The following is a 50,288-nucleotide window of genomic DNA, read 5'->3' as shown; positions in this document are numbered from 1 at the left end:
CCTAAACGGGAAAAAGAATGCAACCAAAAACAACAAACAAAAACCACCAAACACACTATTGAGTTCTCAAACAACACACCCACCACACCACAAACCCACGGCCAAAGCCGAGGTTCAAGATGCAGGCAGTGAGAAGATCCACCGCAATCGGTGTCTCTCTCGGATTCCGTCTTCGCTCCCCGGCTCAAGACCGCGTCGCTCTGACCTGGAATAAGTTACGTCAGGGCCAACAGGGAGTCAAATTCGCAGGTCGCCGAAGCATCTGCGCAGGTCAGAGGCTCGGCAACCAGCAGACTACGCCCCAACCCGCTCGACGCCGGCGATGTTGCGCTTGCCACGTCGCAACACCAGCCAACGGTCATGCAAAAAGTCGGCCGCCTGTGGTATCCACTCGTCACTTTCAATACGGGTGTTGTTGACGTACACGCCACCTTCGGCGACGTTGCGTCGTGCTGCTCCCTTGCTGGCGGCCAACCCACTTGCCACCAACAAATCGGTGATCGTGTCCGCACCACCCGGCTTCAATTCGGCAACCTGTCCGCTACTCGCCTCCCGCAGGGCCGCGGCCAGCGTGGATTCATCGAGATCCGTCAGCTCGCCACGGCCGAACAGCGCCTGGCTGGCGAGTTCGACGGCTCGGGTTGCCCCTTCCCCGTGTACGAGCGTGGTCAACTCACGCGCCAACCGCTTCTGAGCGGCTCGCTCGTGCGCACGGGTTCGCGTGGCCTCGTCGAGTTCGGCAAGTTCCTCGGCCGACAGGAACGTGAACCACCGCAGGTAGCGCACCACATCGGCATCGGCAGCATTGACGAAGTACTGGTACCAGGCGTACGGGCTGGTCAGCTCGGGATCGAGCCACAGATTGCCGCCACCGGTGGACTTGCCGAATTTCTTGCCTTCGGAGTCGGTGACCAGCGGCGTCGTCATGGCGTGCACCGTGGCCCCGAGCTTCTGGCGCACGAGCCGTGCCCCCGCGACGATGTTTCCCCACTGGTCGGAGCCACCGATCTGCAATGCGCAACCGTGCCGCTGGTGAAGCTCCACGTAGTCGTTGGCCTGCAACAGCATGTAGCTGAACTCGGTGTAGGAGATGCCGTCGCCTTCGAGACGGCGTCGGACGGTGTCCCGGTCGAGCATCACGTTGACCGAGAAGTACTTGCCGATATCCCGCAGGAACTCGATCACCGACAATTCGCCGGTCCAGTTCAGGTTGTTTTCGACGATCGCACCGGTCGGCGAGTTGTTGAACTCGACAAACCGTTCCAGCTGTCCACGGATCCTGCCGGCCCAGTCGGCCACCGTATCGGCAGTGTTGAGGATTCGTTCCCCGGTCTCGCGGGGGTCGCCGATCATCCCCGTCGCGCCGCCGGCCAGGACGATGGGCCGGTGGCCGGCCTGCTGGAACCGGCGCAATGTCAGCAACGGCACCAAGTGACCGGCATGCAAGCTCGGCGCGGTCGGATCGAAGCCGGAGTACACGGTCACCGGCCCGTTGGCCAGGTCCCCGGCCAACGCGTCACGGTCGGTCGATTGCGCGATCAGTCCGCGCCAGTCCAGCTCCTCCAGGATGTCCGTTGACATAGGGAGATCATGCCGCATCGCGGCATCGCCCAACCGTCCGGCGATCAGTCGCTGGCGCCGGGCGCAGGTGCCCGCGGGCTTCTCCGGTACGCCGACACCTCACGGTGTCCCTCGAGCCAGAATCGCCAGGGCCGGTCTGCCGCCACGCTGACACCGACCCGCGGCCCATCGACCGCCGCATGCTGCGCACCCAGCCGCAGTCGGACCGGACTGCTCTCGTCGAACAGATCGATTCCGTTGTCCTCCATGATGATTCCGAGTGCCGAACACAAATTGCCGGGGCCTCGGGCCAACGCCGACGGTGTCACCGCGGCGCCCCGGCGGTCTCGGGCCTGCGCCAGTCCGCCGGTGACGGCTGCCGCCCGTAGGAGGACCGCACCTGCGACCCCGTCGTAGCCGCACACCACGTTGGCGCAGACGTGGATGCCGTGGCTGCGGTAGGTGTAGAGCCGCCCGGGCGGGCCGTACATCACCAGGTTGCGGCCCCGCGGGCCGCGAAAGGAGTGCGACGCGGCGTCGGGCCAGGGCCCGTCGAGCGGGCCGCCGTAGGCCTCGACCTCGACGATCGTCGCCTCGACGCCACGCCCGCTGAGCTGGGCACCAAGCAGCCGACGGGCTGCCGCGACGGGGTCCCCTACCAGTAGTTCGGCGCCCATCCGAGCGATTCTGCACTGCCGCGCCGGACACCGTTGACACCGGTCCGCACGCGGGAGGATATTCATTACATGATGACTTCATCGGCTGATGAATTCCGATCCTCGCCGGCTGTCGACATCGACGGACTGAATGTGGTTCGTGGCAAGCGGCCGGCGCTGCGCGACGTCACGGTGCAGATCGCGCGCGGCACGATCACAGGCCTGCTCGGGCCCTCGGGCTGCGGAAAGACCACGTTGATGCGGTGCGTCGTCGGCACCCAGATCATCGCCTCCGGGTCGGTGACCGTGCTGGGTCACCCCGCCGGCAGTGCTCCGCTGCGGCACCGGGTCGGTTACGTCACGCAGGATCCGACCATCTACGACGACCTTCGCGTCATCGACAACGTCCGCTACTTCGCCGCGCTGTACGGCACGACCGCCAAAGCTGCCGATGAGGCCGTTCAGGCGGTCGGCCTGCACGACCACCGAAGTGCGTACTGCGGCAACTTGTCAGGTGGTCAACGCACCCGCGCGTCGCTGGCCTGCGCGCTGGTCGCAGACCCCGAACTGCTCGTCCTGGACGAACCCACCGTCGGCCTTGACCCCGTGCTGCGCGTCGAACTCTGGGAGCAGTTCCGCGAGCTGTCCCGACGCGGTGCCACCCTGCTGGTGTCCAGTCACGTCATGGATGAGGCCGACCATTGCGGCGACCTGCTCCTCATGCGCGAAGGGCGCCTGCTCGCCCACACCACCCCGGCCCAACTCCGGAAGGACACGTCATGCACATCTCTGGAGGAAGCGTTTCTCACCGTCATCCGGCAGCGCACCGCGGCCTGACCCAGCGCAGCCGGTTCAGCCCGCAGGCCTACCTGGCGACGACCGGTCGGATTCTGCGTCAGCTCGCCGCCGATCACCGCAGCGTGGCGATGATCCTGGTGGTACCGAGCCTGGTCATCACCCTGATGTACTTCATGTTCCACGACGCGCCGCACCGACCGGGCGCGCCGAGTCCGTTCAACAACGCCTGCCTGATCATGCTCGGGGTGTTCCCCCTGGTGGTGATGTTCCTGATCACCTCGATCACCATGCAGCGCGAACGGGTTTCGGGAACCCTCGAGCGGATCCTGACCACCCCGTTGCGCCGGTTCGACCTGCTGGCCGCATACGGCACCGCGTTCTCGATCGCGGCAGCGGCGCAAGCGAGCCTGGCGTGCGTCGTCGCGTTCTGGTTCCTCGGGTTCAGTACCGCGGGCAGCCCGCTGCTGGTGTTCCTCATCGCCATCATCAACGCCGTGCTCGGCGTCGGCCTGGGCCTGCTGTGCAGCGCATTCGCCCGCACAGAGTTCCAGGCCGTGCAGTTCATGCCGGTGGTGATCGTGCCGCAGTTGCTGTTGTGCGGCATCATCGTGCCTCGCGAGGCGCTGCCCGAATGGCTGCAGTGGATCAGCAACGTGCTGCCGGCCAGCTATGCGCTCGAGGCGCTGCAGCAAGTCGGCTCCCATCCGGACCTGACGGCCGTCGCCGCCCGTGACATCGCCGTCGTGGTGGGGTTTGCCGCCCTCGCGCTGGGTCTGGCCGCGGCGACACTGCGACGACGGACCCCATGAGCGAACGCAAACGGCCGGGGCGGCCACCAGGACCGTCCGACACCCGGGAACGCATACTCGCCAGTGCACGGGAGTTGTTCGCGCGCAACGGGATCGACAAGACATCGATACGCGCGATCGCCACCGACGCCGGGGTGGACCCGGCATTGGTGCATCACTATTACGGCACCAAGACGCAACTGTTCGCCGCCGCGATCCACATTCCGATCGATCCGATGACCGTGATCGGGCCGCTGCGCGAGGTTCCCGTCGAGCAGCTCGGCCACACGCTGCCCTCAATTCTGTTGCCGCTGTGGGATTCCGAGATGGGCAAAGGGTTGATCGCCACATTGCGCTCGATCCTGGCGGGTGGCGAGGTCTCGCTGCTGCGGACCTTCCTGCAGGACATCATCGTCGGTGAGGTCGGCCCCCGCGTCGACAATCCACCGGGCAGCGGCCGGACCCGGGTGCAGTTCGTGGCATCCCAGCTCGTCGGTGTGGTGATGGCGCGCTACATCCTGGAGTTGGAGCCGTTCAAATCGCTGTCGGTCGAGCAAGTCGCCGAGGCCATCGGACCCAACCTGCAGCGGTACCTGACCGGGGAGCTACCTGGCCTCGGGTGAACCGGCCAGCGCCAACAACCGCTCGTGTTCGGCGTCGTCGACCTCGACGGCCTCATCGACGAGCAGTACCGGAATCCCGTCGGCGATCCGGTAGGCCCGACGCAGCCGCGCGTTGTACAGCCAGTCATCGCCGGCCAGCAGCAGTGGTCCGCGATCCTGCGGGCACACCAGAATCTTGAGGAGTTTTTCGTCGATCACCGATCAGCCGATCGGGACGTTGATGCCGGAGTTGTCGGGGCCGAGCGAGATGCCCGGGGTACCCGGTGCGCCGGGAATCGGCACCTGGCCGGGGCCGGTCTGGTTGATGCCCGCGGAGATGCCGCCCGAGGACGTCGCCCCGTTTTGCCTGGCCTGCATCTTGCGCTGATAGGACAGCGTGTTCTTGAGCGCATCGATCAGCGGTGTCTGGTTGGGCCGCTTGTCCAGCGCTGCGACGATGGCATCGCGGTTGGCGTTCGACGGTTTGAAGCCCTGCGCCCGCAACTGCAGGATCGAGTGGATCAGCTGGGAGATCTGGCCGCCACCGGCGCCGGTGTCGTACTCCTTGTCGATCATGGCGAGCGCCTCGTCGGCCGTCATCTCCGGGGCCGCCGGCGTGTCGGCCGTCGCTGCCGCATTCGCGTTGGCGTCGGCCGTGGGATCGGCGAGGGCGACCGGCGCCGCGACGCCTGCCAGCAAGCCTGCGGCGAGTGCGCTACCGGCCACCGCGCCGGTGAGGGTCCGACGCCAACGGTTTCCGCTCGTCTGCGATGTCATCAATCCTCCAGTCGGTGCGCCGCATGGCGGAGCCTAACAGGGCTCCGACGATACGGCTGCTAGGACGGATCGGCAGCCGTATCGGGCTCGCCCTGTCCTGCGGTCAGTTCGGTCCATACGGCCACGGTCAGCGTCTTGTACGTCTGGGTATCGGGATCGAGGTACCAGGAGTTACGGCGGGCCGGTTTTGGAACCCCCGCAGCCTGCAGCGGGGTCGCCATCGGCCGGTACGACGCGCCGAGCTCCATGTCGGCGACCACGTGAACGAAGTCGGGCGGGTTGCCCACGGGCAGGTCAGCGAGCGCATGCGTGAGATCGGCGGTGGGGATGCTGCCGCCCGGGCGGAGGGCCAGCGCGGTGACGGCCACCTGCTGACCGTCCAGGTCGACGCCGTAGGTCACGGCGAGGTCGACGGCGTCGAGGCGTCCCACGGCATCGCTGATCGGATTGCCGTAGACCGGTCCGCGCTCCGTGTGGATCACGGCGCTGCGGTTGTCCACCTGCCAGTAGTCGCCGTCCTCGTCGCGGCGGAACAGGAATTCGGTGGACACCCAGGTGTCGGCCGGTGCGAAGACGCCGCGTTTGACGGCGGCGGTCGGGTCGACCGGCCCACGCGGGTGCGCCAGCAGCACGCCGACCTCGTTGGGTTCGGCCTTGCGGACGAAGCCCTGCTCGTCCTCGAGGATGAGATCGTCGTCGGCGTCGTAGGCGGCGAGCTCGACGTGCCCGGCACCGGGCAACGGCCGCCCCTTGCTACCGATCTTGGCGCCCGACACGTTGGCCAGCACCGCCTGCCCGTCGGTGGTCGCGAAGAACTCCACCACTTGAGCGGGCTCGAAGACCTCGACCACCCGCTTCCACAGCCCGGCGGGCATGCCGGAGCCGATGAACAGCCGCACCGGATGGGAGCCGACGAGCGCGAAAGACGGGTCATCGATGACCTCGCGCAGCATCGCCCAGGTGTAAGACACCACGGTGACGCCGTACTGGCGGATCTCCTGGAGGAACCGGTTGGGCTGCAGGCCGCGCGACAGCGCGATGCGCGAGCCACCTACCACGGCCCCGCCGAGCGCGACCAGCAGCCCGGACTGATGATGCAGCGGCGTCAGGCAGTACACCGTGTCCCCGCGGCCGAGGTTCGCCGCCGACGCGGTGCCGAACGCCGACAGCGCCCACCGGAAGTTGGTGATCTGGCGGGCGACGAGCTCGCCCCCGACCGTGGTGAACGCGACGAATGCCAGATCGCGCGCCAGGCCGGGGTTGGACCGGTACCAGCCGGGCAGCTCGACCACATCGGGGTCGATCTGCTCCATGTCGATGACGTCGGAGTCCTCGGGCAGGTGCAGGTCGCGGTTCTCGCCGCCACCCAGCACGAGGACCCGAGTTTCCAGCTGCCGGGCCGCATCTAGATGACTCGGGTCCGCGATGATCTCCGACACCCCGCCCAGCCGCGCAGCTTCCGCCAGATCGACGTCGGGCGGCATCAGCACGGCCACGGCACCCAGGCGCGACAGCGCGGCGATGGCCACCAACGCGCTGGGTCGCGTCTCCATCAGCACACCGACGTGCGCACCCTGCCGCACCCCGACGTCGATCAGGCCGCGGACCACGTTGTTGATCCGGCGATCGACCGCCTCATAGGTGTGCACCCGGCCGTCGAACAGCAGCGCCTCCCCGTTGGGAAGGTTGCGCGCCTGCTCACTCATGATGCGGCCCAACGAGATCCGCGTGTGGTCGTTGACCTGGCCGAGGCGGGCCAGCCTCGGCAGGGTGCGGGCGGTCTCGACGACCAGGGTCCGTGCCGATTTGTTCGCCGCGACCAACGCCTCGGCCGCCGAGCGGGCCACGCCGAACGCCATCTCGGTGGCGGCAGTGGCGCCGTGGGTCACCCGCGTCGTGAACGACACCCCGCCTTCGGGATGGTCGGCGGGCTGCAGGCTCATCGGGACCACGCCGTCGGGCATCTCCTCGGCGTTGTCGAGCCACTTGACCCACTGCGCGACCGTGGGCCAGGTCTGATTCGAGGCCTTGGAGCCGACGACCAGGCCGAAATGCCCGGCGCGAATCAGATACTCGTACACGTCGGCCTGCGGCGCGGCACGTTTGATGCCCCGGACCGCCGCCGGCTGGCCGATGTCGTCGACCTCACCGACCACTGCGAGCACCGGGCAGTCGATATCGGACAGCGTCACGAGATCCCCATGGATCGAGAAGCCACCGGTCATCATGCGGTTGTGCGCGATGAACTGCTTGAGCAGCTCGGAAATCGCCGGGCCGGACCAGGCGATCCACCCTTCGGAGGCCAGGAACCGGCGTTGCTGTTCGCGGGGCAGCAACGCCTCGCGGTCGTGCAGCTGCAGCAGGAAGTCCAGCCGGGACTGAGCGGTCTTGATCGGGTCGAGCATCTGAAATCCGGTGCGGGCCAACCAACCCGGGATGTCGATCCGGCTGAACACGTGATCGGCCATGAAGTCGGCGGCACCCGCGGCGACACCGGCGGGCAGGTTCATCGGAAGCGCGGCGAGCGTGTCCACCGGTGAACCGAACGCGATGATGCTCGCGATGTCCTTCGACCGGCGGTAGGCGGCAGTCTGATACGCGAACATGCCGCCCTGGGAGTACCCGGCGAGGTGCACATCGCGTCCGGTGACCGTCTTGACGGTGTCGATCGCTTCGCTGAGCGCGACGACGTGGTCGGCGAGGTTGCGCTGCATCCCGCCCTCGACCTTGTCCGGCGAGCCGAAGTCGATCACCCACGGGTCGATGCCGGCACCGTGCAGGATTCCCACGGCACCCTCGTCGCGGGTCACGTCCCACATGTCGGCGGCCATCATCATCGGATGCACCATGAGCACCGGCGGGCCGGGCTCCGCGGCGCTGGGCCGGATGTCGGGCGGAAAGTACCGGCGCAGCTTGAACATCGGCACGCTCTGGATGATCTGGAACGGGGACGGCACGGCGCCGGTCTCCAGGCCTCCGTAGCGCAGCACCTCGAGGCCGTTCTGCGCAGTCGCCAGCAACCGCTCCACCGGTTTGGTCACTGCCGAGAAATCCATCAACGCCCGCTCCCCTACGTTTTGACGTGCTGTCCCCGACCGACGTGGTCATCATGGCACGTCACCGCACCGGCGACGACGGCTGAGGCAAACCGCCCCGACACCTTCACGGCCGGGCAGACGCTGACGCTAAGGTCGGCGGCGATGGCACACCTACTCGGCGGCGAAGCCCTGCACCTGGAGTACCCGACAGGTGTGGTGTTCGACGCTGTCACCGTCGGCGTCAGCGACGGCGACCGCATCGGCATCGTCGGCCGCAACGGCGACGGCAAATCGAGCCTGCTGGGCATGCTCACCGGGCGGATCACCCCGGACGGCGGCCGCGTCACCCAGCGGGGAGGCCTGCGAGTGGGGGCGCTCGACCAGACCGACACGCTGGATTCCGAGCGCACGGTCGGGTGGTCACTGGTCGGTGACCGGCCGGAGCACGAATGGGCCGGGGACGCCCGCGTCCGAGACGTCATCGGCGGGCTGGTGGCCGACATCGGATTCGACGCAACGGTCGGCACGCTCTCCGGCGGACAACGCCGCCGGGTGCAGCTGGCTGCGCTACTGATCGGCGACTGGGACGTCGTCGCCCTCGACGAACCCACCAACCACCTCGACATCGAGGGCATCACGTGGCTGGCCGGGCACTTGAAGGGCCGCTGGGCGCGCGGAGCGGGTGGGCTGCTGCTGATCACCCACGACCGGTGGTTCCTCGACGAGGTGGCGACCACCACGTGGGAGGTGCACGACGGCATCGTCGAGCCCTTCGAAGGTGGGTACGCGGCGTATGTGCTGCAGCGGGTGGAGCGCGACCGGATCGCCGCCGCGTCAGAGGCCAAACGGCAGAACCTGATGCGCAAGGAACTGGCGTGGTTGCGGCGTGGCCCGCCGGCTCGCAGCTCGAAGCCCAAGTTCCGCATCGATGCGGCCAACGCGCTGATCTCCGACGTGCCGCCGTTGCGCAACAGCGTGGAGCTGTCCCGGCTGGCGACCGCCCGCCTGGGCAAGGATGTCATCGACCTGCTGGACGTGTCCGTCGCATTCGACGGCCGCGAGGTGCTGCGCGATGTGGAATGGCGCATCGCCCCAGGCGAGCGCACTGGCATCCTTGGCGCCAACGGAGCCGGGAAGTCGACGCTGCTCGGACTGATCGCCGGCACGGTGGCCCCGACCACTGGCCGGGTCAAGCGCGGGAAGACAGTGCGGCTGGCGATTCTCGACCAGCAGTCGACCGAACTGAACGCCATGGCCGGCGACATGGTTCGCGAGGTGCTGGGCCGGCTGCAGACCAGCTACGTGATCGACGGCAAGGAGCTCACGCCGGCCCAGCTGCTGGAGCGGTTGGGCTTCAACCGGGCGCAACTCTCGTCGCGCGTCGGTGAGCTCTCGGGTGGACAGCGGCGCCGGTTGCAGCTCATGTTGGTGGTGCTGAGTGAGCCCAACGTCCTGGTGCTCGACGAGCCGACCAACGACGTCGACACCGACATGCTCACTGCCACCGAGGATCTGCTGGACTCCTGGCCGGGCACGCTGATCGTGGTGTCCCACGACCGCTATCTGCTGGAGCGCGTCACCGATCAGCAGTACGCGATCCTCGACGGGCGGCTGCGCCACCTACCCGGCGGCGTCGACGAGTATCTGCGGCTGGCCGCGCAGCCGTCGGCTCCTGCTGCTGCCTCGCGGGCGGCGTCAACACCGGTGCCCGCGCAGGGCAAGTCGGGCGCCGAGCTGCGCAACATCGAGAAAGAGGTCGCCTCGATCGACCGCTCGTTGGCCAAGCTGGCCGGCCGGATCTCCGACAAGCACGACGAAATGGCCGCGCACGACCATTCCGATCACGTCGGACTGGGCAAGCTCACCGCGCAGTTGCGCGAGCTCGAAGACCAGGTGGCCGAACTGGAGGCTCGCTGGCTGGAGTTGTCGGAACAGCTGGAGTGAGATCCGCGCACGCGAGGAGCAAAACCGGTTCAGCGCACGCGAGGAGCAAAACCGGCTTAGCGCAGGTTCAGCGGAGCCGGACCCGCAACTGATCCAGCGTGTCACGCACCACGCCGAGTTGCTTGGCCACCTGGATCGGGGCGGTGCCGCCGCGGGCGTCGCGGGAGTTGACCGACCCGGCAATGGTCAGCACCTCACGCACCTGCGCCGTGAGCCCGGGATGGATGCCTGCCAGCTCGTCGTCGGCCAGCTCCTCCAACCCGACCCCGCGGGCCTCGGCCGTGCGTACCGCCGCACCGGCCGCCTCGTGCGCGATCCGGAACGGAATACCTTGGCGCACCATCCATTCGGCGATATCGGTGGCCAGCGTGTAGCCCTGCGGGGCCAGCGCCGCCATCCGGTCCGTGTCGAACGTCAGCGTGCCCACCAACCCGGCCACCGCAGGCAGCAGCAGCTGCAGCTGCGCGACCGAGTCGAACACCGGCTCCTTGTCTTCTTGCAGGTCCCGGTTGTAGGCCAGCGGCTGGGCCTTGAGCGTCGCGAGCAGCCCGGTGAGATTGCCGATCAGCCGGCCGGACTTGCCGCGCGCCAACTCGGCGATGTCGGGGTTCTTCTTCTGCGGCATGATCGAACTGCCCGTCGACCATGCGTCGTGCAGGGTGACGTAACCGAATTCCGTTGTGCTCCAGAGGATGATGTCTTCGGCCAACCGTGACAGGTCGACCGCGATCATCGCGAACACAAAGGCTGCCTCCGCGGCGAAATCCCGCGAGGCCGTGGCGTCGATCGAATTGTCGGCGGCTGCGGTGAACCCGAGTTCCTCGGCGATGGCGTCGGGGTCCAGTCCCAGCGACGAACCGGCCAGCGCGCCGGATCCGTAGGGCGACACCGCCGCCCGCTTGTCGAGGTCGATGAGGCGATCCGCGTCGCGCAGCAGCGGATGCGCATGGGCCAGCAGATGATGTGCCAGCAGCACCGGCTGTGCCGACTGCAGATGTGTCTTGCCGGGCATGATCGCCGTCGGGTGCGCCGCGGCCTGGGTGGCCAGTGCGGCCGCCACGTCCAGCACGCCGTTGCCGACAGTGGTGATGGCGTCGCGCAGCCACATCCGGAACAGCGTGGCCACCTGGTCGTTTCGCGACCGCCCGGCCCGCAACCGGCCGCCGAGGTCGGGGCCGACCCGGTCGATCAGGCCACGCTCCAGGGCACCGTGCACGTCCTCGTCACTGGGCAGCGGGCCGAAGCTTCCGTCGGCGAGGTCTTCGCCGAGGCTGTCCAGGCCGGCCAGCAACCCGTCGCGCTGCTCGTCGGTGAGCAGACCTGCGCGGTGCAGCACCCGGGCGTGTGCCTTGGAGGCCCGCACGTCATATGGAGCCAGCGCCCAGTCGAAATGCGTCGACTTGCTCAGCGCGGCAAGGGCTTCCGACGGCCCGTCGGTGAACCGGCCGCCCCACAGGGAACCTTCGTTGGTGGTTCCGTCGTTGCTACTCATGTCACCCTCACTGCTGTGCGAGCGTGCGCGTCTGCAGGTTCTGCACGGCGTGTCGGGCAGCAGACACGCACGCTCGCGGTGCTTGCTGCTTACAGGCCCAGGTCGCGCTTGGCCGAGATCTTCGACGACAGACCGTGCACGTGCACGAAGCCCTTGGCATTGGACTGGTCGAAGCTGTCGCCCTCGTCGTAGGTGGCGAGGTTGAAGTCGTAGAGCGACTCCGGGCTACGCCGGCCGTTGACGGCGATGTGTCCGCCGTGCAGCACCAGCCGGATCTCGCCGGTGACGTGCTCCTGGGTGTGTGCGACGAACGACTCCAGGGCCCGCTTCAGCGGCGAGTACCACAGGCCGTCGTACACCAGCTCGCCCCACTTCTGGTCGGTGGTGCGCTTGAACCGGCCCAGCTCACGTTCGAGCGTGACGTGCTCCAGCTCGGTGTGCGCGGTGATGAGCACCATGGCGCCCGGGGCCTCGTAGATCTCGCGGCTCTTGATGCCGACCAGCCGATCCTCCACCACGTCGAGGCGGCCGACACCCTGAGCTCCTGCGCGGCGGTTGAGCTCGACGATGGCCTCGAGCACGGTGACCGGCTTGCCGTCGATGGAGACCGGCACACCCTTGTCGAACCCGACGATGACCTCGTCGGGGGTGTTCCAGTGGACCGTCGGATCCTCGGTGTAGTCGTAGACGTCCTTGGTGGGCGCGTTCCACAGGTGCTCGAGGAAGCCGGTCTCGACCGCGCGGCCCCACACGTTCTGGTCGATGGAGAACGGTGAGCGCTTGGTGACGTTGATCGGGATCGCGTTCTCCTCGGCGAAGGCGATGGCCTTCTCGCGGGTCCAGGCGTAGTCGCGAACCGGGGCGAGCACCTCGAGATCGGGTGCCAGCGAGGCGAAGCCGACCTCGAAGCGGACCTGGTCGTTGCCCTTGCCGGTGCAGCCGTGGGCGACGATGCCGCCGTTGTGCTCACGCGCGGCGGCCACCAGGTGCTTGACGATCAGCGGCCGGCTGATCGCCGAGACCAGCGGGTAGCGGTCCATGTACAGCGCGTTGGACTGGATGGTGGGCAGGCAGTACTCGTTCGCGAACTCGTCGCGCGCATCGACCACGACCGCCTCCACGGCGCCGCAATCCAGCGCCCGCTGCCGCACGACCTCCATGTCCTCGCCACCCTGGCCGAGGTCGATGGCGACGGCGACGACCTCGCGGCCGGTTTCCTTACCGATCCAGCTGATCGCCACCGAGGTGTCGAGACCTCCGGAGTACGCCAAAATGACGCGGTCGGACATGAGCAATCTCCTTGTGTTGGGCTCTATTTCAGGTTTTCGAGGGTGGTGGCCAACTCGGCGCCGGTCATCGGTTCGCGCGCCACCACCGCGATGGTGTCGTCACCGGCGATGGTGCCGACCACATAGGGCAGGGCTGCGCGGTCGATGGCGCTGGCCAGGTAGTGCGCGGCCCCGGGCGGGGTGCGCAGCACGGCAAGGTTAGCGCTGGCATCGGTGGAAACCAGCAACTCCCCCATCAATCGGGTCAGCCGCTCGGTTCCGCCTGACACCCCGCGCACGGGGCTGCCGTCTTCCGGGACGACGTAGACCCCGACGCCTCCGTCGGCGCCGCGCAGTTTGACGGCGCCGAGTTCCTCCAGGTCCCGCGACAGCGTGGCCTGGGTGACCTCGATGCCTTCGTCGGCCAGTAGGCTCGCCAGCTCCGTCTGACTGCTCACGGCGCGTGACGACAGGAGAGCGACGATGCGGGCCTGGCGGCCGACTCGGGTCGGAGAACTCATGGCCGGCTCAGACGCGCGCCAGTAGCCAGGCCAGCAGCGCCTTCTGCGCGTGCAACCGGTTCTCGGCCTCGTCGAACACCGCGCTCTGCGGGCCGTCGATCACCTCATCGGTGATCTCGTAACCGCGGTGAGCCGGAAGACAATGCAGCACAACGGCTTCGGCGTCGGCCAGCTTGAGCAGGTCGCTGTTGACCTGGAACGGGCGGAACGGGCGGACCCGGTCGAGGCCGTCGTTCTCCTGGCCCATCGACGTCCAGGTATCGGTGACGATCACGTCGACGCCGTCGACCGCGGCCCGCGGGTCATCGGTCACGGTCACCGACGCGCCGGTCTCCGCGGCACGCTTGCGGGCTGCGTCGACGTACTGCGGGTCGGGCCCGAAACCGTCGGGCGCGGCGATGGTGACACTGATGCCTGCCGTGACGCCGCCGATCATCAACGAGTGCGCCATATTGTTGGCGCCGTCGCCCAGGTACGTCATGGTCAAGCCTTGGAGCGCGGCCACACCGCCCTTGCGTTCGGCCAGGGTCTGCAGGTCGGCCAGTACCTGGCACGGGTGAAAATCGTCGGAGAGCGCGTTGATGATCGGCACGGTCGCCCCGGACGCCATGGCCATCAGGCGTTCCTGGGCGAAGGTGCGCCAGACGATCGCGTCGACGTAGCGGGACAGCACCGCACCGGTGTCCTCCAGCGTCTCCTCGCGGCCGAGCTGCATGCTGCGGCCGTCGACCACGACTGCATGCCCGCCCAGCTGGGAGATGCCCATCTCGAACGAGAACCGGGTGCGGGTCGAGTTCTTCTCGAAGATGACCCCGACGCCGCGCGGGCCTTCCAGCGGGCGAAGAGAGAACGGCGCCTTCTTGAGCTCGGCGGCCAGCGCGAGCACTTCGGCTTGTTCGTCGGGCGTCAGGTCGTCGTCACGTAGGAAATGTCGGGTCATTTGGCCCCCTCGTCGAGCACCGCGGGTAGCGCGGTGAGGAACTGGTTGATCTGGTCCTCGGTGATGATCAGCGGCGGCGCCAACCGGATCACGTCGGCGGCGGCCGCGTTGACCAGGAAACCCGCCTCGCGAGCGGCCGATTCGACAGCCTTGGCACTGGGCGCGGTCAGCACGATGCCCTGCAACAGGCCCTTGCCGCGGACGTGGTCGACGAGTGGATGGCTCAGCTCCTCGATGCCGTGGCCGATGGTCTTGCCGAGCACACCGGCACGCGCGATGAGGTCGCCGTCGGACAGCGCACGCAGAACGCCGAGCGCTGCGGCCGTGCACACCGGGTTGCCGCCGAACGTGCTGCCGTGCAGACCCGGGGTCAGCAGGTCGCCCGCGGCGCCGACGGCCAGGCAGGCACCGATCGGCAGTCCGCCGCCGAGCCCCTTGGCCAGCGTCACCACGTCCGGGGTGATGCCGTCGTGCTGATGGGCGAAGAAAGCCCCGGTGCGGCCCACCCCGGTCTGCACCTCGTCGAGGACCAGCAGCGCACCGTGTTTCGCGGTGATCTCGCGCGCGGCGACCAGGTACCCGGCCGGCGGCACGACGACCCCGCCCTCCCCCATGATCGGTTCGAGGAACACCGCGGCCGTGGTGGCGTCAACTGCGGCGGCGAGAGCGTCGACGTCGCCGTAGGGCACATGAGTGACGTTGCCCGGCAACGGTTCGAACGGCGCCTGCTTGGTGGGCTGGCCGGTCAGCGCCAGCGAGCCCATCGTGCGGCCGTGGAAAGCGCCTTGCGCCGCAACGATGTTCGTCTTCCCGGTGAGCCGGGTGATCTTGAACGCGACCTCGTTGGCCTCGGTGCCCGAATTGCAGAAGAACGCGCGAGCCGGTGCCCCGAGGTGCCCGACCAGGGCCTCGGCCAGCGCGATACCCGGTTCGGTGGCATAGAGATTCGAGGTGTGTCCGAGCGTGTTGAGCTGCGCGGTGACGGCCTCGATGACCGCGGGGTGGCGGTGTCCGAGCAGGTTCACCGCGATACCGCCGAGCAGGTCGAGATACTGCTTGCCGTCGGTGTCGGTGACCACCGCACCGTCCCCGCTGGCCAACGCCAGCGGCGGGGTGCCGTAGTTGTTCATCATCACCGCTTCCCAGCGGTCTTGCAGAGTCATTCTTTGACCACCTTGGTCCCGGTTCCTTCGTCGGTGAACAGTTCGACCAGCACGCAGTGCTCGACGCGGCCGTCGATCACGTGCGCGCTGGGCACGCCGCCGCCCACGGCTCGTAGGCAGGCCTCGATCTTGGGCACCATGCCGGATTCCAGGCGCGGTAAAAGCTGAGTGAGTGCGGCCGCATCGATCTCACTGACCAGCGAATCGCGGTCGGGCCAATCCGTGTACAGCCCTTCGACATCGGTGAGCATCACGAGCTTCTCCGCACCCAGCGCCTCGGCCAGGGCGGCCGCCGCGGTGTCGGCGTTGATGTTGTGTACCACCCCGTCGGCATCGGGGGCGATGGTCGACACCACCGGAATACGCCCTGCGGCAATGAGATCCAGCAACGACCCGGCGTTCACGTGCTCAACGTCGCCGACCAGGCCGATGTCGGTGGCCACACCGTCGACGTTGACGCTGCGCCGCACCGCGGTGAACAGTTGCGCGTCCTCACCGGTGACCCCGACGGCATACGGGCCGTGCGCGTTGATCAGGTTGACCAGTTCGCGCCCCACCTGACCGAACAGCACCATGCGTGCCACGTCGAGCACCTCGGGTGTGGTCACCCGGAACCCGCCCTTGAAATCACCTGCGATGCCGAGCTTTTTGAGCATGGCACTGATCTGCGGACCACCGCCGTGCACCACGACCGGGTGGATGCCGCAATTGCGCAGAAACACCATGTCGGCGGCGAATGCGGCCTTGAGGGTCTCGTCGGTCATGGCGTTGCCGCCGTACTTGACCACGACGATCTTGCCGTGCAGCTGCTTGAGCCACGGTAATGCCGCCGCCAGCACCTGTGCTTTTATCGGCGTGGACAAACTCATGAGCTGTAGGCCGAGTTCTCTTCGACGTAGGCGTGCGACAGGTCGGTGGTCCTGATGGACGCCGACGCGTCGCCGACGGCCAGGTTGACGACGACGGCGATATCCTCCCCAGACAGATCCACCTCACGCGCGCCCGGCGCGCCGGCACCGTCGATGCACACCGGTGATCCGTTGAAGGACACACTGATTCGCTGCGGATCGAGGCTGACGGGGGCGATGCCGACAGCGGCCAGCACCCGGCCCCAGTTGGGGTCCGAACCGAACAGAGCGGTCTTGACCAGGCTGTCGCGTGCGATGGCCCGGGCCGCGACGACGGCTTCCTGCTCGCTCACCGCACCGGTGACCGTGATGACGACGCGTTTCGTGACACCTTCGGCGTCGGCCTGCAGCTGCGTGCACAGGTCCTCGCACACCCGCAGCACCGCGTCGTCGAGATCGCTTTGGCTGGGCCGAATCTCGCTGGCCCCGGAAGCGAGCAGCAGCACCGTGTCGTTGGTGGAACAGCTGCCGTCGATGTCGAGGCGGTCGAAGGTCAGCGCGGAGGCCCGGCGCAGCGCCGAGTTCAGCGCATCGGCGTCGGCCACGGCGTCGGTGGTCAGCACCACCAGCATGGTGGCCAGCGACGGCGCCATCATCCCGGCACCCTTGGCCATGCCGCCCAGGACCCAGTTCTCCCCCGATGCCACCGAATGGTGCAGCGCAACCTGTTTGGGCACGGTGTCGGTAGTCATGATGGCTCGGGCAGCGTCCTCGCCGCCGGTCAGACCCCCGGCCAACTCGTGCACGATCTCGGTCACCCCGGCCAGCACCTTGTCCATCGGCAGCCGGTCACCGATCAGGCCCGTGGAGCACACCGCGACCTCGATGGCACCGGTCTCGGTGCCCCAATCGCTCAGGGCTGCGGCCACGCCCTCGGCGGTGGCGTGGGCGTCCTGAAAGCCCAGGGCACCCGTGCAGGCGTTGGCGCCGCCCGAATTCAGGATGACTGCGCGCAGCCGGCCGGTGGTGAGCACCTGCTGGGACCACAGCACCGGCGCGGCCTTGATCTGGTTGCTGGTGAACACGCCTGCCGCCGCATAGTCGGGGCCTTCGTTGAACACCAGCGCCAGATCCGGAGCTCCGGACGCCTTGATGCCCGCCGCGATTCCCGCGGCGCGGAAGCCTGCCGCCGCGGTAACTCCTTGCGTGCGTACCAGTTTGGTTTCGGTGGTCATGCTCTCGGCTGACTGTGCAGAACTCACGGTGCCACTCCCACGATCGATAGTCCTTCGGTCTCCGGCCAACCCAGCGCCAGGTTCATCGACTGCACCGCCGCGCCGCCGGTGCCCTTGGTCAGGTTGTCGATGGCTGCGACGGCAACGAGCGTCTGCGCCTCGGCGTCCACGGCCACCGCCAGCTGGGCGGCGTTGCTGCCGATCACCGCGCCGGTCTTGGGTAGCTGCCCTTCGGGCAGAAGGTGAATGAACGGCTCAGCGGCGTAAGCCTTTTCGTAGGCGGCCCGGATCTCGGACTCCGACGCGGTGGTGCGTGCGGTGCAGGTCGCCAGGATGCCCCGCGCGGTGGGGATCAGCACCGGGGTGAACGAGACGGTGACGTCCTTGTCGGTCACCGCGCGCAACCCCTGGGCGATCTCGGGGGTGTGCCGGTGCTTGCCCGCGATGTTGTACGCCCGTGCCGACCCGATGATCTCCGAGCCGAGCAGGTCGACCTTCGCCGACTTGCCTGCCCCCGAGGCGCCGCTGACCGCGACGACGGTCACGGCCGGGTCGATCAGGTCGGCGGCGACGGCAGGCAGCAGGGCCAGCAGGGCAGCGGTCGGATAGCAGCCCGGCACCGCGACACGCTTTGTGCCGCGCAGCTTCTCACGGGCACCGGGCAGTTCGGGCAGCCCGTAGGGCCAGCTGCCGGCGTGCGCCGATCCGTAGAATTTCTCCCACGCCGCGGTGTCGGTGAGCCGGAAATCCGCTCCGCAGTCGATGATCAGCGTGTCGGGGCCGAGTTGTTCGGCCAGGGCAGCCGAATATCCATGCGGCAGGCCGAGAAACACCACGTCGTGGCCGGCCAGCACCTCAGCGTCGGTGGCCTCGAGCACCCGCGAGGCCAACGGCAGCAGATGCGGGTGATGCTCGGACAGCGCAGTGCCGGCACTTGCCGCGGCGGTCAGCGCGCCTATGGTCAAGCGCCCGTCGGCATACGCGGGGTGGCCGAGAAGTAATCGCAGGATCTCGCCACCGGCGTAGCCGCTGGCGCCTGCCACCGCTACAGACGTCATGCAGCGATTCTGCATTGTTATGCAGTGAGATGCAAACTCATTACTCCAACCGCGCGAGCGTGCGGGTCTGCGCCCCGACACGCCGACGCGCACCGACGTTATGTGCACGTTGACGGCGGTTCGCGCGTGCGCGCAATGGGCATTTTCCACGGCGTGTCGTCGGCAGACACGCACGCTCGCCGAGAAAGGCCGAGAAAAGTCAGCCGCGCAGGACCGCGCCGACCTGCTCGGCCGCGGCGGCGACGGCGGCGTCACGCGCGGCGCTGGCCTCGTCTTCGGTCAGCGTGCGATCGGCGGCCCGGAAACGCAGGGCGAGAGTGAGCGACTTGCGGCCCTCCCCGATCTGCGGCCCCGTGTACACGTCGAACAGTCTGACGTCTTCGAGCAGCTCACCGGCCCCGTCACGCACAGCGGCCACCACGCTCGCCGCGGCGGTCTCGTCACCGACGATCACGCTGATGTCCTGGAACACCGCCGGGAACGGCGACACTCTCGGCGCGGGGAGCGTCTCGACGATGGGGACGGCGTCGAGGTCCAACTCAACGGCGCAGGTGCCCTTGGGCAACCCGCTGCGCTCGACGACCGCCGGATGCAATTGACCGGCGTGGCCGACGACGGTGTCGCCGACAACCACCTCGGCGCAGCGGCCGGGATGCCACGGCAGCTCCTGGGCCGCGCGCAGGGTGAACTCCACGCCCGCGGCCCGGCCGATCACGCGGACCGCTTCGAAGGCGTCGGCCGCCTCGACCGGGCGGCCCGGGCCCCACGGCCCGGCAGGCTCCCGCAGGCCGGTCAACACCGCGGCGACGTGCTGCGGCTGGTGGGGCAACGACGCGTCGAGCCCGGCGATCTCGTCGTCGGTGGGCCTGCGGTCGGTGGGGATGCGCTCGACGGCGCGGGTCTGTTCGGTCGGTTCCACCACCTGCGCGATGGCGAACAGCGCCACATCGGGTGCCCCACGGGATACATTGCGCCCCAATGCTTCCAGCAAGCCGGGCAGCAACGTGGTGGCCAGCTGGGGTCGGTCGGCCTCCAGCGGGTTGAGCACCTTGGTGGTGTTGCGGCGGGGATCGTCGTCGGCCAGACCCCAGGTGTCGAACACCCCGGCGGGCAGGAACGGCGTCGGCAGGATCTCGACGAAGCCGGCCAGCGCCAACGACTTTCCGATCGCGCGGCGACGCTTCTGCGCCGCGGTGAGCCCACGCCCGGCGGGTGCCGCCGGCAGCACCGACGGAATCCGTTCGAGCCCCTCGAGGCGCAGCACCTCCTCGACCAGGTCGGCGCGCTGGCGCAGATCGGGCCGCCAACTGGGCGGAACGACAGTCAGCTGATCGCCGCCGGTCACCGCGGCGCCGACCTGGGTCAGCCGGCGAGCCGTCGTGCCCGCGGCGTAGTCGACCCCGGCGGTGCGATCGGGCAGATCCGCGGGGATCTCGATGGGAGGATGCGACCAGTCGGTGCGGCCGTCCTCGCGCCAGTCGGTCAGGGTCGGCTCGATGGTCCCGCCGGCGATCTCGGCCAGCAGGGTCGCGCAGCGGTCCAGCGCCGCAACCGAAATCGCCGGGTCGACGGACCGTTCGTAGCGCCGTCCGGCCTCACTGGCCAGGTGCAGGCGCCGCTGGGTGCGCGACACCGCGGCCGGGTCCCACACCGCGGCCTCGAGCAGTACGTCGGTGGTGGAGTCGCGGACCTCGGTGGTGCCCGCCCCCATCACGCCGCCGATGGCAGCGGTGGCGACGTCGTCGACGATGAGCACGTCGGCCGAGTTCAGCGTGCGCTCGACGTCGTCGAGAGTGACGACCTTCTCGCCGTCGCGGGCGAACCGGACGTCGAACCCTCCGGTGATCAGGCTGCGATCATGGGCATGCATCGGATGGCCGAGCTCGAGCATGACGTAGTTGGTGACGTCGACGGCCGGAGAGATGGCCCGGATGCCGCTGAGCAGCAGGCGACGCTGCAGCCACCACGGCGACACCGCGGCCGGGTCGATACCGGTGACCGGCCGGAGCCCGAACCGCTGCACGCCGGTGCCCGGCTGCACGGTCAGGGGCCACGCCTCACCCTCGGCGGGCAGCGGCGGCACATCAGCCGGGTCGACGTAGTCCAGGTCGTAGGCGCAGGCGATCTCCCGGGCCAGGCCGCGCACCGACAGGCAGTAGCCACGGTCCGGCGTGATCGCGAGGTGGAACACCACGTCATCGAGGCCGAGCAGCTCTGCCGCCGGGGTGCCCGGCTCGGCGGTGCCGGGCGGCAGCACGATGATGCCGTTGTGGTCGGTGCCGAGGTTCAGCTCGGCCGCCGAGCAGATCATGCCGTCCGACGTGCGCCCGTAGGTCTTGCGCTTGGCAATGGTGAAGTCGCCGGGCAGCGTGGTGCCGGGCAGTGCGACGACCACCAGATCGCCGACCGCGAAATTCCTTGCACCACAGATGATGTCCCGCGGCTCAGGCTCACCCACATCGACCGTGCAGGCGCGGATGGGCTTTTTGAACTCGGTGAGTTCCTCGATGGAGGCGACGCGTCCGACGGTCAGCGGACCGCTCACCGGCCCGGTCGGGATGATCTCCTCGACCTCGTGGCCGATGCGGATGAACGTCTGCTCGAGTTCGTCGGCCGACACGTCCCAGCCGGGCGCGCCTGCGCGCACCGTCTCCCGCAACCAGCTATAGGGAACACGCATCAGGCGCCCACCCCGAACGGCAGCGAGAAGCGGACGTCGCCCTCGACCATGTCACGCATATCCGGAATCCCGTTGCGGAACTGCAGGGTTCGCTCCAATCCCATTCCGAAGGCAAAGCCCGAATATTCGTCGGGGTCGATACCGCAGGCGCGCAACACATTCGGGTTGACCATGCCGCAACCACCCCACTCCACCCAGCCGGGTCCGCCCTTCTTGTCGGGGAACCAGATATCCACCTCGGCCGACGGCTCGGTGAACGGGAAGAAGTGCGGCCGGAACCGGGTGCGGCCCTGCGGACCGAACTGGGCCCGCGCGAACGCGTCGAGGGTGCCCCGCAGGTGGGCCATGGTCAGCCCCTTGTCGACCGCGAGGCCCTCCACCTGATGGAACACCGGGGTGTGGGTGGAATCCAGTTCGTCGGTGCGGAAGGTGCGCCCGATCGAGACGATGTAGACCGGCAGTTCGCGTTCCAGCAGGGCCCGGATCTGCACGGGTGAGGTGTGGGTACGCAGCACCTGACGGGAGTCGTCAGGCGCGATCTGGAAGGTGTCCTGCTCGCTGCGGGCGGGATGGTCCGGCGGGAAGTTCAGCGCGTCGAAGTTGAACTGTTCGGTCTCGACCTCGGGCCCCTCTGCCAACTCCCAACCCATGGCGACGAACGTGTCGGCGACGTTCTCGGCGAGGATGGTGATCGGGTGACGCGCGCCGACGGGCTGACGCGTCGACGGCAGGGTCACGTCGATCCGTTCGGCCACCAAGACCGCTGCGTCGCGCTCGGCGCGCAACACCGCCAACCGCTCGTCGTAGGCGCGCTGCGCGTCGCCGCGAGCAACGTTGACGCGTTTGCCGGCGTCGGCGCGGTCTTCCTTGGGCAGTGTCGCCAACGCCTGCCGGGCCAGTGCGATCGGCGCCCGGTCCCCCAGGTGCTCGGTCTTGGCGCGGGCGAGCGCGTCGAGGTCACCGGACAGCTCGAAGGCATGCCGGGCCGCGCTGACGGCTTTGGTCAGGGCTTCTTCGGAGAGATCACTGGGCTGCTGAGCCACCCGGCGATCATAGGCGATGGCCTCGCCGCCCCTCGAACGCGTTTCCCGCGGGCTACCCCGCCGGCTGGGCTGACGGTCCGGCACCGTGCGCCACGTCACTCTCGTCGACAAGGAATTCCGGCGGAAATCCACCCGGGCGCGCTCCGCGAGGAGGTCGACCTCAGCCGCGTGTCACCCGCCGGGCACGCCCTGGTCGTCGGGTTCATCGACGAGCGTCTGCCGGGGCAGCCGCACCCGGTAAATGACGAGGTCGTCGGGCACCCCGTCCGGTCGAGGCGAAAAGACCTGCCACCGTTGCCGTTTGACGGTCAGTCCCTGGGCACTCAACTCGTCGGCCGGAATCAGGTCGAGCGTGGTGTTCGACAGCATCAGACCACCTTTGGTGGCCCGTTCCATGACCCGGGCTGTGACGTTGACGTCCACGCCGAGCCAGTCCGATCCGATGCGTTGCGGCCGCCCGGTGTGCATGCCGACCCGCATACGCGGTGTATAGCCTTCCACCTCAACGGAATTCACCGCTTCGAGCGCGGTGATCACGGCTCTCAGCGCGACGATCGGGTCGGAGAACACCGCCATCATGCCGTCGCCCATGCGTTTGACGATGTGGCCGCCGGCTTCCAGCAACGGCGGTTCCACCACCTGGGCCACCCGGCGCAAGAGCCGCAACGTCGCGTCGTCGCCGGCGCGCAGCGACCACGACGAGAAGCCGACGAGGTCGGTGAAGACCAGCGTCACCTCCGGGTTCGCCGGGGTGCCCGACACCCGTTCGGTCAGCGCCTGCCATACCTGCAGGGCGCCCAGGCTCACCTCGCGCGAGGCCGCATCGCGGTCCAGGAACCGGTCGGCCACCCGCGCCGCGGCACGTGGGCCGCCTTCGCCCGCCGCCGAAAGCGGGTCCCCGAAGTCGGGGTCTCCCGGCAGTGCCCGGCGGACCCTGCGGACCAACCCGATCAGCGCCGGATTGTGATTGGTCCGTTGCAGCCAGCCCAGAGGGCCGGACAGATCCTGAGCCGGTCCGGACCGACCCGGCAGCTGATCGATTTCCCCGTTGCGGCCGGATCGTTCATCGAACGATTCGCCATCCACAGCGCAAGAGTATGTGGCGCTTCCGCGGACCGGCAATCACGCCGCGCGCAGGCTTGCTCACACTCCCGCCTGCGCCGGTGACTGCGCTGGTCACACCCGTGCGGCAAGCCGATTTCCACCGCGTAACAGTGCGCGGCGACGCGCCGCGCGTTCGTAGACAACGCATGTTGTCATCACTATCGTGGGTGGCAGACCGCACGGCCTGAGTCATTGACCAGTCAACGAGGACACGATGACCGCGAGAGCAGCCAACCCCGAGTCGGACCCACTGGGCCCGGACTCGCTGACGTGGAAATACTTCGGCGACCTGCGCACCGGGATGCTCGGCGTGTGGATCGGCGCCATCCAGAACATGTACCCCGAGCTGGGCGCCGGCGTCGAGGAGCATTCGATTTTGCTGCGCGAACCGTTGCAGCGGGTGGCGCGGTCGGTGTACCCGATCATGGGCGTGGTCTACGACGGCGAGCGGGCCGCCCAGACCGGCGCGCAGATCAAGGCCTTCCACACCACGATCAAAGGCGTCGACGCCGAGGGCAGGCGCTATCACGCGCTGAACCCGGAGACCTTCTACTGGGCGCACGCCACGTTCTTCATGCTGATCCTCAAGACCGCCGAGTACTTCTGCGGCGGGCTCACCGAGGCCGAGAAACGTCAGCTGTTCGACGAGCACGTGCAGTGGTACCGCATGTACGGCATGAGCATGCGGCCGGTCCCCGAGACCTGGGAGGACTTCCAGGAGTACTGGGACGCCAAGTGCCGAGACGAGCTCGAGATCAACCGGGCCACGCTCGACATCTTCAACATCCGGATTCCCAAACCCTGGTTCGTCCTGATGCCGACCCCGGTCTGGGATCAACTGTTCCGACCATTGGTCGGTGCGCAGCGGTGGATCGCCGCCGGCCTGTTCGACCCGGCGTTGCGGGAGAAGGCCGGGATGCGGTGGACTCCCGGTGACGAGGTGCTGCTGCGGATCTTCGGCAAGCTCGTCGAACTGGCCTTCGTGGCCGTGCCCGACGAAATCCGGCTGCATCCGCGCGCGCTCTCGGCCTACCGGCGCGCGTCGGGCAAGATCCCGGCCGATGCTCCCCTGGTCGAGGCGCCGAGCTTCATGGCACCGCCGCGCGATCGCCGCGGTATGCCGATGCACTATCTGCCGCAGCGCAGGACGCTGTTGGACCGGGCAGGTTCGCTGGTGCACACGACGTTCTCACTGTCGGTGCTGCGGCCGGCAAGGAAGCCGGCCCAGCGCCGAACCAGCGCCGCCTAGCGGATCAGCCGACGGCAGCCAGCGCGTCGATCTCGACCAGCATCACTTCGTGCGGCAGATCGACGAATACCGTTGTCCGGCACGGCAGCTGGTCGGACTTGACGTTCTCGGCGATGAATTCGCCGTATACCTCGTTCATGGCGGCGAAGTCTTCGCGCTTGGTGAGGTAGACCCGGAACATCAGGACGTCGTCGACGCCTGCGCCGCCCGCGGCCAGGATGGCCTTGACGTTCTCCAGGGTGCGGCGGGTCTGCGCTTTGACATCGCCCTCGCCGATGTAGGTGTTGGTCGCCGGATCCATCGGGCCCTGGCCGGAGACCTGCAACAGCCCGCCCTTGCGGATGCCCTGGCTGAAGGTGTGCGCAGGCGCCGGAGCGGCGTCGGTGCGGATGACCTGTGAGTCAGACATGGTGCTACCTCTCGTTTTTCGTGCTTCCCGGTGATGGGCTCATGAGCGCGGCCGATAGCCGCAGTCGGCGGAGATCCGTTGGCATACCGCCTGCAGGGGCTCGAGCAGCTCGAGCAATTGGTCGAAGGGCAACACCACCTCCGGTACCGACACCGACACCGCGGCAACGACCTTGCCGGACGCGCCGCGCACCGGCACCCCGATGCAGTTGATCGACGGCTCGTTCTCCTCGCGATCCTGCGCCCAGCCTTGGGCCCGGACGGATTCGATCTCGCGCAGGTACTCCTCGGGGGTGGTGATGGTGTTGGCGGCGCGCTTGGTGAAGTCCATGCCCGCCACGATCTGCCGCAGCTCGGCATCCGGTAGGTCGGCGAGGATCACCTTGGCCACGGCGGTGGAATTCAGGTTGGCGCTCAAGCCGATTCGTGAGTACATCCTGATGAGGTCGTGCGATTCGAGTTTGTCGATGTAGACGACGCTGTCGCCTTCCATGGCGGCGACGTGCGTGGTGCGACCGTAGGTGCGGTTGAAATCCACGAGGTGGCGCGAGGCGATCTGCCGGATCTCGCGCTGGTCGGCGCCGTATTCGGCGAGCTCGAAGATCCGTGACCCGAGGTGGTAGCGGTTGTCGTGATCGCGGAAGGCGAATCGCTCGTCGGCCAGGGTACGCAGCAGGCGCAGCACGGTGGTTTTGTGTACGTCGGTGGCTGCGGCGAGTTCGTCCAGGGTGGCCGGACCATTGCCGAGGTGGATCAGCAAATGCAGTGCGCGGGCGAGGCTCTGGCTCACGTGATCACACCCCGTCTTGCATGGAAATGCCCGACGCGGTGACAGTCGTGGCCGCCCATTGCTGTTCTGAGCAGGTAAGCAGCTGCCGGGCCAGGTCGTCCGGCGGCGGCGGGGCCGAGTCCGCGACCACGGTCAACGTGACCGCCGCACCGAGGTGGCCGCGACGCAGGCAGGTGGCCGTATCCTCGCCGCGCACAACTCCGGCGAGGAACCCGGCGGCGAACGCGTCGCCGGCCCCGACCGGTTCGACCACCTCGACGTTCAACGCGGGCACGATGATCGTCGCGCCCGCGCGGTCGACGGCGATGGCCCGGCGGGCACCGTCCTTGATGACCAGGGTGGCCGGTGCAGGCAGGATGCGACGCAATTCTGCCGGGTCGGCGGTGCCCATCACCCGCAGCGCCTCGTCCGCGCCGACCAGGACCAGGTCGGCACGGTTGGCCAGGTCGACCACCTTCGCGGGATCACCGTCGGGCCAGAGCTGTTCGCGCCAGTTCACGTCGAAACTCATCCGTCCGGTGATGCCGGGACGGTCGGTCAGCAGCCGGCGCATCATCGCCAGGCAGGTGTCGGACAGCGCCGCCGTGATGCCGCTGCAGTGCACCACCGACGCGTGCGCGAAGGCCGCCGCCAAGGCAGGCGAATCGAGGAACGCCGGTGTCATCGCCGAGGCCGCCGAACCGGATCTGGTGTACCGGCTGACTGTTTGCGGCTCGCCGGTCTCGTCGGGCGCGGTGACCTTGGAGTAGTGCCCGGTGGGCCGGGTCGGGTCGATCTCGACCGCGGACACGTCGACCCCGCGGGCGATCAGCTCGGATCGGATCAAGGCGCCGAAATCATCGTCGCCGAGGCGGCCGACGAAGGCGGCTGGGAGGCCCCAGGCGACGAGGCCGGCCGCCACGTTGGCTTCCGCACCGGCCAGGTGCAGTCCGGCTTGAGCACCGGCCAGGTGCAGTCCGGCTTGAGCACCGGCCAGGTGCGGATCCGCATCAGATGTCAGCACCAGCGGCTCACCGAGGCATGCGACGCCCCGGACCGGGTTTGTGGTCGGTTGCTGCACAGCCGTCCTTCACTGAGTAGAGGATTGACGCGGCGTTCGGCGCCATGTTAGACATGTCACACCAAAATTTGCAACTTCGATTGCACTATATGCAACATAGCAGGTAGATACAGGGGAATGACGATGACGACGCGCAGTGAGCCGACGCTGGACGCCCACGCGGTGCAGGCCATGGCGGCCGAGCGACTGTCCGTACTGGACAAGGCCCTGCCCGCTTCGGCGGCCGGTCTCACCACCGCCGAGTTCCTGGCCACCGCACCACGACTGTCGTCGTTCATGACACCGGTGATGACGCTCGACGATTCGGCGCTTGAGGCGAACACGGCTGCCATGGCGCAGTGGTGCGCCGACCGCGGTGTCGAATTGGCGCCGCACGGCAAGACCACGATGTCGCCGGTTCTGTGGGACCGGCAGATACGCAGTGGCGCATGGGGAGTCACGTTGGCCACGGCCAGCCAGGTGCGCGTGGGAGTGCATTTCGGCGTGCGGCGTATCCAGCTGGCCAACGCCCTGGTGGATCCGGGTGCGCTCCGGTGGCTGGCCCAGGCGATGACCGAGCACCCCGAACTGGAGGTGCTCACCTGGGCCGACGCCCCCGGCACCGTCGATGCGATGGAGCGGGGGCTCACCGACGTGCCGGTCCCACGGCCCATCCCGGTGCTCGTCGAACTCGGCGCAGCAGGCGGACGAACCGGAGCACGCACGGTCGAGGAGGCGACGGCGGTCGCCGAGCGGATTGCCGCAAGCCCCGTGCTGCGGGTGGCAGGCGTGTCCGGCTACGAGGGCGCGCTGGCACACGATCCTTCGCCGCAATCCTTGGCGCGGGTGCGCACTTACCTGCAGGACATGGCGGCCGTGCACAACCGGATCGAGGCCGCGGGACACTACCCGCCCGACGGTGAGGTGTATGTGACCGCAGGCGGCAGCGCGTATTTCGACGTTGTCGCCGATATTCTGGCGCCGCTGGCCGGTGGCCGGACCCACGTGGTGGTCCGCGCGGGTGCCGCGATCATCCACGACGACGGGTTCTATACCGGGATCACGCCGTTCGCACGGGATCCGGAACACCACTATGCGCTGCGGTCGGCGATGCACACGTGGGCCCGCGTGGTGTCGCGACCCGAACCCGGCCTGGCGCTGCTCGACGCGGGCAAACGCGACGTGCCATTCGACGAGGGACTGCCGATCCCACAGCTCGTCGCCGCAGAGCTGGGGGCTCCGGCTCGCCCGCTCACCGATGCGACGATCACCGCGGTCAACGATCAGCATGCGTTCATGCGTATCCCACCGGACTCCGATCTGCGCATCGGTGACGTTGTGCGGCTGGGTCTTTCACACCCGTGCACGGCGTTCGACAAGTGGCGCTGGATCCCGGTGCTGGCCGGCGAGGGCGACGATCCGCCCGTCGTCGACCTCATCCGCACCTACTTCTGAGTCCGATGCGCACCCTCATCCGCGCCGCGACCGTCGTCGATGGCACTGAGACACCGCGGTATACGGCCGATGTGCTCATCGACGGCGACCGCATCACCGAGATCCATCGAGATGGCCACAGCGCGGCCGACGCGGACCGGGTGATCGACGCGGCCGGGCTGGTTCTCGCGCCGGGATTCATTGACATGCACGCCCATTCGGACCTGCAGATTCTGCTGAATCCGACGCACCCGTCACGGATCACCCAAGGCGTGACCACCGAGGTGCTCGGGCAGGACGGGCTGTCCTATGCGCCGGTCACGTCCGAGGTGCTCGCCGTCGTCCGGCGCAAGATCGCCGGGTGGAACTCCGATCCGGCCGATTTCGACTTCGGCTGGCGTTCTGTCGGCGAGTATCTCGACCGGCTCGATCGCGGAATCGCCACCAACGTGGCCTATCTCGTGCCACACGGCGTGGTGCGTGCCCTCACCGTCGGCTGGGACGACACGCCGGCGTCGGATGCTCAGATCGGCGACATGCAACGCATCGTGAGCCAGGCGATGACCGAGGGCGCGGTCGGTCTGTCCCTCGGGCTCACCTACACACCAGGCATGTACGCCGACAATGCCGAACTACTGGCCCTGTGCCGCACAGTGGCCGCGCACGGCGGGTACTTCTCCCCCCATCACCGCTCCTACGGTGCGGGTGCCCTGCAGGCCTACGCGGAGATGATCGATCTCGCCATCCGGTCAGGCTGCGCTCTGCATCTCGCGCACGCCACCCTGAACTTCGGCCCGAACAAGGGCCGTGCTCCCGAACTGCTGGCAATGCTCGACGCCGCAGCCACGGCGGGCGCCGATATCAGCCTGGACACCTACCCCTACCTGCCCGGGGCCACCACGCTGTCGGCGATCCTGCCGAGCTGGGCGTCGGCGGGCAGCACCGAGGAGACGCTGGCGCGGCTCACCGATCGTGCTGCACTGGCACGCATCCGCGAGCATCTGGAGGTCACCGGATCCGACGGATGCCACGGGGTGACCGCAGAGTGGAACACCATCGAAATCAGCGGAGTACAGAACTCGTCGTTGAATCACTATGTGGGACAGACGATTGCGGGCATCGCGGCGGCCGAGGGCCGTGACCCGTTCGACGTGTGCATCGACATTCTGCTCCGGGACCAACTCGGCAGTGGAATCCTGCAACACGTCGGACACGAGGAGAACGTACAAACCATCATGCGAGATCGCCGGCACACCGGCGGCAGCGACGGCCTGCTGATCGGCGCCAAACCGCACCCCCGCGGATGGGGCACCTTCGCGCGCTACCTCGGCCACTATTGCCGCGACCTCGGGCTGATGTCGCTGGAGGAATGCGTCGGCCACCTGAGTGGTCGGCCCGCGCGTCGACTGCGGTTGGTCGACCGCGGTTTCGTACGCCAGGGCTTCGCCGCGGATCTGGTGCTGTTCGATCCCGACACGGTCGCCGACACCGCGACCTACGACCAGCCGCGGCAGGCCGCCGCGGGATTCACCCACGTGTTCGTCCGGGGCCAATTGGCGCTCGACGATGGTGAACTCACCGGTGCGACGGCAGGACGGTCCCTGCGCCGCTACCCAGACGGAGGAACTCGATGACCGAACTCGACGCGCTCAGGGCCGACCGAGTGCTGACCGTGGTGCGCGCCGACAGCATTCCCGACGCCGCCGACCTGTGCCATGCCCTCGCCGCCGGCGGCATCCGCACCGTCGAACTCACCTTCACCACACCCAATGTGCTCGACCACATCCGCCGCTGCGCCGACGCCGTCGCGCGAGCGGGCATCCTGCTGGGCGTGGGCACGGTGATGACCGCCGAGCAGGCCGGCGCGGCGATCGACGCCGGGGCCGCGTTCCTGGTGACGCCAGGGCTTCGCCCCGCCGTCGCGGAGGTGGCGGTGGCCAACGGCATCCCGGTATTCCTCGGCGCACTCACCCCCAGCGAAGTGGCGCAAGCCGTCGATCTCGGTTCCACGGCGGTGAAGATCTTCCCCGCCAGCAGCATGGGGCCGAAGTATCTGTCCGATCTGCACGGCCCGTACCCCGACGTCGACCTCGTGCCGTCGGGAGGGATCAATGCCGACAATGCGCGGTCCTATCTCGACGCCGGCGCGTTGGCGGTGACTGCAGGCACCGGCGTGGTGCCGCCCGCCGAGGTCGCCGCGGGCAACTGGACCGAAATCACCAGCCGGGCGGCGACTTTCGTCTCCGCGATGGGCGCGTAGATCGCCATGAGCACGATGGTGCACTGGCTGCAGCACGACACCTCCGGACTGCTCACCCTGGCCGCCGTCTCCATCGCGCTGCTGCTGGTGTTGATCATCAAGCTCAAGCTGGAACCGTTCATCGCCCTGATCGTGGTGAGCATCGCGGTCGCCCTGGTCGCCGGTATCTCGGTGGCCGATCTGGTCGGCACGCCTGCCAAATCCGGGGATTCACTGTTGGAGAAGGGTTTCGGCAGCATCCTCGGCCACATCACGGTGATCATCGGGCTGGGCACCGTCCTTGGCGCCATGCTCGAACGCTCCGGCGGCGCCGACGTGCTGACCACCCGGCTGCTGAACCTGTTCGGCCCCAAGGGCGCTCCGCTTGCGATGGGGGTCACCGGCCTGGTCCTCGGTATCCCCATCTTCTTCGACATCGGCATCTTCATCCTCGCGCCGTTGGTGTACGTGGCGGCCAAACGCGGCGGAAAGTCGTTAGTGCTCTACGCGATGCCGATGCTGGCAGGTCTGTCCATGACGCATGCGTTCTTGCCGCCGCACCCCGGTCCAGTCGCCGCCGCCGGACTGCTGCACGTAAGCCTCGGTTGGCTCATCATCATGGGGCTGGCGTGCGGTATTCCGGCATGGTTCGTCAGCGGTGTGGTGTGGGGCTCCTGGATCGGCAAGCGCGTCCAGGTGGAGGTGCCCGACGAATTGATTCCCGAGGAGGAAGAGGCCGATACCGCCGATTCGCCCTCGGTGAGCCTCATCGCGTTCATCATTCTCGCGCCGATGCTCATGATCCTGGCGGCAACCGTCTCGGACGTGGTTCTCAGGGAGGGCAGGCTGCGGTCGACCCTCACCCTGATCGGCACACCGGCCATCGCGCTGACCATCGCTGTGCTGCTGGCCTTGTATCTGCTGGGAATTCGGCGGGGTATCTCCGCGCCCGAGATCGCCAAGATCAGCGCTGCGTCGCTGCGTCCCGTCGGGATGATCCTGCTCGTCGTCGGTGCGGGATCGTTCTTCGGCGCGGTGCTGCGTGCCACCGGGATCGGCAAGGCGTTGGCCGACTCGATGACCGAAGTGGGGCTGCCGGTGATCCTGTCGGCCTATCTGATCAGTTGCGCGCTGCGGATCGCGCAGGGCTCGGCGACCGTGGCGATCGTCACCACTGCGGGCATCATCGAGACTTCCATCAGCGCAGGGCATTACAGCCCCGCTCAGATCGCGCTGATCGTGGTGGCGGTGTCCGCGGGTTCGATCATCGCCAGCCACGTCAACGACGGCGGGTTCTGGATCGTGTCGCGCTACTTCAACATGTCGGTCAAGGACACGCTGAAGACCTGGACGGTGCTTGAGACCATCCTGTCGGTCGTGGGTTTCGCGGTAGCCGGCTTGATCTGGCTGGCCATCTGACCCGCGAACAGGCACCTGGGTACGCCAACCGCGGCGTGTCGCGGACCTGCGCGTCTGCTCGCGGTAGAAACGCTAGTGCTGGGAACTGGCCGCTCGCGCGCTCTGGTACAGACAGATCGACGCGGCCGAGGCGATGTTGAGGCTTTCGGCGTTGCCGGGCATGGGGATGTGCACGCGATGATCGGCCATGGCCGCCAATTCCGTTGGCAGCCCGTGCGCTTCGGGCCCGAAGAGCCAGGCGGTGGGCGCAGCCAGTGCGCGCTCGAATTCTCGGGCGGAGAGGCTGATCTCGCCGTCGATCGTGGTGGCCAGCACCTGCAGGCCCGCGTCACGCAACCGCGCCACTGCCGCCGTCTCATCGGTTTCGCTGAGCACGGGTATGGAGAAGATGCTGCCTGCCGACGCCCGCAGACACTTGCTGTTGTAGGGGTCGACGGCATTGCCTGCCAGGATCACCGCGTCGGCGCCCATCGCGTCGGCGACCCGGATGAGGGTCCCTGCGTTGCCGGGCTCTGAGAGCTCGACGGCGACGGCGATCAGGCGCGGTGCGGCGGCTAGCACGTCGTCGAGCGAGACGTCCGGGAGCCGACAGACCGCCACGAGGCCCACCGGGGTGACCGTGTCGGACAACGCCTTTGCCGCACGTTCGGTGACCTCGTACACCGGGGCGCCGGCGAGCAGGTCCGCGAAACGGTCGAGCGCCGCCGCCGTGGCGAACACCTCGGAGACAAGTCCGCGCCGCAACGCTGACTCGACGAGGTTGGGACCTTCGGCGAGAAAGCGTGCGGCGCGGCGACGTGCTACGGCGCGGTGCAGCTTGACGGCTGCGGCGACGCGATCAGCTCGCTCGGTGAGCGGACTGATGGTCAGGCGGCCTCACCCGAAGGAGCGTTGACGTCCTCAGGCAGAGCGGCCTTGGCCACCTCGACCAGCGCGGCGAACGCAGCGGCGTCGGTCACGGCGATCTCGGCGAGGTTCTTGCGGTCCACCTCGACACCGGCGGCCTTGAGGCCCTGGATCAGGCGGTTGTAGGTGATGTCGTTGGCGCGGGCCGCGGCGTTGATACGCGAGATCCACAGCTTGCGGAACTCGCCCTTGCGGGCGCGACGGTCCCGGTAGGCGTAGGTCAGCGAATGCAGCTGCTGCTCTTTGGCTTTGCGGTACAGGCGGGACCGCTGGCCCCGGTAGCCCTTGGAGGCCTTGAGGACTGTGCGCCGCTTCTTCTGGGCGTTGAGTGCGCGCTTCACGCGTGCCATGGGGTGTTCCTATTCTCGTTCGGTGAGGGCGGTCTTAGCCGTTGAGCAGCTTGTTGATACGACCGGTGTCGTTGGCGGCCACGACGGTACGACCGTCAAGCCGGCGGGTGCGCTTGCTCGGCTTGTGCTCGAGCAGGTGGCGACGGTTGGCCTTCTGCCGCACGATCTTGCCGGTACCGGTCTTGCGGAACCGCTTGGAGGCACCGCTGTGGGTCTTCGCCTTGGGCATGAGTCCTCAGTTCTGTGTTGAATTCGGTGAAACGTCTGGTTCTTCGGGTGCGGCCTGCTGCCCGCCGGGGCGCTCGGCCTGCTCCGCCGCCTTGGCGCGAGTCTTCGCGCCGCGGTGCGGGGCCAGCACCATCGTCATATTGCGGCCGTCCTGCTTGGCGGACGTCTCGACGAAGCCGTACTCGGCAACGTCGGCGCCCAGCCGCTGCAACAGGCGGTATCCCAGTTCGGGCCGCGACTGCTCACGTCCGCGGAACATAATGGTCACCTTGACCTTCGACCCGGCTTCGAGGAAGCGGACCACGTGGCCCTTCTTCGTCTCGTAGTCGTGATCGTCGATCTTGGGACGCAGCTTCTGTTCCTTGACGACGGTCTGCTGCTGGTTCTTGCGAGACTCGCGCTCCTTCAGAGCCGTCTCGTACTTGTACTTGCCGTAGTCCATGATCTTGCAGACCGGAGGTCTGGCGTTCGGGGCTACTTCCACAAGGTCGAGATCGGCATCCGCGGCGACGCGGAGGGCGTCTTCGATGCGCACAATGCCTACCTGCTCACCACCTGGTCCAATCAGGCGGACTTCGGGTACGCGGATGCGCTCGTTGACGCGGGTCTCAGTGCTGATGGGGCCTCCTATGTTGTCCACTTCAGGAGCCCACGCCACCAGCGCTCAAAAGAGCGAAAGCCCTGCTCACAGCAGGGCCCATGCCGACCGATCACGGTTTTCACCGCCCGCGCCCCAATACTGAAGCACAGAACCGGCATCCTGGGACGCCGGTGACCGGACCGCTGAACCAGTGTGGCCAACGGTGGGAGTGGGACTCCACTTACTGTCCCTGGCGTATGCCGGGACGGTCGCGCATGACACTCTACCAGGTATGACCGATCCGACAGTAACGCCCGACGCAGCGCAGGAGCAGGGCTCCGGCGATCTGACCGGCTCCGCCGTTCGTGACCTCGCTGAGGTCCCGGCGGTGGAAGTGATCACCCGCGCGGCGATCATGCTGATGAGCGCCGCTGCCGAGAAGATCGGGTTGTCCGCGCCCGATCCCGACGAAAGCCCGCACCGCGACCTCGACGAGGCCCGCCGCCTGATCACCGCGCTGGCCGGTCTGGTGACGGCCTCGGCCGAGTACCTCGGGCCGCACGCCGGCCCGGTCCGCGACGGCCTCAAGAGCCTACAACTGGCGTTCCGCGAAGCCAGCGCGGCGCCGGATGAACCGGGCAAAGGCCCCGGTGAGAAGTACACGGGCCCGGTCTGGTGAACGATGACGCCGGTCCGGCGCGGCCGGTGTTCCATCAACTTTCCAAGTTGACCGCCTATCCTCCGGGCATATGACCGTTCTCAGCCGCGCCAGTCGCACGCCGATGCGGCCAACCACCCGATTCTCTTGGGTTCCGGCCGCCGCGGGCTGGACGGTCGGCGTCATCGCCACGCTCTCGCTCATCGCGAGCGTCTCTCCCCTGGTGCGCTGGATCATCAAGGTGCCGCGGGAGTTCGTCAACGACTATCTGTTCAACTTCCCTGACACCAGCTTCGCCTGGGCCTTCGTCCTGACCCTGTTGGCGGCCGCGCTGGCGGCCCGCAAGCGCATCGCGTGGTGGATCCTGGTCCTCTACATGGTCGGCGCGGTCGGCTGGAACCTGGGCGACCTGGTTGCCGGGGGCGACACCGACACCATGGGCGAGGACGTCGGCGAGATCATCGGCATGGTGTTCCACGTCACCGCCATCGTCTGCCTGGTGTTGGCGCGTAAGCAGTTCTGGGCCAAGGTCCGTCGCGGTGCCCTCCTCAAATCGGCCGTGGTGCTGCTGGCCGGCATGGCGATCGGCATCCTGGCGGCGTGGGGTCTGCTGACCCTGTTCCCCGGGACCCTCGACACCAGCGCGCGGTTGCCGTATGCGATCAACCGGGTCAGCGGGTTCGCGACGGTGCCGACCGAGGTGTTCGAGGGCTATTCGCACCCGTTCCTCAACGCGGTGTTCGGGTTGTTCGGCGCCCTGGCGCTGATGGCCGCGGCGGTGGTGCTGTTTCAGTCGCAACGCGCGGCCAATGCGCTGACGGGAGAGGACGAGTCCGCGATCCGCGGACTGCTCGAGCTGTACGGGAAGAACGATTCGCTGGGATACTTCGCGACCCGCCGGGACAAGTCGGTGGTGTTCGCGCCGAGCGGACGCTCAGCCATCACCTACCGCGTCGAGGTCGGGGTGTGCCTGGCGAGCGGCGACCCACTGGGCGATCCGAAGGCCTGGCCACAGGCCATCGAAGCCTGGCTGCAGTTGTGCCAGACCTACGGTTGGGCACCCGGGGTGATGGGCGCGAGTTCCACTGCCGCCGAAGCATTCCGCGCAGCGGGTCTCAACGCGCTGCAACTCGGTGACGAAGCCATCCTGCATCCGGAGAGCTTCCGGTTGTCGGGATCGGACATGCGCGGAGTACGCCAGGCCGTCACCCGCGCCAAACGGGCGGGCGCCTCGGTGCGGATCCGGCGGCACCGCGAGCTGTCCGCCGCCGAGATGGCCGAGGTGATCCGCAACGCCGACGCGTGGCGCGACACCGAGACCGAGCGCGGCTTCTCGATGGCACTGGGCCGGCTCGGCGACCCGGCAGACGGTGACTGCCTGCTGGTCGAGGCGATTCAGCACGACGGCCAGAAGGACGCCGTGGTGGCGATGCTGTCGTTGGTGCCGTGGGGCGCCAACGGTGTCTCGCTCGACGTCATGCGGCGCTCCCCGCAGTCGCCGAACGGCACCATCGAATTGATGGTCAGCGAACTGTGCATGCAGGCCGAAACCATTGGTGTGAGCCGCATTTCGTTGAATTTCGCGATGTTCCGCTCGGCGTTCGAGCAGGGCGCGCAGCTGGGTGCGGGGCCGGTGGCCCGGCTCTGGCGCGGGCTGCTGGTGTTCTTCTCCCGCTGGTGGCAGCTGGAGACCCTGTACCGCTCGAACATGAAATACCAACCCGAATGGGTACCGCGCTACGCGTGCTACGAGGAAGCTCGGCTGATCCCTCGGGTCGGCGTCGCGTCGGTGATCGCCGAGGGCTTCCTGGTGCTGCCGTTCTCCCGGCGCAACAAGCAGCACACCGGTGAGCACGTCGCCGCGCCGGCGAACCTGGTGGAGTCCGGCCGGCTGCACCACGACGGAAGTGCGCCCGACGTCGGCGATCTCGCGACGGCCGCGTCGGGACAGGCGGAGCTGGCGCGCCTGCCCGAACAGGTCCGGGTGCGCATGGCCAAGCTCAGGGCGCTGCAGGACAGCGGAGTCGAGGCCTATCCCGTCGGCCAGGCGCCCACGCATACCGTCGCTGCGGCAGTGGCGGCGGACGACACCGAAAACCTCAGCGTCGCGGGCCGGATCCTGCGCATCCGCGACTATGGCGGCGTGCTGTTCGCCCAGCTGCGCGACTGGTCCGGGGAAGTCCAGTTGCTGCTGGACGATTCGCGCCTGGACGGAGGCACCGGGAAGTTCACCGCCGCGATCGACCTCGGTGACCTGATCGAGGTGACCGGCACGATGGGCCGCAGCCGCAACGGAACCCGCTCGCTGCTGGTCGAGAAGTGGCGGTTGATCGGCAAATGCCTGCGCCCGCTGCCGGACAAGTGGAAGGGCCTGACGGACCAGGAAGCCCGCGTGCGGGCCCGCTACGTGGACCTGGCCGTCAACACCGACGCCCGCGAGTTGATCCGGGCCCGCAGCGGCGCCCTGCAGGCCATCCGGCAGACGTTGTACGCCAAGGATTTCCTTGAGGTCGAGACTCCGATTCTGCAGCAGATCCACGGCGGCGCGAACGCCCGACCGTTCCTCACCCACATCAACGCCTACGACCTGGACCTGTATCTGCGGATCGCACCCGAGCTGTATCTCAAACGGCTCTGCGTCGGCGGTGTCGAGCGGGTCTTCGAGCTGGGCCGGGCGTTTCGCAACGAGGGGGTGGACTTCAGCCACAACCCCGAGTTCACCCTGCTGGAGGCCTACCAGGCGCACGCCGACTACAACGTGTGGATCGACGGATGCCGCGAGCTGATCCAGAACGCCGCGCAGGCGGCCAACGGCGCCCAGGTGTTCTTGCGGCCACGCGCCGACGGCGTGCTCGAGCCGGTGGACATCTCCGGAAAGTGGCCGGTCATAACCGTGCACGACGCCATCTCCGAGGCCCTCGGCGAACACATCACCCCCGAAACCGATGTGGACACTCTGCGGAAGCTGTGCAAGGCGGCCGATATCGGCTACCTGAGCCACTGGGACGCCGGGGCGGTCGTGCTGGAGATGTACGAGCATCTCGTCGAGGACCGCACCACCGAGCCGACGTTCTACAAGGACTTCCCCACCTCGGTGTCCCCGCTCACCCGGCCGCATCGCAGCATCCCCGGCGTGGCCGAACGCTGGGATCTGGTGGCCTGGGGCGTCGAGCTCGGCACGGCGTACAGCGAGCTCACCGACCCCGTCGAACAGCGCCGTCGCCTGCAGGAACAATCGTTGCTGGCGGCCGGTGGCGACCCCGAGGCAATGGAGCTCGACGAGGACTTCCTGCAGGCGATGGAGTACGCCATGCCACCGACCGGCGGCCTCGGCATGGGCGTCGACCGGGTCGTCATGCTGATCACCGGGCGCAGCATCCGGGAAACTCTGCCGTTCCCGCTGGCCAAACCCCGTTAGCAGCCCGCTCACAGGAAACCACAAGAATCTTTGATCAGGATTGGCTGGTGACCTTCACCCACCATCTGTCCTTGATGCACGGCTGGGTCCCGATAACAGTGCAGGTCGTGACCGCAATTGTGCTCATCGCGGCGGTCGGTCTGCGGACCCGCAGGTGGTGGCTGATCTGGCTGCCGGTGGCTGCGGGCGTCGGCGGTGTGCTCGCCGTCAGCACGTACTGGTACATCCAGAGCGAAGGTATTTCCGACCGGAGCAACCCTGCGCCCAGGTCGTTGTGGGTGTGGGTGGCGATCACCGGCGCAGCCGTCGTGGTCCTGCTGGCGGGGTGGCGCGGCAGCCGATGGTGGCGGCGCGGCGTATCGACGCTTGCGGTCCCGATGAGCTTGCTGTGCGCGGCGCTGGCGCTGAACCTGTGGGTCGGTTACTTCCCATGGGTGCAGACGCTGTGGAACCAGATGACGGCGGGTCCGCTGCCCGACCAGACCGACGAAGTGACGGTCGCCGCGATGCAGCGCGAAGGTACCGTCCCGCTGCGCGGCACGGTGGTGCCGGTGGAGACCGGCAACAGCGCCTCGGGCTTCAAGCACCGCGGCGAGTACGTCTACCTGCCACCCGCGTGGTTCATGAGCAACCCTGCGCCGAAGCTGCCGACCGTGATGATGATCGGCGGCGAGTTCAACACCCCGGCGGACTGGATGCGCGCCGGCAACGTGGTCAAGACCTTGGACGAATTCGCCCGCGCCCACCGCGGCTACGCACCGGTGCTGGTGTTCGTGGACCCGGGCGGCGCCTTCAACAACGACACCGAATGCGTCAACGGGCCGCGCGGCAACTCCGCCGACCACCTCACCAAGGACGTGATCCCGTTCATGAACACCCACTACGGGGTCAGCCCGCTGGCCGCCAACTGGGGCGTGGTGGGCTGGTCGATGGGCGGCACGTGCGCCGTCGACGTATCGGTGATGCACCCCGAGTTGTTCAGCGCGTTCGTCGACATCGCAGGCGACATCGGACCCAACTCGGGCAACAAAGCGCAGACCATCGACCGACTGTTCGGCGGCAACAAGGCGGCATGGGACGCGTTCGATCCCGCCACGGTCATCAACCGCCACGGTCAGTATCGAGGTTTGGCCGGCTGGTTCGACGTGAACAACGCGCCGTCGACCACCAGGGTCAACAAGGTCAGCGACCAGGCCAGGGCCGCCGACACACTGTGCGCGCTGGGCTCGGCGCACGGAATCGCCTGCGCCGTGGTGAGTCAGCCGGGAACCCACGACTGGCCGTTCGCCTCCAACGCGTTCGCCGCATCGCTGCCGTGGCTGGCCGGGGCCATCGGCACACCGCAGGTACCCACTGTGGGCCTGCCGTCGACCCCGCGCTCGGCCACCTACGTGCAGACCGCCGCCAGGTGACTCCGGCGGCTCAGTAGTCGGATTCGGCGGCGAGCACCTCGGCGAGGTACGCGTCGGCAGCGACCGCGGCGAGCCGGTTCCGCGCGAAGGCCCGCACCCGGTCCCGAACATGTTGCGGCTCACCGGCACCGGCCGCCCCGATGGCCACCTCGACCGGTGACCAGTCCAGGTTCCATGCGTGCGACTCCGGCAACTCGGCGCCGTCCGCGCCGCGTACGGCAAGGGTCGCATGCCCGTCGGCGTCGAGCACGCCCGCGCCACGATAGTCTCCGCAGCGGACCGCCGCGGCAATGCCGGCGGGGTGGTCGGGACCGCACACAGCCACCTGCACAAGGCAATTCACCGACGACCCGGCGGGTACCACGGTCCAGTCGACGGTCTGCTCGGCAGCGTCGAAAATACCCGGCGGCACCGCCGTCCAATTCACCGTCGAGACTCCCTCGGCGATCGCCGTAGCGTCCCGCCGCGCCTCGGCAGCACCGGCGGCCAGCGCGTAGTCGGACCGACGTCGCGTCGGCTCGGCGACGTCCCAGCCGAGGCCGATGTCCTCGGCCAGCTCACGGCATCGGTCCACCAGCGTGGCCACGCGGGGATCTCCTTGTGTGGCAAGGATATCCAGAGCGGACAGATGCGGAGCCAGCAGGCCATCGACGTCGGAATCCAGCGTGTCGTCGGTGAAGAAGTCCTCGGCCGCCACGGTCGACACCGCGAGTTCGGCATCCAGTACCGCGCGGTCAAGAGCCGCGATACCGTCGCGATCGCTGGTGGGCCACCACCGCCGCAGCCAGTGCCCGAAGGCCAACCGCCGCAGCGCGTCCGCGGAGCCGGGCAGCACCGCAACCCCGGGCAGGTCGACGGCTCGCGCCTCACCCTCCGTGGCGTCGCGCAGGGCTTCGACGACCGCGACGTGACCCTCTTCCCCGACGATGCGCCATAGCCAGTCAGCCCGGAGGTGATCGGTGAACGTGATGACGGGCGGGGCCGCGCCGTCGACCACCCACGACAGCACGGCACCACTGACCTCGAGCGTGGCCACCAGTGGGGCCGGCTCGCTCAGCGTTCCGGTGCTCCACAGCCCGGATTCGATGTCGAGCTTCATCCGGCCACCTGCACTTCCAGCATCGCCTTGATCCGCTGGCGATGGTCCAGGCTCACCGACCGCGCCACGCCCTCCAGCAGCGCACGGACGTCGTCGATGTCCTCACAGGATTCCTGCCACACGTCCCGGCCGTGCAGCCGGGCCCACAGCCTGCTCAGATACGGGCGGGCGAATGCCGCCAGATCATCGACAACCTGTTGCTGCCGCGGATGAATCGCCTCACTGCCGGCCAGGTAGCGGCGCGCGTGCAGCACGTAGGCCTCCTTGGCGAGCCGGGACTGGATCCGCGCCGACAACTCGTAGCGCACCGACGCCGGGGCCGAAAGCGGCCGCAAATCGCCGGCCACCTCGATACCGGTCAGCAGCACCGCCTGCTTGTCTTCGGCGAGCAGACCCCATGGCGCGCAAGCCCGGTCGACCTCCTCGGCGCACAACAACGGAACGTCGGGAAGTTCGTCGCGGTCCAGCGCACGGCGCAGGGTGGCCCGGACCCGGTCGGCGACAGTGCGGTCCAGCGGGCGATCACCGACCGCCACCCCGTCGACTGACGGAATCTCTTGCGGCGCAATGGAACTCAGACCGACCTCGACGATGGGCCACGGCAGCGAGTCGGGCTCGGTATGCGCCGTCGCACCGAGGTTGTAGGGGGTGGCATCGGCGATCAGCGCCGACCACACCCGCTGCCTGGACACAGTCTCGCGATGACTGTCCGCCGGACCGAGCACGGTCGCCAGGCCCGCGAAGAACGGTCCGGTCATGGCACCGTTCGGGTGCACGTCGCGCCAGCTGCGCTCGAGTTGCCGAGACAACCGGGCGATCACCTGCGGATCGTCGAGATGCGCGTTGAGCGCTTCGATTCCGGTACGGTCGCGGCCCTGATGGATGTCGCGCAGCACGCTCGCCGCAGTCTGCTCATCGTCGACGCCGGGGGTTCCCCGCGTAACCGCCAACTCGAAACACACCGGGAAGTACAGCTCCTGAGCGTTTCCCGAAGTGATGCGCTGCTGCCGCCGTTGCGCCTTGAGCATCACGAACCAGTCCGCGGTGGCCCGCAATTGCGGCGCGTGGGCGGCGATGGTGTCGTGCATCTCGGCGGCCACGGCAGGGTCCAGCACCGGAGCCGAGAACTGGGTATTGCTGCGCAACCGCAGCACGAGTGGATCGATGATCCGTTTGACGGTCCGACGCAACGGGCCGCCGTCGTCACCACTGAGTACCTCGACGCCCGGGCCGATGGAGCGCCAGGCCCGCTCGATCACCGCGCGACGCGGCTGCGCCGAACCCACCACGGTCCGTGCCGTCGTCGCGTCCGACCCGATGCTCACCAGCACCAGGATAGGGCCGGGCACCGAACTTGGGTTCGGTAGCCGCCGGACGGCCGGACGCTTGTCGGCATGACCGATGCACTGACGCTCACCGTGTTCTGCCTGATCTGCGGCGCCGCAGGCGTCGTGCTCGCCACCGCGCACCGGGCCCGACGGGCCTGCGGGGACGATGAGGCCACCGAACGCCTGATGACCATCGACGAGCTGGTGGCCGCGTTCGACGAGATGTTCCTGCGCAAGGGGCTGATCACCGGCGGCCAGCTGGCATTGATCCGCAACGGAACCCACGCTGTCGGCGTGGTGACGGGCATGCGCACCACGGGAACGACGCGCGAGGACTTCCGGGAGGTCGAGTTGGACCTCATGGTGAGCAGACCCGGCGGCGGCCAGTTTCCGGCCAGGGAAACCGCGTTGATTCCGGCGACGTCGCTGCCGAAGGTCGCACCGGGCAGCGTGATCGACGCCTACTACCGACCGGGTGACGAGAGCGCCGTCGCGGTGTTCGTCTCCCCCGCTTGAGGCACTCACCGGGCGCCTCCGACCGTGAAGCTGGCCAGCGCCGCCCAATGCAGCGGGCTGGCCGCGCGGTCACCGTCACGCCAGCGCCGCAACTGGGACCGTTGCCAGCGGTTCACCGCGCAGCCCGCGGCGTCCTGCCGGTGGGCCAAATCGACCGCGGCAACTGTCTCGGCCATCGGATCGAAGACCGAATCTGTTGCGGCAGTGTAGAACTGGTGATATCCAGCGGTGGTCGGCAGTGACCACAACGTCGCGGTCACCAGCTCGGCGCCACCGAGGATCATCGCCGCGACCAAGCCGGTGGCCTCATCGAAGCGGTAGTCACCACCCGACGCACACGCCAGCAGAGCGACCCGGGGCGGAATCACCAGGCCTGCCGCCATCACGTCGGCGGCGGTCAGTGGGGCCGGCTCTGCCAGGTGCAGCGCGGCACGGTCGGCGTAACCGGCATCTCCTTCGGCTGCACTGGCGTGCCCGACGTAGAGCAGCCGGGCCGGATCCTGGGCGCACGCCCGCGCCAGCCAGTGCCGATCGGTGTCGGTGCGGCGGAACAGCGCGGCAGGCTCGGCGACGGTGGGCAGCACCCGGCCCTCGGCGACCAGATCAGCGAAATGGCGCGCCAGCGGTGTCTGCGGGGACGGCCTGCCGAGCACCGATCCGAGCGCCGAACCCGGGCGCTGCCCGGGGATGCGAGGGTCGAGCACCAGGACCGCCGGACCATTGCGGTGATCCTCCCAGCACGTCTGCCGGCGGGGCGCGTGCACGATGTTCGGCGGCACCGCCATGAGGACGTCGACGAGTTCGATCAGGCGGAATCCGTCGGGGCCGGGCATGACGAGTTGCCCCCACGGCACCCGGCCCAACCGCGGGCTCGGGGTGACGAACAGATGCGGCCGCGGCGACGCAACGCTCTCGGCGAGCAAGCGCCAGCCGTCGGGCCCGACCAAGTGCTCACCGAGCGCCGCCGCGAGCTCGTTTTCGGTGTCGGGAGATGCGAAAGCCCCTGTGGCCAAAGCTCGTTCGATGGCCGAAGCGGCGGCTTCACCGGGACGCGGATCCGGCAGCGCGGCGTCCAGGGCGTCGCACGCGGCCCGCAGCTGCGGTTCCTCGACCACCCAGGTGACCGACCGGTGCGGCTCCCCCACCACGCGCAGGCTGGCGTAGGTGGCGATGCCGACGTCGGCGAAGCGAAGGACCAGTGTCGCGGTCACGGCCACGTCTGCCATGCGTCGCCTGCGGCGGTGACGTCCCGGCCATACCGCTGACGGGCCAAGTCTCGGTAGCGGCTCATGATCGGGGCGGTCTGCGGGTCCATACGCAGCGGCGGCAGCGGGCCCAGCCGGGTCAGGCCCGTACCGCCGACCGCGGGCGCGGCTGCCGCGATCGCGAGTTCGGGTGCGAGCTCGGCCTCGACGGGCACCGCGGCGGTGGCGGTGCCGGTCCAGTCACTCGCCTGCTGATCAAGCGTCTCTGCGGTGAAAGTACCTCGTGCACTGTGATATTCGACGAGCTCGCAGGTCAATTCGACATTGCCGGATTCCCACGCGACCGCGAACGCGCCCGCCAGCAGCGGAGCCGATACACAACTGGCCCAGCGCATCCGGGCGCCGGCATCGGGGATCGTGTAGCGCACGGAATCGACCGCCAGCGCGGCGGGCACCTTCAGATCGGCTGCGCGCTGGAGCTTTTCGATCGCCCGGGCGTACTCGGCAGAGCCCGGGGCGCAGTCGACCACGGCCAGCCCGGCCGCGTGCCGCGTCTCGACCTGATGCCAATTGCGGCCCGGCTGCGCGAAGCCGTCGAAACCCATCTCCGCGAGCGCCTCCGCGCGCCACACATTGCCGAGGTGGGAGTCCAGCCGGGCGTACTGCAGCCAACTGTGCCGCGGTGCGGAATCCAGCATCTGCCGCGCCTGGGCGACCTGTTCACGGGCCTCGTCGAAGTCTCCGCGGAAGATCGCGATCCAACTGCGCTGCAACAGGATCCGGTGAATGTGCAGCGGTTTGTCGATCTCGCGCCAGTGCCGCTCGGCATGTGACCACGACTCGTCGGCCTCCTGCAGGGCACCGACGGCGAGCCGGATCAGGCCGAAGTACAGCCAGCTTCGGGACACATCGTGGGCACGGGCGTGCTCGGCGATCACCGGGTAGGCCTCGTGCACCAGCCGCTGGGTCTCCGCGATGTCGCCGGCCGACCAGGCCGCCGCGGCCCGTTCCAGTTGCGCGCGGGACGTGGCGAGCCGCCAGCCGCGCGACTCGGCCCTGGCACCGCCACGTCGCAGCCACGGTTCGGCCTCGGCCAGCCGACCGGATTCCACACAGAACCGTCCGTAACCCAGTGCGGCCGCGACGAACAGGTGGTCGGACTCCTCGGCGTCCCCGTCGAGGTGACCGTCCACGGCGTCGAGAACCTCGTTCCACAGCGGCTCCGACCTGGCGTAGAGGTCGTCGTCGCACAGCCCCGTCGCGAGCAGGATGCGGGCATAACAGATGAGGCGCGCGTGCTCCGCGTCGAGATCGGCGAATTCTCCCCGCGTGGCGATCAGTTCCGCCAGATGTTGCTCGGCGTCGTCGTGCTCACCGCGCGCGGCCGCCAGACCGGCGGCGAGGAATTCGGCACGGCGCGTATAGCGGCAGATCATGTGGTCGACCTCCGCATCCGTCATGGTGACCTTGGCGGCATCCTCGGGTTTGGTGCCTGCCCGAATCTCCGTGTAGTGGGTCAGGCACTCCCGGATCCGCCGAATGCCTTCCACCACACCGTCGTACGCGGTGCGCACCAGATAGATCTCGCCGAGTTGGGCGAACACCTCAAGCGCGTAATCGTCGCGGTCGGCCTGCTCGATCTGCGGCATCAACGACAGCAGCAATTCCTTGGCGGCGCCCTCTTCGGCGGCCAGCGCCAAGTGACGCGCACGCTGCAGATCGCCGATGATCGTCACATCCGCATCATAGGAACGCGGCGGGCGTGCCGGGTGGATTGCTGGCACGCCCGCCGCTTCCGGGATGGGTCAGCTGCAGCTCACCGTGATGGTGAACGGCTTGGTGATCATTCCGGCCATCGGATTCTTCAGGTCGGCGCCCGACGCCTCGCCGCTGATGGTGTAGGTGCTGCCGTCCACCTTGACCTCGGCAGAGCCGACCTTGACGCCCATGTTGTCGCTGACCGACAGGGCGCTGCCGTCGTACACCAGTCCCAGGGTCTGCACCTTGGGCGTGGCCTCGTCGGTCATCACGACCCCGACACCCTGCTGGCCGCCGACGGCTCCGCTGGCCACGGTGATCTTGCCGGCCTGCTTCACGCACGTCACCGAGTTGAGGTCGAGGCCCGCCAGGTCGGATCCGTCGACCTTGACCGCGGTGTTTCCACCGGTGCTCACCTTGGCGTTGCCTGTGGCCGTGGACTTGTCGCTTGAGCAGCCCACCACCACCGCGCCGACAGCGGCCAGTCCCACGGCGCCTGCGATAACCCGGTTGATCGTCTTGGCGGTCATTGCCGTCTTCCCTTCGTTCTTCGCGTCGCCCCCATGGCTCCGTCGTGTCCCCGAGTCTTGGCGGGCGATACCGCTACCGATCCCAAGAAATGTCGGTTGTCGCAGGTAACGTGGGGTGGGTGACAGACGAGCCAGCCTTGCCTTCTGCACCCGAAGAACCCGGGTACACCGCCGAGGGCGTGCCGACCTTCGATTCGGTGCGGGAGAAGATCGAGACGCGTTATGGCACCGCGATCGGCTCCTCGGAACTGGCGGCCGAGACTCCCGAGGGCCGCGCGGTCGAAGAGCAGTACGCCGCCCGGCAGAAGGCCGCCGCCGAACGCCTGGAACAGATTCGGGAGTCCATGCGCGATCACGGCGATTCCTGACCAGTGCGCACCTTCACGCCGGCCGAGCGGCGGGCGCGGCTGGGCCGGCGCCACTTCCTGAGCAGGCCGGGCCATTCGGTGCCCGGCGTCACCGCCGCTTTCGTCGGCCTGCACGCCACCGACCCGGCGACGCCCTATCTGTCACTGTGGGCTCGGCTGCCCGGTTTCACCGTCAGCGATCTCGACGCGCAGTTGTATCACCAGCGCACGGTGGTCAAACACCTTGCGATGCGCCGCACGCTGTGGGTTGTCCGCGCCGAGGACCTGCCTGCGGTGCAGGCCGCTGCCAGCGACCGGGTGGCCGACAATGAGCGGCGCCGGTTGATCGCCGACGCCCAGAAGGCCGGGGTGGCCACCGACGGGGCACGCTGGCTGGACACCGCGTGCGATGCCGTCGTGAACCACCTGCGCGAGCAGGGGCCCACACCGGCGGCGCATCTGCGTGCTGCGCTGCCTGCGCTTCACGGGGTTTACGATCCGGCCCCGGATAAGAGCTGGGGCGGTGAAACGCCGCTGGCGCCACGGGTTTTGACAGTTCTCGGGGTGCGCGGTGACATCGTGCGAGGGCCCAACGACGGTGCCTGGACCACGTCGAGGCCACGCTGGGCGGTGATGTCCGACTGGCTCGGCGACATGGGTGCCGCGGCCGATCCGGAGGTCGCCAGGGCCCAGCTGGTGCGGACCTGGCTGCGCACGTTCGGGCCTGCCACCGTCACCGACATCAAGTGGTGGTTCGGCAACACCGTGAGCTGGGCGCGCCACGCGCTGCGTGACATCGACGCGGTCGAGGTCGACCTGGAGGGCACCGCCGGCTATGTCCTACCTGACGATCTGGACGTCGAGCCGGAGCCCGAGCCGTGGGGCGCGCTGCTGCCCGGGCTCGATGTCACCACGATGGGCTGGTTCGACCGCGACTGGTATCTCGGCGGCCACCGCAGCCAGGTGTTCGACCGCAGCGGCAATGCCGGGCCCACCGCGTGGTGGAACGGTCGCGTGGTCGGTGGCTGGGGTCAGGGGCCCGACGGCCGCGTGGAGCTGCACCTGCTCGACGAGATCGGTCGCGACGGCACCCGCCAGCTGCAGCGCCGGGCCGACGAGCTCACCGCATGGCTCGCCGGCGTACGCGTCAAACCCCGCTTTCCGTCACCGCTCTCGAAGGCACGCTGATGCGCATCGCGAACTGGGTGCTGTTGGCACTGACCGCGAGCGCTGTCGTCGGCATGCTCTACGGGATGAGTTTCCCCGGCGAACCCTCCGACGCGTTCATCGTCGCTGCGCTCACGCTGGTCCCGTTGTTCATCGTCTGGTGCGTCGTGGCTGTTGTGCTGTGGCTCAAGGGCGGCAGGCGGGACTGGCCGGCGATTCTGGCCTGCCCGGTCTTGGTCATCGCAGGCATCGCGTTGGCGTGCACCAACATTCCGCTGCAACTGCATTGGTGGGTGGCCCAGCCGTCGTTCGAGGCGGCCCTGACGGCATTCGAGAGCGACGAGACCTTCGGACACCGACCGCATCGCATCGCCGGCTATACCGTCGAGGACATCTCGCGCCGGACGGACAACTTCGTCGACTTCTCCCGCCGCGACGACATGAACGGCGCGGATGGGTTCGCCTACAGCGTCGACGGCAGCCCGCCCGAGACCGTGCACCACGCAGCGAGCGACTATGTCATGGCCTCGGTGAAACGCCTTGGCCCGCATTGGTTCGCGTTCCAGAGCTACCACACCATGAACTGACCTACCCGAAAGCTATGGCCGCGTGCGCATCACCCTGGACTCGTCCCACACCGGATCCGGTGATTCATACACGAAACCATCGGCCCCGAATACCAAGAACCGATCGAACGACCGGGCGAACCAGCGGTCGTGGGTGACCGCCACCACGGTGCCCTGATACGCCGCGAGTCCACACTGCAGCGCCTCGGCGCTGGCCAGATCGAGGTTGTCGGTGGGCTCGTCGAGCAACAGCAGCGTCGCGCCCCCGAGCTCCAGCAGCAGGATCTGCAACCGCGCCTGCTGACCTCCCGACAGTGTCTCGAATGGTTGCTCGGCGCAGACCTGCAGCTCGTAGCGAGCCAACGCACTCATCGCCTCCGTCCGCAGCCGCGCATGCTCGACCATCACGATGTCGCACGGCGTACGGCCCACGAGATCGGGCCGCGCGTGGGTCTGGGCGAACAGACCCGGCGTCACCCTGGCGCCCAGCCGGGCCACCCCGCTGTGAGCGACGGCATCGGCGGCCGGTGCCGCACTTGGCGACTCGTCGGCCATCGCATTCAACAGCCGCAGGAAGTGCGACTTGCCGGAGCCGTTCGAGCCCAGCACCGCGACCCGCTCGCCGTAGGAGATCTCCAGGTCGAACGGCTGCATCAGACCGGTCAATTCGAGGTCCTTGCAGATCACCGCACGCTTGCCGGTACGGCCGCCACGCAGCCGCATCTTGATGTCCTGGTCGCGCGGTGGCACCTCGGGCGGGCCTGCCTCCTCGAACTTGCGCAGCCGCGTCAGCGCCGCCTGATACCTCGACGACATCCCGTCGTTGTACGACGCCTTCTGGCGCAGTTCGACCACCAGTGTCTTGAGCTTGACGTGTTCCTCGTCCCAGCGCCGCCGCAGTTCTTCAATGCGCTCGTGCCGGTCGCGACGGGCTTGCGCGTAATTCTCGAATCGTCCGCCGTGGATCCAGACGCGACGCGACTCGACCGTGACGATCCGTTCGGCCGTGCGGTTCAGCAGCTCACGGTCGTGAGTGACCATGAGCACCGTCTTGGTCGTCTCGGCCAGGCGCTCTTCGAGCCACTGCTTGCCCGGGACGTCCAGATAGTTGTCCGGCTCGTCGAGCAGCAGTACCTCGTCGGGTCCGCGCAGCAACGCCTCGAGCACCAGCCGCTTCTGTTCACCGCCCGACAACGTGTTCACCAAACGCCACCGGCAGGATTCGTAGGGAACGCCGAGTGCGGCGATACAGCAGGCGTCCCAGACGATTTCGGCGTCATACCCGCCGGCGTCGCCCCATGCGGCAAGCGCGTTGGCGTAGCGGATCTGACTGGTTTCGTCGTCACGCTCTATCAGGGCCAGCTCGGCCGCCTCGACGTCGGCTCCCGCAGCGCGCAGCCGCGGCGGTGCCACCGACAACAACAGTTCGTCCACCGATGTGGCGTCTCGGATACCGCCGATGAACTGGCGCATCACCCCAAGACCACCGCTGTGGGCCACGGTGCCGTCCTGCGGCGCCAAATCGCCGGCGATCAGCCGCAACAGCGTGGTCTTACCCGCGCCGTTCGGCCCGACCAAAGCTGCCGTGGCACCGTCGGCGATGCGAAACGAAACGTCGTCGAGCAGTTGCCGACCGTCTGGCAGCGTGTGGCTGATGTGCGCAACCTCGACATGACCCATATGGGTCAGTGTCGAAAATCGAACCCTCCCGCCGCAACTGGATTTCCGGCCGCTCCGGACGGGTCAGGCGCTGACCTTGCGACGCTTGGGCTTCGCCGACGGCACGTCGAGCAGTTCGGCCAGGAAGTGGCCCGTGTAGCTGTCCGGGTTGGCGGCCACGTCCTCGGGAGTGCCGGACGCGACGACGGTGCCGCCGCCCGCGCCTCCTTCGGGCCCCATGTCGACGATCCAGTCGGAGGTCTTGATGACATCGAGGTTGTGCTCGATGACGATGACCGTATTGCCTTTGTCGACAAGGCCGTTGATCACCTTGAGCAGCTTGCGGATGTCCTCGAAATGCAGACCCGTGGTGGGCTCGTCCAGGATGTAGACGGTGCGGCCGGTGGACCGCTTCTGCAGCTCGGCCGCCAGCTTGACGCGTTGCGCCTCACCGCCGGACAGGGTCGG

46 protein-coding genes (1 of these 46 only partly in view) are annotated in these 50,288 nt (G+C 68.2%); 16 read left to right on the top strand and 30 right to left on the bottom strand.

Annotated features, from left to right (window positions below):
- Nucleotides 1-294: 294 nt before the first annotated feature.
- Together tyrS and RMCB_RS22510 are read right to left on the bottom strand one after the other, a co-directional pair.
- Nucleotides 295-1,581 (bottom strand): tyrosine--tRNA ligase, encoded by a 1,287-nt coding sequence (gene tyrS, locus RMCB_RS22515; RefSeq protein ID WP_165606309.1) that lies wholly within the window; start codon nt 1,579-1,581, stop codon nt 295-297.
- A 44-nt stretch (nt 1,582-1,625) separates the two neighbouring features.
- Complete coding sequence (locus RMCB_RS22510; protein ID WP_062830528.1) at nt 1,626-2,237, bottom strand: DNA-3-methyladenine glycosylase; 612 nt, start codon at nt 2,235-2,237, stop codon at nt 1,626-1,628.
- A 69-nt stretch (nt 2,238-2,306) separates the two neighbouring features.
- Here RMCB_RS22510 and RMCB_RS22505 point away from each other — a divergent pair, with 69 nt between their 5' ends.
- Genes RMCB_RS22505 through RMCB_RS22495 form a run of 3 tightly spaced genes read left to right on the top strand, consistent with a single transcriptional unit; the run spans nt 2,307 to nt 4,425 of the window.
- Entirely contained in the window at nt 2,307-3,053 is a 747-nt protein-coding gene (locus RMCB_RS22505) for an ABC transporter ATP-binding protein (RefSeq protein WP_062830527.1), read from the top strand.
- Nucleotides 2,996-3,823 (top strand): ABC transporter permease, encoded by an 828-nt coding sequence (locus RMCB_RS22500; protein WP_072278525.1) that lies wholly within the window; start codon nt 2,996-2,998, stop codon nt 3,821-3,823. Before RMCB_RS22505 ends, RMCB_RS22500 begins: the two co-directional genes overlap by 58 nt.
- On the top strand, nt 3,820-4,425 hold the full coding sequence (locus RMCB_RS22495) for a TetR/AcrR family transcriptional regulator (protein ID WP_029368226.1): 606 nt from the start codon (nt 3,820-3,822) through the stop codon (nt 4,423-4,425). Before RMCB_RS22500 ends, RMCB_RS22495 begins: the two co-directional genes overlap by 4 nt.
- Here RMCB_RS22495 and RMCB_RS22490 read toward each other — a convergent pair.
- Genes RMCB_RS22490 through RMCB_RS22480 form a run of 3 tightly spaced genes read right to left on the bottom strand, consistent with a single transcriptional unit; the run spans nt 4,408 to nt 8,237 of the window.
- Complete coding sequence (locus RMCB_RS22490) at nt 4,408-4,623, bottom strand: Trm112 family protein (RefSeq protein WP_062830525.1); 216 nt, start codon at nt 4,621-4,623, stop codon at nt 4,408-4,410. The genes RMCB_RS22495 and RMCB_RS22490 overlap by 18 nt on opposite strands.
- Nucleotides 4,624-4,626: 3 nt before the next feature.
- Entirely contained in the window at nt 4,627-5,181 is a 555-nt protein-coding gene (locus tag RMCB_RS22485; protein ID WP_062830524.1) for a hypothetical protein, read from the bottom strand.
- A gap of 59 nt (nt 5,182-5,240) precedes the next feature.
- Nucleotides 5,241-8,237 (bottom strand): acyl-CoA synthetase, encoded by a 2,997-nt coding sequence (locus RMCB_RS22480; protein WP_062830523.1) that lies wholly within the window; start codon nt 8,235-8,237, stop codon nt 5,241-5,243.
- 144 nt (nt 8,238-8,381) lie between these two features.
- On the opposite strand from RMCB_RS22480, the gene RMCB_RS22475 reads away from it, so the two are divergent.
- Complete coding sequence (locus tag RMCB_RS22475) at nt 8,382-10,163, top strand: ABC-F family ATP-binding cassette domain-containing protein (protein ID WP_062830522.1); 1,782 nt, start codon at nt 8,382-8,384, stop codon at nt 10,161-10,163.
- A 67-nt stretch (nt 10,164-10,230) separates the two neighbouring features.
- Here RMCB_RS22475 and argH read toward each other — a convergent pair whose 3' ends face one another.
- The 11 genes from argH to RMCB_RS22420 form a co-directional block, all read right to left on the bottom strand.
- On the bottom strand, nt 10,231-11,655 hold the full coding sequence (argH, locus tag RMCB_RS22470; protein ID WP_062830521.1) for an argininosuccinate lyase: 1,425 nt from the start codon (nt 11,653-11,655) through the stop codon (nt 10,231-10,233).
- An 89-nt stretch (nt 11,656-11,744) separates the two neighbouring features.
- Nucleotides 11,745-12,944, bottom strand: coding sequence for an argininosuccinate synthase (locus RMCB_RS22465; protein WP_029368233.1), 1,200 nt, complete (start codon nt 12,942-12,944; stop codon nt 11,745-11,747).
- A gap of 23 nt (nt 12,945-12,967) precedes the next feature.
- On the bottom strand, nt 12,968-13,444 hold the full coding sequence (locus RMCB_RS22460) for an arginine repressor (protein WP_029368235.1): 477 nt from the start codon (nt 13,442-13,444) through the stop codon (nt 12,968-12,970).
- Nucleotides 13,445-13,451: 7 nt separating this feature from the next.
- Entirely contained in the window at nt 13,452-14,384 is a 933-nt protein-coding gene (gene argF / locus RMCB_RS22455) for an ornithine carbamoyltransferase (RefSeq protein WP_062830520.1), read from the bottom strand.
- Entirely contained in the window at nt 14,381-15,547 is a 1,167-nt protein-coding gene (locus tag RMCB_RS22450) for an acetylornithine transaminase (RefSeq protein WP_062830519.1), read from the bottom strand. The genes argF and RMCB_RS22450 overlap by 4 nt, the downstream gene beginning before the upstream one ends.
- Nucleotides 15,544-16,416, bottom strand: coding sequence for an acetylglutamate kinase (argB, locus tag RMCB_RS22445; RefSeq protein ID WP_109784381.1), 873 nt, complete (start codon nt 16,414-16,416; stop codon nt 15,544-15,546). Before argB ends, RMCB_RS22450 begins: the two co-directional genes overlap by 4 nt.
- On the bottom strand, nt 16,413-17,630 hold the full coding sequence (gene argJ, locus RMCB_RS22440; protein ID WP_062830553.1) for a bifunctional glutamate N-acetyltransferase/amino-acid acetyltransferase ArgJ: 1,218 nt from the start codon (nt 17,628-17,630) through the stop codon (nt 16,413-16,415). The genes argB and argJ overlap by 4 nt, the downstream gene beginning before the upstream one ends.
- 23 nt (nt 17,631-17,653) lie before the next feature.
- Entirely contained in the window at nt 17,654-18,688 is a 1,035-nt protein-coding gene (gene argC, locus RMCB_RS22435; RefSeq protein ID WP_109784380.1) for an N-acetyl-gamma-glutamyl-phosphate reductase, read from the bottom strand.
- Between the two features lie 199 nt (nt 18,689-18,887).
- Nucleotides 18,888-21,368 (bottom strand): phenylalanine--tRNA ligase subunit beta, encoded by a 2,481-nt coding sequence (gene pheT, locus RMCB_RS22430; protein WP_062830517.1) that lies wholly within the window; start codon nt 21,366-21,368, stop codon nt 18,888-18,890.
- A complete protein-coding gene (pheS, locus tag RMCB_RS22425; protein WP_062830516.1) occupies nt 21,368-22,411 on the bottom strand; it encodes a phenylalanine--tRNA ligase subunit alpha in 1,044 nt (347 codons plus the stop codon). The genes pheT and pheS overlap by 1 nt, the downstream gene beginning before the upstream one ends.
- Nucleotides 22,412-22,582: 171 nt before the next feature.
- The gene (locus tag RMCB_RS22420; RefSeq protein ID WP_029368246.1) at nt 22,583-23,497 is read right to left on the bottom strand and encodes an adenylate/guanylate cyclase domain-containing protein; all 915 of its coding nucleotides are present in this window, start codon (nt 23,495-23,497) and stop codon (nt 22,583-22,585) included.
- A gap of 232 nt (nt 23,498-23,729) precedes the next feature.
- On the opposite strand from RMCB_RS22420, the gene RMCB_RS22415 reads away from it, so the two are divergent.
- Nucleotides 23,730-24,764 carry an oxygenase MpaB family protein gene (locus RMCB_RS22415; protein WP_062830515.1) on the top strand — a complete coding sequence of 345 codons (1,035 nt, stop codon included), beginning with the start codon at nt 23,730-23,732 and terminating at the stop codon, nt 24,762-24,764.
- A gap of 4 nt (nt 24,765-24,768) precedes the next feature.
- On the opposite strand, the gene RMCB_RS22410 is transcribed toward RMCB_RS22415, so the two are convergent.
- From RMCB_RS22410 to RMCB_RS22400, 3 genes are read right to left on the bottom strand one after another with little or no spacing between them, the layout of a single operon-like run.
- Nucleotides 24,769-25,173, bottom strand: coding sequence for a RidA family protein (locus RMCB_RS22410; protein WP_029368249.1), 405 nt, complete (start codon nt 25,171-25,173; stop codon nt 24,769-24,771).
- 39 nt (nt 25,174-25,212) lie between these two features.
- Nucleotides 25,213-25,962 carry an IclR family transcriptional regulator gene (locus tag RMCB_RS22405; RefSeq protein WP_062830514.1) on the bottom strand — a complete coding sequence of 250 codons (750 nt, stop codon included), beginning with the start codon at nt 25,960-25,962 and terminating at the stop codon, nt 25,213-25,215.
- Between the two features lie 4 nt (nt 25,963-25,966).
- The gene (locus RMCB_RS22400; protein WP_062830513.1) at nt 25,967-27,022 is read right to left on the bottom strand and encodes a sugar kinase; all 1,056 of its coding nucleotides are present in this window, start codon (nt 27,020-27,022) and stop codon (nt 25,967-25,969) included.
- A gap of 123 nt (nt 27,023-27,145) precedes the next feature.
- Here RMCB_RS22400 and RMCB_RS22395 point away from each other — a divergent pair, with 123 nt between their 5' ends.
- The 4 genes from RMCB_RS22395 to RMCB_RS22380 are packed head-to-tail and all read left to right on the top strand — an operon-like array spanning nt 27,146 to nt 32,093.
- The gene (locus RMCB_RS22395) at nt 27,146-28,456 is read left to right on the top strand and encodes an amino acid deaminase (RefSeq protein WP_062830552.1); all 1,311 of its coding nucleotides are present in this window, start codon (nt 27,146-27,148) and stop codon (nt 28,454-28,456) included.
- A 5-nt stretch (nt 28,457-28,461) separates the two neighbouring features.
- Nucleotides 28,462-30,069, top strand: coding sequence for an N-acyl-D-amino-acid deacylase family protein (locus RMCB_RS22390; RefSeq protein ID WP_062830512.1), 1,608 nt, complete (start codon nt 28,462-28,464; stop codon nt 30,067-30,069).
- Entirely contained in the window at nt 30,066-30,695 is a 630-nt protein-coding gene (locus RMCB_RS22385; protein ID WP_062830511.1) for a bifunctional 4-hydroxy-2-oxoglutarate aldolase/2-dehydro-3-deoxy-phosphogluconate aldolase, read from the top strand. Before RMCB_RS22390 ends, RMCB_RS22385 begins: the two co-directional genes overlap by 4 nt.
- A gap of 6 nt (nt 30,696-30,701) precedes the next feature.
- Nucleotides 30,702-32,093: a GntP family permease gene (locus RMCB_RS22380; RefSeq protein ID WP_084388579.1), complete on the top strand. Its 1,392-nt coding sequence runs from the start codon at nt 30,702-30,704 to the stop codon at nt 32,091-32,093.
- 72 nt (nt 32,094-32,165) lie between these two features.
- Here the strand turns inward: RMCB_RS22380 and RMCB_RS22375 are convergent, their stop codons facing one another.
- The 4 genes from RMCB_RS22375 to infC are packed head-to-tail and all read right to left on the bottom strand — an operon-like array spanning nt 32,166 to nt 34,217.
- Nucleotides 32,166-32,957: a TrmH family RNA methyltransferase gene (locus tag RMCB_RS22375; RefSeq protein ID WP_062830510.1), complete on the bottom strand. Its 792-nt coding sequence runs from the start codon at nt 32,955-32,957 to the stop codon at nt 32,166-32,168.
- A gap of 2 nt (nt 32,958-32,959) precedes the next feature.
- The gene (gene rplT / locus RMCB_RS22370; RefSeq protein ID WP_029368260.1) at nt 32,960-33,349 is read right to left on the bottom strand and encodes a 50S ribosomal protein L20; all 390 of its coding nucleotides are present in this window, start codon (nt 33,347-33,349) and stop codon (nt 32,960-32,962) included.
- A gap of 34 nt (nt 33,350-33,383) precedes the next feature.
- Nucleotides 33,384-33,578 carry a 50S ribosomal protein L35 gene (gene rpmI / locus RMCB_RS22365; protein WP_062830509.1) on the bottom strand — a complete coding sequence of 65 codons (195 nt, stop codon included), beginning with the start codon at nt 33,576-33,578 and terminating at the stop codon, nt 33,384-33,386.
- A gap of 6 nt (nt 33,579-33,584) precedes the next feature.
- On the bottom strand, nt 33,585-34,217 hold the full coding sequence (gene infC / locus RMCB_RS22360) for a translation initiation factor IF-3 (RefSeq protein WP_062830508.1): 633 nt from the start codon (nt 34,215-34,217) through the stop codon (nt 33,585-33,587).
- 232 nt (nt 34,218-34,449) lie between these two features.
- Here infC and RMCB_RS22355 point away from each other — a divergent pair, with 232 nt between their 5' ends.
- The 3 genes from RMCB_RS22355 (at nt 34,450) to RMCB_RS22345 (ending at nt 39,645) form a co-directional block, all read left to right on the top strand.
- Nucleotides 34,450-34,836: a DUF1844 domain-containing protein gene (locus RMCB_RS22355; protein ID WP_029368265.1), complete on the top strand. Its 387-nt coding sequence runs from the start codon at nt 34,450-34,452 to the stop codon at nt 34,834-34,836.
- 70 nt (nt 34,837-34,906) lie between these two features.
- Entirely contained in the window at nt 34,907-38,233 is a 3,327-nt protein-coding gene (gene lysX / locus RMCB_RS22350) for a bifunctional lysylphosphatidylglycerol synthetase/lysine--tRNA ligase LysX (protein WP_062830507.1), read from the top strand.
- A 74-nt stretch (nt 38,234-38,307) separates the two neighbouring features.
- Nucleotides 38,308-39,645, top strand: a complete 1,338-nt coding sequence (locus RMCB_RS22345; RefSeq protein WP_062830550.1) for an alpha/beta hydrolase — start codon at nt 38,308-38,310, stop codon at nt 39,643-39,645.
- Nucleotides 39,646-39,655: 10 nt separating this feature from the next.
- Here the strand turns inward: RMCB_RS22345 and RMCB_RS22340 are convergent, their stop codons facing one another.
- Nucleotides 39,656-40,744: a hypothetical protein gene (locus RMCB_RS22340; protein ID WP_062830506.1), complete on the bottom strand. Its 1,089-nt coding sequence runs from the start codon at nt 40,742-40,744 to the stop codon at nt 39,656-39,658.
- Nucleotides 40,741-42,069, bottom strand: a complete 1,329-nt coding sequence (locus tag RMCB_RS22335; protein ID WP_201028332.1) for a hypothetical protein — start codon at nt 42,067-42,069, stop codon at nt 40,741-40,743. Before RMCB_RS22335 ends, RMCB_RS22340 begins: the two co-directional genes overlap by 4 nt.
- Nucleotides 42,070-42,138: 69 nt before the next feature.
- Here RMCB_RS22335 and RMCB_RS22330 point away from each other — a divergent pair, with 69 nt between their 5' ends.
- A complete protein-coding gene (locus RMCB_RS22330) occupies nt 42,139-42,588 on the top strand; it encodes a hypothetical protein (protein WP_062830505.1) in 450 nt (149 codons plus the stop codon).
- A gap of 5 nt (nt 42,589-42,593) precedes the next feature.
- On the opposite strand, the gene RMCB_RS22325 is transcribed toward RMCB_RS22330, so the two are convergent.
- The 3 genes from RMCB_RS22325 to RMCB_RS22315 form a co-directional block, all read right to left on the bottom strand.
- A complete protein-coding gene (locus tag RMCB_RS22325) occupies nt 42,594-43,814 on the bottom strand; it encodes a CHAT domain-containing protein (protein ID WP_062830504.1) in 1,221 nt (406 codons plus the stop codon).
- Nucleotides 43,796-45,529, bottom strand: a complete 1,734-nt coding sequence (locus RMCB_RS22320; protein ID WP_062830503.1) for a hypothetical protein — start codon at nt 45,527-45,529, stop codon at nt 43,796-43,798. Before RMCB_RS22320 ends, RMCB_RS22325 begins: the two co-directional genes overlap by 19 nt.
- A gap of 69 nt (nt 45,530-45,598) precedes the next feature.
- Nucleotides 45,599-46,066 carry a lipoprotein LpqH gene (locus RMCB_RS22315; protein ID WP_201028335.1) on the bottom strand — a complete coding sequence of 156 codons (468 nt, stop codon included), beginning with the start codon at nt 46,064-46,066 and terminating at the stop codon, nt 45,599-45,601.
- Nucleotides 46,067-46,170: 104 nt separating this feature from the next.
- Here RMCB_RS22315 and RMCB_RS22310 point away from each other — a divergent pair, with 104 nt between their 5' ends.
- The 3 genes from RMCB_RS22310 to RMCB_RS22300 are packed head-to-tail and all read left to right on the top strand — an operon-like array spanning nt 46,171 to nt 48,182.
- A complete protein-coding gene (locus RMCB_RS22310; protein WP_051243579.1) occupies nt 46,171-46,449 on the top strand; it encodes a hypothetical protein in 279 nt (92 codons plus the stop codon).
- Nucleotides 46,450-46,452: 3 nt separating this feature from the next.
- Nucleotides 46,453-47,616, top strand: coding sequence for a winged helix DNA-binding domain-containing protein (locus RMCB_RS22305; protein WP_062830501.1), 1,164 nt, complete (start codon nt 46,453-46,455; stop codon nt 47,614-47,616).
- Complete coding sequence (locus RMCB_RS22300) at nt 47,616-48,182, top strand: hypothetical protein (protein ID WP_062830500.1); 567 nt, start codon at nt 47,616-47,618, stop codon at nt 48,180-48,182. The genes RMCB_RS22305 and RMCB_RS22300 overlap by 1 nt, the downstream gene beginning before the upstream one ends.
- Before the next feature lie 12 nt (nt 48,183-48,194).
- Here RMCB_RS22300 and RMCB_RS22295 read toward each other — a convergent pair whose 3' ends face one another.
- Entirely contained in the window at nt 48,195-49,841 is a 1,647-nt protein-coding gene (locus RMCB_RS22295) for an ABC-F family ATP-binding cassette domain-containing protein (RefSeq protein WP_062830499.1), read from the bottom strand.
- A gap of 63 nt (nt 49,842-49,904) precedes the next feature.
- Nucleotides 49,905-50,288: the end of an excinuclease ABC subunit UvrA gene (gene uvrA, locus RMCB_RS22290; RefSeq protein ID WP_062830498.1), read on the bottom strand. It continues 2,511 nt past the right edge of the window; 384 of the gene's 2,895 nt are visible here — the last part of the coding sequence; the start codon falls outside the window, past its right edge; the stop codon is at nt 49,905-49,907.

This window comes from Mycolicibacterium brisbanense (assembly GCF_001570425.1).
Classification (GTDB): domain Bacteria; phylum Actinomycetota; class Actinomycetes; order Mycobacteriales; family Mycobacteriaceae; genus Mycobacterium; species Mycobacterium brisbanense.
Note: the sequence above shows the minus strand (reverse complement) of the source record. Positions and strands in the feature narration are given on the sequence as shown.

Excerpts from the sequence above, each read along its gene's own strand:
- tyrS (WP_165606309.1), bottom strand. The coding sequence starts at position 1,581 with ATGTCAACGGACATCCTGGAGGAGCTGGACTGGCGCGGACTGATCGCG.
- RMCB_RS22510 (WP_062830528.1), bottom strand. The coding sequence starts at position 2,237 with ATGGGCGCCGAACTACTGGTAGGGGACCCCGTCGCGGCAGCCCGTCGG.
- RMCB_RS22505 (WP_062830527.1), top strand. The coding sequence starts at position 2,307 with ATGATGACTTCATCGGCTGATGAATTCCGATCCTCGCCGGCTGTCGAC.
- RMCB_RS22500 (WP_072278525.1), top strand. The coding sequence starts at position 2,996 with ATGCACATCTCTGGAGGAAGCGTTTCTCACCGTCATCCGGCAGCGCAC.
- RMCB_RS22495 (WP_029368226.1), top strand. The coding sequence starts at position 3,820 with ATGAGCGAACGCAAACGGCCGGGGCGGCCACCAGGACCGTCCGACACC.
- RMCB_RS22485 (WP_062830524.1), bottom strand. The coding sequence starts at position 5,181 with ATGACATCGCAGACGAGCGGAAACCGTTGGCGTCGGACCCTCACCGGC.
- RMCB_RS22480 (WP_062830523.1), bottom strand. The coding sequence starts at position 8,237 with ATGGATTTCTCGGCAGTGACCAAACCGGTGGAGCGGTTGCTGGCGACT.
- RMCB_RS22475 (WP_062830522.1), top strand. The coding sequence starts at position 8,382 with ATGGCACACCTACTCGGCGGCGAAGCCCTGCACCTGGAGTACCCGACA.
- argH (WP_062830521.1), bottom strand. The coding sequence starts at position 11,655 with ATGAGTAGCAACGACGGAACCACCAACGAAGGTTCCCTGTGGGGCGGC.
- RMCB_RS22465 (WP_029368233.1), bottom strand. The coding sequence starts at position 12,944 with ATGTCCGACCGCGTCATTTTGGCGTACTCCGGAGGTCTCGACACCTCG.
- RMCB_RS22460 (WP_029368235.1), bottom strand. The coding sequence starts at position 13,444 with ATGAGTTCTCCGACCCGAGTCGGCCGCCAGGCCCGCATCGTCGCTCTC.
- argF (WP_062830520.1), bottom strand. The coding sequence starts at position 14,384 with ATGACCCGACATTTCCTACGTGACGACGACCTGACGCCCGACGAACAA.
- RMCB_RS22450 (WP_062830519.1), bottom strand. The coding sequence starts at position 15,547 with ATGACTCTGCAAGACCGCTGGGAAGCGGTGATGATGAACAACTACGGC.
- argB (WP_109784381.1), bottom strand. The coding sequence starts at position 16,416 with ATGAGTTTGTCCACGCCGATAAAAGCACAGGTGCTGGCGGCGGCATTA.
- argJ (WP_062830553.1), bottom strand. The coding sequence starts at position 17,630 with ATGACCACCGAAACCAAACTGGTACGCACGCAAGGAGTTACCGCGGCG.
- argC (WP_109784380.1), bottom strand. The coding sequence starts at position 18,688 with ATGACGTCTGTAGCGGTGGCAGGCGCCAGCGGCTACGCCGGTGGCGAG.
- pheT (WP_062830517.1), bottom strand. The coding sequence starts at position 21,368 with ATGCGTGTTCCCTATAGCTGGTTGCGGGAGACGGTGCGCGCAGGCGCG.
- RMCB_RS22415 (WP_062830515.1), top strand. The coding sequence starts at position 23,730 with ATGACCGCGAGAGCAGCCAACCCCGAGTCGGACCCACTGGGCCCGGAC.
- RMCB_RS22410 (WP_029368249.1), bottom strand. The coding sequence starts at position 25,173 with ATGTCTGACTCACAGGTCATCCGCACCGACGCCGCTCCGGCGCCTGCG.
- RMCB_RS22395 (WP_062830552.1), top strand. The coding sequence starts at position 27,146 with ATGACGACGCGCAGTGAGCCGACGCTGGACGCCCACGCGGTGCAGGCC.
- RMCB_RS22390 (WP_062830512.1), top strand. The coding sequence starts at position 28,462 with ATGCGCACCCTCATCCGCGCCGCGACCGTCGTCGATGGCACTGAGACA.
- RMCB_RS22385 (WP_062830511.1), top strand. The coding sequence starts at position 30,066 with ATGACCGAACTCGACGCGCTCAGGGCCGACCGAGTGCTGACCGTGGTG.
- RMCB_RS22380 (WP_084388579.1), top strand. The coding sequence starts at position 30,702 with ATGAGCACGATGGTGCACTGGCTGCAGCACGACACCTCCGGACTGCTC.
- rplT (WP_029368260.1), bottom strand. The coding sequence starts at position 33,349 with ATGGCACGCGTGAAGCGCGCACTCAACGCCCAGAAGAAGCGGCGCACA.
- rpmI (WP_062830509.1), bottom strand. The coding sequence starts at position 33,578 with ATGCCCAAGGCGAAGACCCACAGCGGTGCCTCCAAGCGGTTCCGCAAG.
- RMCB_RS22355 (WP_029368265.1), top strand. The coding sequence starts at position 34,450 with ATGACCGATCCGACAGTAACGCCCGACGCAGCGCAGGAGCAGGGCTCC.
- lysX (WP_062830507.1), top strand. The coding sequence starts at position 34,907 with ATGACCGTTCTCAGCCGCGCCAGTCGCACGCCGATGCGGCCAACCACC.
- RMCB_RS22345 (WP_062830550.1), top strand. The coding sequence starts at position 38,308 with ATGCACGGCTGGGTCCCGATAACAGTGCAGGTCGTGACCGCAATTGTG.
- RMCB_RS22340 (WP_062830506.1), bottom strand. The coding sequence starts at position 40,744 with ATGAAGCTCGACATCGAATCCGGGCTGTGGAGCACCGGAACGCTGAGC.
- RMCB_RS22330 (WP_062830505.1), top strand. The coding sequence starts at position 42,139 with ATGACCGATGCACTGACGCTCACCGTGTTCTGCCTGATCTGCGGCGCC.
- RMCB_RS22325 (WP_062830504.1), bottom strand. The coding sequence starts at position 43,814 with ATGGCAGACGTGGCCGTGACCGCGACACTGGTCCTTCGCTTCGCCGAC.
- RMCB_RS22310 (WP_051243579.1), top strand. The coding sequence starts at position 46,171 with ATGTCGGTTGTCGCAGGTAACGTGGGGTGGGTGACAGACGAGCCAGCC.
- RMCB_RS22300 (WP_062830500.1), top strand. The coding sequence starts at position 47,616 with ATGCGCATCGCGAACTGGGTGCTGTTGGCACTGACCGCGAGCGCTGTC.
- RMCB_RS22295 (WP_062830499.1), bottom strand. The coding sequence starts at position 49,841 with ATGGGTCATGTCGAGGTTGCGCACATCAGCCACACGCTGCCAGACGGT.